64 protein-coding genes, 1 other RNA gene, 1 pseudogene and 2 other annotated features (1 of these 68 only partly in view) are annotated in these 57,671 nt (G+C 41.2%); of the genes and pseudogenes, 48 read left to right on the top strand and 18 right to left on the bottom strand.

Translation table 11 applies throughout. The features are described from left to right. Positions 1-58 precede the first annotated feature (58 nt). From ruvA to yajC, 6 genes are all read left to right on the top strand, one after another. Positions 59-658: a Holliday junction branch migration protein RuvA gene (gene ruvA, locus JOD17_RS14730; protein ID WP_204698663.1), complete on the top strand. Its 600-nt coding sequence runs from the start codon at positions 59-61 to the stop codon at positions 656-658. A gap of 14 nt (positions 659-672) precedes the next feature. Beyond that, positions 673-1,680 carry a Holliday junction branch migration DNA helicase RuvB gene (ruvB, locus tag JOD17_RS14725; RefSeq protein WP_204698661.1) on the top strand — a complete coding sequence of 336 codons (1,008 nt, stop codon included), beginning with the start codon at positions 673-675 and terminating at the stop codon, positions 1,678-1,680. 3 nt (positions 1,681-1,683) lie between these two features. Further along, complete coding sequence (locus tag JOD17_RS14720) at positions 1,684-1,902, top strand: DUF2905 domain-containing protein (RefSeq protein ID WP_042413361.1); 219 nt, start codon at positions 1,684-1,686, stop codon at positions 1,900-1,902. A 21-nt stretch (positions 1,903-1,923) separates the two neighbouring features. Then, complete coding sequence (gene queA, locus JOD17_RS14715; protein WP_204698659.1) at positions 1,924-2,964, top strand: tRNA preQ1(34) S-adenosylmethionine ribosyltransferase-isomerase QueA; 1,041 nt, start codon at positions 1,924-1,926, stop codon at positions 2,962-2,964. Next, positions 2,964-4,103, top strand: a complete 1,140-nt coding sequence (tgt, locus tag JOD17_RS14710) for a tRNA guanosine(34) transglycosylase Tgt (protein ID WP_204698657.1) — start codon at positions 2,964-2,966, stop codon at positions 4,101-4,103. Before queA ends, tgt begins: the two co-directional genes overlap by 1 nt. A gap of 79 nt (positions 4,104-4,182) precedes the next feature. After that, a complete protein-coding gene (gene yajC / locus JOD17_RS14705) occupies positions 4,183-4,443 on the top strand; it encodes a preprotein translocase subunit YajC (protein WP_042359433.1) in 261 nt (86 codons plus the stop codon). Between the two features lie 48 nt (positions 4,444-4,491). On the opposite strand, the gene JOD17_RS14700 is transcribed toward yajC, so the two are convergent. Further along, positions 4,492-4,869: a TIGR04086 family membrane protein gene (locus tag JOD17_RS14700; protein WP_204698655.1), complete on the bottom strand. Its 378-nt coding sequence runs from the start codon at positions 4,867-4,869 to the stop codon at positions 4,492-4,494. Between the two features lie 151 nt (positions 4,870-5,020). Between JOD17_RS14700 and JOD17_RS14695 the strand changes: the two genes are divergently transcribed. Beyond that, positions 5,021-5,662 carry a DUF421 domain-containing protein gene (locus JOD17_RS14695; protein ID WP_204698653.1) on the top strand — a complete coding sequence of 214 codons (642 nt, stop codon included), beginning with the start codon at positions 5,021-5,023 and terminating at the stop codon, positions 5,660-5,662. A 40-nt stretch (positions 5,663-5,702) separates the two neighbouring features. On the opposite strand, the gene spoVB is transcribed toward JOD17_RS14695, so the two are convergent. Beyond that, on the bottom strand, positions 5,703-7,256 hold the full coding sequence (gene spoVB, locus JOD17_RS14690; protein ID WP_204698651.1) for a stage V sporulation protein B: 1,554 nt from the start codon (positions 7,254-7,256) through the stop codon (positions 5,703-5,705). 112 nt (positions 7,257-7,368) lie between these two features. Here spoVB and JOD17_RS14685 point away from each other — a divergent pair, with 112 nt between their 5' ends. The 11 genes from JOD17_RS14685 to aspS all read left to right on the top strand — a co-directional run bounded on the left by JOD17_RS14685 (position 7,369) and on the right by aspS (position 20,386). Beyond that, the gene (locus JOD17_RS14685) at positions 7,369-7,677 is read left to right on the top strand and encodes a post-transcriptional regulator (RefSeq protein WP_042359436.1); all 309 of its coding nucleotides are present in this window, start codon (positions 7,369-7,371) and stop codon (positions 7,675-7,677) included. A gap of 104 nt (positions 7,678-7,781) precedes the next feature. Beyond that, complete coding sequence (gene secD / locus JOD17_RS14680; protein WP_204698649.1) at positions 7,782-9,074, top strand: protein translocase subunit SecD; 1,293 nt, start codon at positions 7,782-7,784, stop codon at positions 9,072-9,074. Continuing rightward, positions 9,064-9,993, top strand: a complete 930-nt coding sequence (gene secF / locus JOD17_RS14675) for a protein translocase subunit SecF (RefSeq protein ID WP_338028807.1) — start codon at positions 9,064-9,066, stop codon at positions 9,991-9,993. Before secD ends, secF begins: the two co-directional genes overlap by 11 nt. Positions 9,994-10,063: 70 nt before the next feature. Continuing rightward, on the top strand, positions 10,064-10,990 hold the full coding sequence (locus JOD17_RS14670; protein ID WP_204698647.1) for a cation diffusion facilitator family transporter: 927 nt from the start codon (positions 10,064-10,066) through the stop codon (positions 10,988-10,990). Further along, positions 10,987-11,298, top strand: a complete 312-nt coding sequence (locus JOD17_RS14665) for a LapA family protein (protein WP_204698645.1) — start codon at positions 10,987-10,989, stop codon at positions 11,296-11,298. Before JOD17_RS14670 ends, JOD17_RS14665 begins: the two co-directional genes overlap by 4 nt. Before the next feature lie 67 nt (positions 11,299-11,365). Further along, on the top strand, positions 11,366-13,720 hold the full coding sequence (gene recJ, locus JOD17_RS14660) for a single-stranded-DNA-specific exonuclease RecJ (protein ID WP_204698644.1): 2,355 nt from the start codon (positions 11,366-11,368) through the stop codon (positions 13,718-13,720). Beyond that, positions 13,698-14,213, top strand: a complete 516-nt coding sequence (locus JOD17_RS14655; RefSeq protein ID WP_042359438.1) for an adenine phosphoribosyltransferase — start codon at positions 13,698-13,700, stop codon at positions 14,211-14,213. The genes recJ and JOD17_RS14655 overlap by 23 nt, the downstream gene beginning before the upstream one ends. Before the next feature lie 122 nt (positions 14,214-14,335). Beyond that, positions 14,336-16,531 carry a RelA/SpoT family protein gene (locus tag JOD17_RS14650; RefSeq protein WP_238554230.1) on the top strand — a complete coding sequence of 732 codons (2,196 nt, stop codon included), beginning with the start codon at positions 14,336-14,338 and terminating at the stop codon, positions 16,529-16,531. Positions 16,532-16,542: 11 nt separating this feature from the next. Continuing rightward, a complete protein-coding gene (gene dtd, locus JOD17_RS14645; protein WP_204698643.1) occupies positions 16,543-16,986 on the top strand; it encodes a D-aminoacyl-tRNA deacylase in 444 nt (147 codons plus the stop codon). Between the two features lie 56 nt (positions 16,987-17,042). Continuing rightward, positions 17,043-17,269: a binding site (T-box leader), on the top strand. A gap of 54 nt (positions 17,270-17,323) precedes the next feature. Further along, a complete protein-coding gene (gene hisS / locus JOD17_RS14640) occupies positions 17,324-18,592 on the top strand; it encodes a histidine--tRNA ligase (protein WP_204698642.1) in 1,269 nt (422 codons plus the stop codon). A gap of 24 nt (positions 18,593-18,616) precedes the next feature. Continuing rightward, a complete protein-coding gene (aspS, locus tag JOD17_RS14635) occupies positions 18,617-20,386 on the top strand; it encodes an aspartate--tRNA ligase (RefSeq protein WP_204698641.1) in 1,770 nt (589 codons plus the stop codon). A gap of 5 nt (positions 20,387-20,391) precedes the next feature. Here the strand turns inward: aspS and JOD17_RS14630 are convergent, their stop codons facing one another. Then, positions 20,392-20,679: a hypothetical protein gene (locus JOD17_RS14630; protein ID WP_204698640.1), complete on the bottom strand. Its 288-nt coding sequence runs from the start codon at positions 20,677-20,679 to the stop codon at positions 20,392-20,394. Between the two features lie 119 nt (positions 20,680-20,798). On the opposite strand from JOD17_RS14630, the gene ssrS reads away from it, so the two are divergent. Then, a non-coding RNA gene (ssrS, locus tag JOD17_RS14625) (6S RNA) lies at positions 20,799-20,982 on the top strand. A 210-nt stretch (positions 20,983-21,192) separates the two neighbouring features. Here ssrS and JOD17_RS14620 read toward each other — a convergent pair. From JOD17_RS14620 to JOD17_RS14610, 3 genes are all read right to left on the bottom strand, one after another. Beyond that, positions 21,193-21,501 carry a MerR family transcriptional regulator gene (locus JOD17_RS14620; RefSeq protein ID WP_204698639.1) on the bottom strand — a complete coding sequence of 103 codons (309 nt, stop codon included), beginning with the start codon at positions 21,499-21,501 and terminating at the stop codon, positions 21,193-21,195. Between the two features lie 122 nt (positions 21,502-21,623). Beyond that, the gene (locus tag JOD17_RS14615; RefSeq protein WP_204698637.1) at positions 21,624-22,238 is read right to left on the bottom strand and encodes an RsfA family transcriptional regulator; all 615 of its coding nucleotides are present in this window, start codon (positions 22,236-22,238) and stop codon (positions 21,624-21,626) included. Positions 22,239-22,326: 88 nt separating this feature from the next. After that, complete coding sequence (locus tag JOD17_RS14610; protein ID WP_204698636.1) at positions 22,327-23,607, bottom strand: replication-associated recombination protein A; 1,281 nt, start codon at positions 23,605-23,607, stop codon at positions 22,327-22,329. Positions 23,608-23,808: 201 nt separating this feature from the next. Between JOD17_RS14610 and cymR the strand changes: the two genes are divergently transcribed. The 8 genes from cymR (at position 23,809) to JOD17_RS14570 (ending at position 31,161) form a co-directional block, all read left to right on the top strand. Then, positions 23,809-24,228, top strand: coding sequence for a cysteine metabolism transcriptional regulator CymR (gene cymR, locus JOD17_RS14605; RefSeq protein ID WP_042359442.1), 420 nt, complete (start codon positions 23,809-23,811; stop codon positions 24,226-24,228). A gap of 30 nt (positions 24,229-24,258) precedes the next feature. Then, entirely contained in the window at positions 24,259-25,422 is a 1,164-nt protein-coding gene (locus JOD17_RS14600) for a cysteine desulfurase family protein (protein ID WP_204698635.1), read from the top strand. A gap of 5 nt (positions 25,423-25,427) precedes the next feature. Beyond that, positions 25,428-26,540 carry a tRNA 2-thiouridine(34) synthase MnmA gene (gene mnmA, locus JOD17_RS14595; RefSeq protein ID WP_204698634.1) on the top strand — a complete coding sequence of 371 codons (1,113 nt, stop codon included), beginning with the start codon at positions 25,428-25,430 and terminating at the stop codon, positions 26,538-26,540. Beyond that, a complete protein-coding gene (locus JOD17_RS14590; protein ID WP_204698633.1) occupies positions 26,537-27,205 on the top strand; it encodes a tetratricopeptide repeat protein in 669 nt (222 codons plus the stop codon). Before mnmA ends, JOD17_RS14590 begins: the two co-directional genes overlap by 4 nt. A gap of 24 nt (positions 27,206-27,229) precedes the next feature. After that, the gene (gene recD2, locus JOD17_RS14585) at positions 27,230-29,503 is read left to right on the top strand and encodes an SF1B family DNA helicase RecD2 (RefSeq protein WP_204698632.1); all 2,274 of its coding nucleotides are present in this window, start codon (positions 27,230-27,232) and stop codon (positions 29,501-29,503) included. A gap of 84 nt (positions 29,504-29,587) precedes the next feature. Beyond that, complete coding sequence (locus tag JOD17_RS14580; protein WP_204698715.1) at positions 29,588-29,791, top strand: hypothetical protein; 204 nt, start codon at positions 29,588-29,590, stop codon at positions 29,789-29,791. A 53-nt stretch (positions 29,792-29,844) separates the two neighbouring features. After that, positions 29,845-30,009, top strand: a complete 165-nt coding sequence (locus tag JOD17_RS14575; RefSeq protein WP_152549813.1) for a DUF3918 family protein — start codon at positions 29,845-29,847, stop codon at positions 30,007-30,009. 81 nt (positions 30,010-30,090) lie between these two features. Beyond that, the gene (locus JOD17_RS14570) at positions 30,091-31,161 is read left to right on the top strand and encodes an AI-2E family transporter (protein WP_204698631.1); all 1,071 of its coding nucleotides are present in this window, start codon (positions 30,091-30,093) and stop codon (positions 31,159-31,161) included. A gap of 5 nt (positions 31,162-31,166) precedes the next feature. Here JOD17_RS14570 and JOD17_RS14565 read toward each other — a convergent pair whose 3' ends face one another. The 3 genes from JOD17_RS14565 to JOD17_RS14555 form a co-directional block, all read right to left on the bottom strand. Next, positions 31,167-32,078, bottom strand: coding sequence for a proline dehydrogenase family protein (locus JOD17_RS14565; RefSeq protein WP_204698630.1), 912 nt, complete (start codon positions 32,076-32,078; stop codon positions 31,167-31,169). Positions 32,079-32,139: 61 nt separating this feature from the next. Then, positions 32,140-33,687 carry an L-glutamate gamma-semialdehyde dehydrogenase gene (gene pruA, locus JOD17_RS14560; protein WP_204698628.1) on the bottom strand — a complete coding sequence of 516 codons (1,548 nt, stop codon included), beginning with the start codon at positions 33,685-33,687 and terminating at the stop codon, positions 32,140-32,142. A 151-nt stretch (positions 33,688-33,838) separates the two neighbouring features. Continuing rightward, positions 33,839-35,200 carry a sigma-54 interaction domain-containing protein gene (locus tag JOD17_RS14555; RefSeq protein WP_204698627.1) on the bottom strand — a complete coding sequence of 454 codons (1,362 nt, stop codon included), beginning with the start codon at positions 35,198-35,200 and terminating at the stop codon, positions 33,839-33,841. A gap of 197 nt (positions 35,201-35,397) precedes the next feature. Further along, positions 35,398-35,606: a binding site (T-box leader), on the top strand. A 47-nt stretch (positions 35,607-35,653) separates the two neighbouring features. Between JOD17_RS14555 and alaS the strand changes: the two genes are divergently transcribed. From alaS to JOD17_RS14505, 10 genes are all read left to right on the top strand, one after another. Continuing rightward, positions 35,654-38,293: an alanine--tRNA ligase gene (gene alaS / locus JOD17_RS14550; RefSeq protein ID WP_204698626.1), complete on the top strand. Its 2,640-nt coding sequence runs from the start codon at positions 35,654-35,656 to the stop codon at positions 38,291-38,293. A gap of 65 nt (positions 38,294-38,358) precedes the next feature. Then, complete coding sequence (locus JOD17_RS14545) at positions 38,359-38,619, top strand: IreB family regulatory phosphoprotein (RefSeq protein ID WP_042359446.1); 261 nt, start codon at positions 38,359-38,361, stop codon at positions 38,617-38,619. A gap of 5 nt (positions 38,620-38,624) precedes the next feature. Next, a complete protein-coding gene (gene ruvX, locus JOD17_RS14540) occupies positions 38,625-39,050 on the top strand; it encodes a Holliday junction resolvase RuvX (RefSeq protein WP_204698625.1) in 426 nt (141 codons plus the stop codon). A gap of 21 nt (positions 39,051-39,071) precedes the next feature. Next, entirely contained in the window at positions 39,072-39,398 is a 327-nt protein-coding gene (locus JOD17_RS14535; protein ID WP_239575558.1) for a DUF1292 domain-containing protein, read from the top strand. Between the two features lie 97 nt (positions 39,399-39,495). After that, positions 39,496-40,671 (top strand): endolytic transglycosylase MltG, encoded by a 1,176-nt coding sequence (gene mltG, locus JOD17_RS14530; protein WP_204698624.1) that lies wholly within the window; start codon positions 39,496-39,498, stop codon positions 40,669-40,671. After that, a complete protein-coding gene (locus JOD17_RS14525) occupies positions 40,668-41,306 on the top strand; it encodes an O-methyltransferase (protein ID WP_204698623.1) in 639 nt (212 codons plus the stop codon). The genes mltG and JOD17_RS14525 overlap by 4 nt, the downstream gene beginning before the upstream one ends. 136 nt (positions 41,307-41,442) lie before the next feature. Next, the gene (gene greA / locus JOD17_RS14520) at positions 41,443-41,916 is read left to right on the top strand and encodes a transcription elongation factor GreA (RefSeq protein ID WP_042359448.1); all 474 of its coding nucleotides are present in this window, start codon (positions 41,443-41,445) and stop codon (positions 41,914-41,916) included. Positions 41,917-42,028: 112 nt separating this feature from the next. Continuing rightward, positions 42,029-42,646, top strand: a complete 618-nt coding sequence (locus JOD17_RS14515) for a YrrS family protein (protein ID WP_204698622.1) — start codon at positions 42,029-42,031, stop codon at positions 42,644-42,646. Between the two features lie 73 nt (positions 42,647-42,719). Beyond that, positions 42,720-43,421 carry a 5'-methylthioadenosine/S-adenosylhomocysteine nucleosidase gene (mtnN, locus tag JOD17_RS14510; RefSeq protein ID WP_239575557.1) on the top strand — a complete coding sequence of 234 codons (702 nt, stop codon included), beginning with the start codon at positions 42,720-42,722 and terminating at the stop codon, positions 43,419-43,421. 64 nt (positions 43,422-43,485) lie between these two features. Beyond that, positions 43,486-43,719, top strand: a complete 234-nt coding sequence (locus JOD17_RS14505; protein ID WP_042413410.1) for a YrhC family protein — start codon at positions 43,486-43,488, stop codon at positions 43,717-43,719. A gap of 49 nt (positions 43,720-43,768) precedes the next feature. Here the strand turns inward: JOD17_RS14505 and JOD17_RS14500 are convergent, their stop codons facing one another. After that, positions 43,769-44,392 (bottom strand): NUDIX hydrolase, encoded by a 624-nt coding sequence (locus JOD17_RS14500; RefSeq protein WP_204698620.1) that lies wholly within the window; start codon positions 44,390-44,392, stop codon positions 43,769-43,771. Positions 44,393-44,468: 76 nt separating this feature from the next. Continuing rightward, on the bottom strand, positions 44,469-46,460 hold the full coding sequence (locus JOD17_RS14495) for a S9 family peptidase (RefSeq protein WP_204698618.1): 1,992 nt from the start codon (positions 46,458-46,460) through the stop codon (positions 44,469-44,471). 207 nt (positions 46,461-46,667) lie between these two features. Here JOD17_RS14495 and JOD17_RS14490 point away from each other — a divergent pair, with 207 nt between their 5' ends. From JOD17_RS14490 to JOD17_RS14475, 4 genes and pseudogenes are all read left to right on the top strand, one after another. Then, positions 46,668-47,264 (top strand): ParB/RepB/Spo0J family partition protein, encoded by a 597-nt coding sequence (locus tag JOD17_RS14490; RefSeq protein ID WP_204698616.1) that lies wholly within the window; start codon positions 46,668-46,670, stop codon positions 47,262-47,264. Between the two features lie 120 nt (positions 47,265-47,384). Continuing rightward, entirely contained in the window at positions 47,385-47,588 is a 204-nt protein-coding gene (locus JOD17_RS14485; RefSeq protein WP_204698614.1) for a hypothetical protein, read from the top strand. Positions 47,589-47,680: 92 nt separating this feature from the next. Further along, positions 47,681-48,685 carry a YncE family protein gene (locus JOD17_RS14480; protein ID WP_204698613.1) on the top strand — a complete coding sequence of 335 codons (1,005 nt, stop codon included), beginning with the start codon at positions 47,681-47,683 and terminating at the stop codon, positions 48,683-48,685. Positions 48,686-48,942: 257 nt separating this feature from the next. Beyond that, positions 48,943-49,320 (top strand): annotated as a pseudogene (locus tag JOD17_RS14475) (sigma-70 family RNA polymerase sigma factor); the annotation flags it as partial. A 36-nt stretch (positions 49,321-49,356) separates the two neighbouring features. On the opposite strand, the gene JOD17_RS14470 reads toward JOD17_RS14475, so the two are convergent. From JOD17_RS14470 to JOD17_RS14440, 7 genes are all read right to left on the bottom strand, one after another. After that, positions 49,357-49,875 (bottom strand): hypothetical protein, encoded by a 519-nt coding sequence (locus tag JOD17_RS14470; RefSeq protein WP_204698611.1) that lies wholly within the window; start codon positions 49,873-49,875, stop codon positions 49,357-49,359. Beyond that, on the bottom strand, positions 49,872-50,315 hold the full coding sequence (locus JOD17_RS14465) for a hypothetical protein (RefSeq protein ID WP_204698610.1): 444 nt from the start codon (positions 50,313-50,315) through the stop codon (positions 49,872-49,874). Before JOD17_RS14465 ends, JOD17_RS14470 begins: the two co-directional genes overlap by 4 nt. 38 nt (positions 50,316-50,353) lie before the next feature. Then, positions 50,354-50,920 carry an ImmA/IrrE family metallo-endopeptidase gene (locus JOD17_RS14460; RefSeq protein ID WP_204698609.1) on the bottom strand — a complete coding sequence of 189 codons (567 nt, stop codon included), beginning with the start codon at positions 50,918-50,920 and terminating at the stop codon, positions 50,354-50,356. 22 nt (positions 50,921-50,942) lie between these two features. Beyond that, complete coding sequence (locus JOD17_RS14455; protein ID WP_204698608.1) at positions 50,943-51,671, bottom strand: DUF5131 family protein; 729 nt, start codon at positions 51,669-51,671, stop codon at positions 50,943-50,945. Positions 51,672-51,725: 54 nt separating this feature from the next. Continuing rightward, complete coding sequence (gene tcmP, locus JOD17_RS14450) at positions 51,726-52,916, bottom strand: three-Cys-motif partner protein TcmP (RefSeq protein ID WP_204698606.1); 1,191 nt, start codon at positions 52,914-52,916, stop codon at positions 51,726-51,728. Positions 52,917-53,040: 124 nt separating this feature from the next. After that, positions 53,041-53,880 carry a hypothetical protein gene (locus JOD17_RS14445; protein ID WP_204698605.1) on the bottom strand — a complete coding sequence of 280 codons (840 nt, stop codon included), beginning with the start codon at positions 53,878-53,880 and terminating at the stop codon, positions 53,041-53,043. 172 nt (positions 53,881-54,052) lie between these two features. Beyond that, entirely contained in the window at positions 54,053-54,496 is a 444-nt protein-coding gene (locus tag JOD17_RS14440; protein WP_204698604.1) for a helix-turn-helix domain-containing protein, read from the bottom strand. 155 nt (positions 54,497-54,651) lie between these two features. On the opposite strand from JOD17_RS14440, the gene JOD17_RS14435 reads away from it, so the two are divergent. The 7 genes from JOD17_RS14435 to JOD17_RS14405 form a co-directional block, all read left to right on the top strand. Next, the gene (locus JOD17_RS14435) at positions 54,652-54,894 is read left to right on the top strand and encodes a helix-turn-helix transcriptional regulator (RefSeq protein WP_204698603.1); all 243 of its coding nucleotides are present in this window, start codon (positions 54,652-54,654) and stop codon (positions 54,892-54,894) included. A 34-nt stretch (positions 54,895-54,928) separates the two neighbouring features. Then, the gene (locus JOD17_RS14430) at positions 54,929-55,078 is read left to right on the top strand and encodes a hypothetical protein (RefSeq protein WP_204698602.1); all 150 of its coding nucleotides are present in this window, start codon (positions 54,929-54,931) and stop codon (positions 55,076-55,078) included. A 46-nt stretch (positions 55,079-55,124) separates the two neighbouring features. Continuing rightward, entirely contained in the window at positions 55,125-55,781 is a 657-nt protein-coding gene (locus tag JOD17_RS14425) for a helix-turn-helix transcriptional regulator (RefSeq protein ID WP_204698601.1), read from the top strand. Between the two features lie 91 nt (positions 55,782-55,872). Then, a complete protein-coding gene (locus JOD17_RS14420; protein ID WP_204698600.1) occupies positions 55,873-56,022 on the top strand; it encodes a hypothetical protein in 150 nt (49 codons plus the stop codon). 97 nt (positions 56,023-56,119) lie between these two features. Continuing rightward, positions 56,120-56,359, top strand: a complete 240-nt coding sequence (locus tag JOD17_RS14415; protein WP_204698598.1) for a hypothetical protein — start codon at positions 56,120-56,122, stop codon at positions 56,357-56,359. After that, entirely contained in the window at positions 56,352-56,654 is a 303-nt protein-coding gene (locus JOD17_RS14410; protein WP_204698596.1) for a hypothetical protein, read from the top strand. Before JOD17_RS14415 ends, JOD17_RS14410 begins: the two co-directional genes overlap by 8 nt. Further along, a protein-coding gene (locus JOD17_RS14405) for an AAA family ATPase (protein WP_204698594.1) crosses the window boundary here: on the top strand, positions 56,651-57,671 show its 5' portion. It continues 1,004 nt past the right edge of the window; only the first 1,021 of its 2,025 coding nucleotides appear in the window; the start codon lies at positions 56,651-56,653; its stop codon lies beyond the right edge, outside the window. Before JOD17_RS14410 ends, JOD17_RS14405 begins: the two co-directional genes overlap by 4 nt.

Genomic DNA, 57,671 nt, shown 5'->3' with positions numbered 1-57,671 from the left:
CCCATTGAAGTGAGCGTTATGCTACACTGAAGAGAAACGATGGAAAAGGGGACAATCCATGTATGAACGTTTAAGTGGGGCGATTGTTTATCGTGACCACGAGTCTGTCACTGTCGACATTCATGGTGTCGGTTATCACGTCTACTGTGCAAATCCATTTGCGTATGAAATTAACGAGAGTGCAACAGTAAACGTATTTATTTATACACATATCATTCAAGATGCGATTAAGCTGTTCGGCTTTAAGTCGAGAGAAGAGCGCGTGCTCTTTAGTCGATTGTTGCAAGTGTCAGGAATTGGTCCGAAAGGGGCTTTAGCGGTGCTTGCTGAGGGGAATTCCAAAGTCGTGATTCAAGCCATTGAAGAAGAGAATGAAACGATGTTGACGAAGTTCCCTGGAATTGGCAAGAAAACGGCGAGACAAATGATTCTTGATCTTAAAGGCAAGCTTGACTTCGTTATGGATGAAGAACAATTGATGGCTACTGGACCGTTGTTTGCTAAAGAAAGCGACGCCTTAGATGAAGCCATGGATGCTCTACGAGCGCTCGGTTACGGTGAGCGTGAGATTAAGAAAGCAGAGAAGGCATTACAAGGAAACGATTTGACTGCTGATGAATACGTAAGGCAAGCCCTTCGATTATTTGTTGAACGGTAAAGGGGGGGATTTAAGTGGACGACCGCGTCATTTCAAAAGAAGCGTTAACGAAGGAAGAAGAACAGTTAGACCAAGGGATTCGACCGCTTAGTTTTGCGGATTATATCGGGCAAGATCAAGTGAAAAAGAATTTACAAGTCTTTATTCAAGCTGCCAAACTTCGTGAAGAAAGCTTAGATCACGTGTTGTTGTATGGTCCTCCAGGTCTTGGAAAGACGACTCTTGCTACAATTATTGCACACGAGATGGGCGTTAATATTCGAACGACATCTGGACCAGCAATCGACCGACCCGGTGATTTGGCTGCGATTCTGACGACGCTCGAGCCAGGCGATGTTCTTTTTATCGATGAAATCCATCGGTTAAATCGTTCAGTTGAAGAAGTGTTATACCCTGCGATGGAAGACTTTTGTTTGGATATTGTGATTGGCAAAGGAACAGAGGCGAAGTCGATGCGATTGGACCTTCCTCCGTTTACACTCGTTGGAGCAACGACGAGGGCTGGCATGTTGAGCGCACCGTTACGCGATCGTTTTGGTGTGTTGAGTCGGCTTGAATATTATTCTCTTGAGGAACTAGCGTCGATTGTAATACGTAGTAGTAAGTTGCTTTCTTTAGAAATGAAAGAACAAGCAGCACTCGAAATTGCAAGACGTTCTCGTGCCACACCGCGAATTGCAAATCGACTGTTACGACGCGTTAGAGACTTCGCGCAAGTGTCAGACAGTGGAACGGCAGTCGGCTATGAAGCGACGGAAAAGGCGTTAGAGCAACTACAAGTCGATCCGCTAGGGCTTGATCCTAATGACGTGCGCTTACTTTCAATGATCGTTCAGAAGTTCAAAGGTGGTCCAGTTGGGCTCGAGACGATGGCAGCGATGGTTGGAGAGGAATCAGAAACAATTGAAGACGTTTATGAGCCTTATCTGTTACAGATCGGCTTTTTGCAACGTACACCGAGAGGAAGACTCGTGACGCCGCTAGCGTATGAACACTTTAATTTCGATAAGGGAGATGTCTAAACGTTGGCAGAGTTTCCAAAATGGCTCGTAATTATAGGTGTTACACTCATTGCGATCGGTTTGTTATGGCAAGTTGGCGGGAAGTTTTTGCCGTTAGGTAAACTGCCTGGTGATTTTATTTTTCGCGGCGAGAATACGACGGTGTATTTTCCGATTGTGACGTCGATTATCATTAGTGTTGTTTTATCATTGGTGCTATTTTTAATCGGGCGTTTTCGTTAATTAGATGCAGGAGTGACCACGATGAAAGTAAAAGACTTTGATTTTGATTTACCTGAGGAGTTGATTGCTCAAACTCCTTTAGAACAACGAGATACATCAAAATTATTAATGCTAGATGCTGATGACGGTAGTGTACGACATGAAACGTTCCAGCATATTGTATCTTTATTTGAGCCTGGAGATTGTCTCGTACTGAACGATACGAAAGTGATCCCGGCACGCGTTTTCGGTACGAAAGAACAAGGAGGCGCAAACATTGAGTGCTTGCTTTTGAAAGATGAAGGAAATGATACGTGGGAAGCACTCGTAAAGCCTGCCAAACGCGTTAAAGTTGGTACGACCATTTCATTTGGAGATGGCAGATTAAAAGCAACGTGTACGGAGATTCTTGCTCATGGAGGACGGAAGTTGTCGTTTTCTTACGAAGGCGTCTTTCTTGAAGTGCTTGAAAGCTTAGGAGAAATGCCACTACCTCCATATATTACGGAGCGCTTGGATGAACAAGATCGTTATCAGACGGTATTTGCTAAGCGTTCAGGTGCAGCAGCAGCACCAACTGCAGGTTTGCACTTTACCGAACAACTGCTGGGCGAGTTAAAAGACCGAGGTGTGAACATCTGTTATATTACGCTCCACGTTGGCCTTGGGACGTTTCGTCCGGTAAGTGTAGACATGATTGAAGAGCATGACATGCATGCGGAGTTTTACGAGATGAATGATGCAACAGCGACGGTTTTGAATGAAGCGAAATCAGCTGGACGTTCAATCGTTGCTTGTGGAACGACTTCAGCGAGAACTCTTGAGACGATCGTTAATGAACATGAAGTTTTTACAGCATGTTCTGGCTGGACAGATATTTTCATTTTTCCAGGTTACGAATGGAAAGCGATTGATGGATTGATTACGAATTTCCATTTGCCAAAATCAACATTAATGATGCTCGTTAGTGCCTTTTCTAGTCGAGAGCACATTATGAATGCGTATAAAGAAGCCATAGCAAAGCGCTACCGCTTCTTTAGTTTTGGCGATGCGATGGTTATGAAGAAAGGAATCAACAACTAATGACAGCCGTGTATTATGAACATATTAAGACATGCAAGCAGTCTGGGGCTAGGCTTGGAAAAGTGCATACGCCTCACGGAAGCTTTGATACGCCAATGTTTATGCCAGTCGGGACACTCGCAACCGTAAAAATGATGAGTCCTGACGAGCTAAAAGAGATGGATGCACAAATCATTCTTTCAAACACATACCATTTATGGTTACGTCCTGGAGAAGATTTGATTCGCGAAGCTGGCGGATTGCACTCATTTATGAATTGGGATCGTCCAATCTTAACCGATTCTGGTGGATTTCAAGTGTTTAGTTTGAGTAAACTCCGCGACATTGACGAAGAAGGTGTACGTTTTCGCAATCATATTAGCGGAGAGAAGCTTTTCCTATCACCTGAGAAAGCGATGCAAATTCAACATGCATTAGGGTCTGACATTATGATGGCATTTGATGAATGCCCTCCATATCCTGCTGAGTACAAGTATATGAAAGATAGCGTAGAACGTACGAGTCGTTGGGCAGAGCGTTGTCTCCGTGAACATGAAGGCAATACGACTCAAGGGTTGTTTGGTATTGTTCAAGGTGGGGAGTATAAAGACTTGAGACGTCAAAGCGCTGAGGATCTCGTATCAATGGATTTCCCAGGCTATGCGATCGGTGGTTTATCCGTAGGGGAGCCGAAACATGTCATGAACAAAGTGCTTGAAGAAACGATGCCGCATTTACCTGACAACAAGCCAAGGTACTTGATGGGAGTCGGTTCCGCGGACGCCCTTATTGACGGTGCGATTCGTGGTGTGGATATGTTTGATTGTGTATTGCCAACAAGAATTGGTCGTAACGGGACGTGTATGACTTCTGAAGGTCGTAAAGTCATTCGTAATGCTGAATTTGCTCGCGATTTCCGTCCAATTGATGAGAAATGTGATTGCTATGCGTGTAAAAATTATTCAAGAGCATACATTCGTCATTTAGTTAAGAGCAAAGAAGCGTTCGGTTTTCGTTTAACCTCTTACCATAACTTGTATTTCCTGCTAAACTTAATGGTGAACGTTCGTGAGGCGATTAAAGAGGACCGTCTTCTTGATTTCAAAGAAGAGTTTTTTGAGCAATATGGTTTTAATCGTCCAGATGCAAAGAACTTCTAAATGAGGGTTTGCAGTTTAAAATATTGTACATGAAAAGCAAAAAGTGGTACATGTACAATAAGGAAAGGAGTGAACATAGATGGCATTAGAACCTATTATTATGCTCGTTCTGATGTTTGCAATCGTCTATTTCCTGCTCATTCGTCCGCAGCAAAAGCGTCAGAAGCAGGTACGTGAGATGCATTCGAACTTGCAAAAAGGCGATGACATCATCACAATCGGCGGATTGCATGGAACAATTGATGCAATTGATGAAGAGAAAATTGTTTTGCTAGTTAACGATAATCGTAAGCTAACATATGATCGTTCAGCAGTACGTGAAGTAGTTAACCAAAACTAATTAAAAACCCGAAGCAGTTACTCACTGCTTCGGGTTTTTGCGTCTCTTTTAACGTATTGAAGAACGAATACCAACACCAATCATGCCTCCAACCATCGCAGTGACAAGACATAATGAAAACAATAAAAGTTGAGAAAGCATAATCGCATTGCCATATCCAAGGTATTGAATTGTAATCGCTAAGATGACAAACATCGCACCAGCTAGTAAGCCGAATAACCACCCTTTAGCCCCTGCTTTCATTGCAGCGACCATGCCACCAATAAACGTGATGATCAGCGTAATTGCCATCGTAACCCCGCCGATCGAGTGCTCAGATATTGAACTTAACCGTAAAATTGTTGCTAAGATTAAACTGCTAGCTAATACGAGACAGAGCATCGTTAGCAATGAACCACCAATTGCTCTCGTAAAAGTGTGATCCATACTGTTCCTCCTCTAAATTGAAGTTGTCAACGCTTGACCGTGTTCGTCTACTTAAACATATGCAGAAGTTGCTTTGATAGAAGAAAAAGTTACATGAGCTTACAACAGTTGAGGAATACTACTCGTTAATGAGTTACGAGGAGCGAATACATTGGAAGAGTTGTTCTCAATTTTTTGGCGTGTGCTTTTTTATTATTTCTTTTTGTTAATAGCGATTCGTGTGATGGGAAAGCGCGAAGTCGGTGAGCTAACACTTCTTGATTTTATTGTTTCCATTATGATTGCAGAATTTGCAGTTAAAGGAATTGAAGAGCGCAATATTATAATTGGTACGTTTCCGATCGTTGTGTTAGCATGTACACAAATTATATTAGCGTACGTATCGTTGAAAAGTAATCGGATGAGGGATCTATTAGACGGGGTACCTTCATTAATTATTGAAAACGGCAAAGTGAATGAAACGGAAATGCGTAAACAGCGGTACAACTTTGATGACTTGTTGCTACAGTTAAGGCAACACGATATTACGGACTTTTCTAGAGTGGCATATGCGGTACTTGAGCCTTCCGGTGATTTGTCGGTGATTGAAATTGAAACGACTGCAGGAGATGTCGTGTTTCCCTTTCCTTTCATTATTGATGGTGAAGTTCAAAAGAAACATTTAAACCATATCGGGAAAAGTCGGGATTGGTTAGTGAAAGAGCTTATGAAGCGAGGGTATACCGATCTCAAAAAAATTGCTGTTTGTTCAGGAAGTCGAAATGGTCACTTGATTATCGATGAGAAGCACTGAGTCATAGAAAAGCCTCCAGGTTAAATGGAGGCCTTTTATCCTAACGAAACAGTGATTGAAGTATCGGCAAACGACTGATATTCTTGAAATGAAGCAATCGAAAGATAAATAGTCCGATCATGTAGACAAAAAGTGAAATGACAATGCTTAAAAGTGTACCTGAAAGCATATGGTCTGCTGTAACAAACGTTTTAAAGCTCATCGTGGCAGCGCCAACGGTGAGGAGGGTGACGATGGCGGTATTCACCCAATCTTTAATGCGAATCGTAAATCCGACAGCTCGTGAGACACTTATGAAATGAAGCAAAGTTACGAGCACCATACTACAACAGATGGCAAGGGCAACGCCCATCATTCCAAGCTCAGGACGAGAAGCTAGAAAAGCAATCGCTGTAATTTTTACGACAGCGCCAATCAAACTGTTGTACATCGCGGATTTGGCAAGGTTGAGTGCTTGCAAAATTGCTTGCAACGGCCCTTGAAAGTATAAAAATATACAAAATGGAGCCATTAGTTTTAAATAGATTGCAGCTTGGGGTGCATGATACATGAGCGTTAAAATCGGGACTGCAAATACATACAGCACAACGATTGAGATCCCACCGGACAATAAAGCCACTTTTGTTGTCTGTTGAAGTCGCCTCTGTATGAGGGTGTGGTCATTTTTGCTGTGTGCTTCACTAATGGCAGGTACGAGTGAGACTGATAAGCCATATGTGATAAATGAAGGTAAGAATAGGAGCGGTACGACAAAGCCACTCAATTCACCGTATTGGCTCGTAGCAAGCACCGTCGCAACGCCTGCAACAGCTAAGCTTTGTGCGACAACGATTGGCTCAAGGAATAGGGAGACACTTCCTACGAGTCGACTGCCAGTCGTTGGCAAGGCAATCTCCATTAAGTCTTTAAATGTTTGTTTCCCGCCTTCGAGGGCGCTCATAAAGTTTTTGCGAACTTTTAACGTTTTTTTCCGTTTAAATACGTAAATGATGTAAAGTAAAGAGGCGAGTTCCCCGAGTACAGCAGAAATCATTGCACCTGCGGCCGCAAATTCAACGCCGTATGGCAGTAAAGCACTCGTACAAATGGCTACAAATGCGATACGTACAACTTGTTCAATCACTTGTGCGATTGCAATCGGACGCATGTTTTGCATGCCTTGGAAATAGCCACGAACAACGGCAGATAATGCCACGATTGGTACAATTGGAATGATGGCAAGGAGCGGGTATAGTGCTCTTGCGTCGGTTAACATCCATTCAGCGAGAAATGGTGCAATCACGATAATGAGTAGGGTGAAGATTACACTTAGTATACCGGTTACTGTGAGTGACACGACGAGAATGCGTTTTTTTCGCATTCGATCGCCATTCGCGTCGGCTTCAGCAATTAATTTTGAGATTGCTACGGGTAAACCGAGTTGTGTTAAGGTGATGACGAGTAAAAATGTCGGAATCGCCATCATATACAAACCCATTCCTTCAGAGCCCATGATTCTAGCAACAACAATCTTATTTACGAAACCGAGTATTCGTGTTACCAACCCGGCGATAATTAAGATTAACGCGCCTGCAAAAAACGATTGCTTGGACATAGCCGCCCTCCTCGATGTTAGACATTTAAGGGTTGTCCGTTTTACATATGTATGCCGAAGTTGTCCAAGCATGACTAGTTGATGAACCTGATCACAAAAGAGGTGAAGTGAAGTGAATCCGCAACAGTTTGACGTGTGGAAAGATGATTTAGAGCCTGTTTTAATTTTGAAAGTAGATGAATTTCAATTACTAGGTTACGAAGAAGCGACAAAAGAACTCGTTTGGCAAGCAGGAATCCAGAAACTTCGAAAACAACCGGAGTTCGTTCCGTTTTATCAATTTGTTAATTCGTTTATGCGGTTGTCAGTGACAGATTATATGAATCATGTTACGATTTCAGCTTATCGAGGCGAGATGGACGGGATGGATTCGGGTCGTAATGATTTAGAAAGTTTACTCGATGATGTACTACGTCATTGACACTCAATTTTCTACGTCCGTATAATAGAGATATTGTGCCAAATCAACTGTATATGTTTTACATATCAGAACGTGATTGTTTTGTTCACTAAGGAGGACCTCTTATGGGTAAAAAAGGGCTGAGAATTGGTGCGTTTTTCGCCATTGTCATTGCTCTTGGCGTACTCATCGCACAAACAGCGACTGATGTAGCGAGAGATACAAATTTAGGATTAGATTTACAAGGCGGTTTTGAAGTGTTGTACGAGCTTCAGCCTGATGATGGAGAGTTGACACAAGAAGACATCCAATCAACCGCAACCGCTTTGAATCAACGTGTTAACGTACTGGGTGTATCTGAACCTGCGATATCTGTTGAGGGAGAAGACAGAATACGTGTTCAACTCCCAGGCGTTGAAGATCAACAAACAGCTCGAGAAACACTTGGTACTGAAGCTGAATTATCATTCCGTGATATTGATGACAACTTATTAATGACAGGGGAGTCGCTTCAACAAGGGGGATCACAAGCAACATTTAATGAGAACAATGAGCCGATTGTCTCATTAACAATTAGTGATGGAGAATTGTTCGGAGAGATTACAACGGAACTTGCTCAAAAATCATATCCAGAAAACTTACTCGTTATTTGGCTTGATTATGAAGAAGGCATGAGCTTTGAAGAGGAAGCGCAAAAAGAAGATCCGGCATTTATGTCAGCAGCGACGGTACAACAAACGTTAACGACAGATGCAAGTATTACGGGAAACTTTACACTTGAAGAAACAGAATTTCTAGCAGATATTTTGAATGCAGGCTCATTGCCGGTTTCTCTTGAAGAAGTGTACTCGAATGCAGTTGGGGCATCACTTGGTGAGCAAGCATTACAACAAACATTGTTTGCCGGTATGATAGGTGTGGCCTTGATCTTTCTTTATATGATCGGTTACTACCGATTTATGGGTATCATTGCGGCGATTACGCTTTCCGTTTATATTTACCTCGTTATGATTTTCTTTAATGCGATCCAAGGTGTACTTACGTTACCTGGTATTGCTGCACTCATACTTGGTGTCGGTATGGCAGTCGATGCAAACATATTAACGTATGAGCGGATTAAGGAAGAATTGAAAGACGGGAAATCAGTGAAATCTGCATACATTGCAGGAAGTCGTAGAGCTTTAGGAACGATTATTGACGCCAACATTACGACAATCATTGCCGCAGCAGTGATGTTCTATTTCGGAACAAGCGCAGTACAGGGATTTGCGGTCATGTTAATTGTTAGTATTCTAACAAGCTTTATTACAGCGGTCTGGGGTGCGAGACTCTTACTTGGATTATGGGTCAATAGTCGTGCGTTAAATCGTAAGTATTGGCTATTCGGTGTGAAGGGACGTGATGTTCGTGGACTTTAATATGGCGAATAAGAACATTGACCTTATTAAACATCGAAAGAAGTATTTTGGTCTTTCCATTATCATTGTATTAATCGGAGCTATTTTACTTTCAACGGTAGGTCTTAACTTAGGGATTGACTTTGAAAGTGGTACTCGTGTAGATGTTGCTTCAAGTGAGACGTTAACAGAAGAAGAAGTTGCAGATCACTTTATACAGGCCGGGGGCTATGAGCCTGATGATATTACACTTGCCGGTGATAATAATGAACAAGCATCCGCACGGTTTATTGGTGCGATGCCTCAAGAAGATGTAACGGCCATTCAAAGCTACTTTATTGATGAATTTGGTGAAGAACCAAGTGTAAGTACGGTTTCACCACAAATCGGTCGAGAACTTGCACAAAATGCGATCATCGCAACGCTTATAGCGGCGTTTGGAATCGTCATTTATGTTGCATTTCGATTTGAATTTTTATATGGTGTTGCAGCCGTGGTTGCGCTTTTATATGATGCGTTTTTCGTCTTGACGATGTTTAGCATCTTTCAACTAGAAGTAAACATTCCATTTATTGCAGCCATATTAACCGTTGTTGGTTATTCGATCAATGATACGATCGTAACATTTGACCGAATAAGAGAGAATATGAAGAAACAAGATGAAATCAAAGGGTTTGATCATCTTGCAAAAGTAGTAAACGATAGTTTACTTCAAACGTTAACGCGCTCGATTAATACGGTATTAACCGTTTTGTTCGCAGCGGTTGCGATTTGGTTACTCGGTAGTTCAGCGATTATGTCGTTTGCTTTTGCGATCGTTATTGGTCTGATTGCCGGAACGTATTCTTCATTGTTCCTTGCAGCTCAACTTTGGCTCGTTATGAAACATCGTTCTCTTGAAAGACAAAAGAATAAACCTGTAGAGGCCGAAGAATACTAAGTCAGATACCCCTTCAAGATGAAGGGGTATCTTTACCGTCCATATCTATGAGAAGGGAGTGGGGGAAGACGTGGATACAGCCACAAAGGAGCGCTACAAAAAAATAAATTTTGCTGCTTGGTTAGGGATTGTTATTAATATCGTCTTAGCACTCGTCAAAGGCATTGTTGGGGTTTTTGCAAACAGTCGAGCATTGATTGCTGATGCTGTCCATTCAGCAGCCGATGTGGTGACGTCCTTTGCCGTTTTAATTGGTGTGCGAGCAGCAGAGTTACCTCCAGATAAAGATCATCCATATGGACACGGCAAAGCCGAATCGATTACAGCCATCATCGTGAGTGTGTTACTATTTATGGTCGGTTTAGAAATTGCGATGAGTACGTTCGGGGACATCGGTTCAGAAAACCCAGTTCCACAAATGATCGCGCTATATGTGATCATCATTTCCATCATCATTAAGGAGCTTTTGTTTCGTTATAAGCTTCATTTGGGGAGAAAGTACAATAGCGAAGCGATCATTACGGATGCATGGCATCACCGCTCAGATGCCTATTCTTCAATCGCAGCAATGGCCGGGATTATTGCTTCGTTACTCGGTGCCCACTTTGGCATTGCGTGGTTGATGTACGGTGACATGTTTGCAGGAATTCTCGTTGCTGTACTCGTTATGGTGATGGCATTTAAACTCGGAAAAGATGCTGTTCACAATGCGCTTGATCACGTTTTGCATGATGAGGATACGGTAGAGATGAAGCAAAATGTACGAAAAGTAGTAGGTGTGTATCATATTGATGAGTTTCATGCAAGAGAGCATGGACATTACGTAATTGTAGATATTAAAATAGGAGTAGATCCGACAATTTCTGTACGTGAAGGTCATGACATTGCTAAGAATGTCAAGGCAGTGCTTATGGAAGAAGAACGTGTGCGCAACGTACTCGTTCATGTAAATCCATTAGATGAAGTGGAAGATGAGACTGGAGTGAACGAACAATGAGAGGGCAATGGACATTAATCTTAGGGTTAGTTGCGGCATTAATCATTTCAATCTTTGCAGTGATCAATGTAGATTCTGTAACGGTAGACTTTATGTTTACAACAGCTCAAGTGCCACTGATCTTAATTATTCTAGGCTCGGTATTAATGGGCGGTGTTATTGTTGGGGCGGTTGGACTACTTAAGGTGTACAAACTCCAACAAGAAATAAAACGTCTAAAGAAAAATCAACAAGAAGGCCGACAAGTAAGCGATCATCCAGATCCCGTTGATAATAACGACGAAAATCAAGAAAACGAAACGACATGAAAAGTTCATTGTCGTTCCGCTGTCTCTTCTGTATAATAGTTACGGTCAGGTGAGGAGGTCGCTACCGATGTTACAACCAACAACAAAGTGGGAACTGAAAACTGAATCGGAATCTGCCCAAGTGTTAGCTACACAACTAGAGGTATCGCGCTTAACCGCCCACCTCCTGATCAATCGTGGATGTGATACAAAAGAAAAAGCGGAAGCTTTTTTACATATGAATGAGGATCGTATGCACGATCCTTTTCTTATGAAAGGGATGAAAGAAGCCGTTGATCGTATTCATCAAGCGATTATTGATCAAGAAAAAATTGTCGTTTTTGGCGATTATGATGTTGACGGTGTTTCAAGCACAGCGCTAATGCTTGAGACCCTTTCTAAGCTAGGTGCGAAATATGATTGGTACATTCCGAATCGGTTTACTGAAGGTTACGGTCCGAACCGGAATGCCTTTAATAAATTGTACGATGAAGGTGCAACACTACTCATTACTGTAGATACGGGAATTGCTGCGGTTGATACAGTCGCATATGCGAACGAATTAGGATTAGATGTAATCATTACTGATCATCACGAGGTAGGTCCAGAACTACCTAATGCATTTGCGGTCATTAATCCAAAGCAAAAAGATTGTGTATACCCGTTTAGTGACCTTGCGGGTGTTGGTGTTGTGATGAAAGTGGCTCATGCACTTTTAGGTGAAGTTCCTAAAGACGGTCTTGATCTCGTATCATTAGGTACGATTAGTGACTTAGTTCCACTCATCGATGAAAACCGTTATTTTGCCAAACGAGGACTAAGGGTATTATCAAGACTTGATCGCCCAGGCTTGCAGGCACTTTGTGAGTTGAGTGGACTTAGCGATCCACCATTTACAGCAGAGAATGTTGGTTTCGGCTTTGGTCCGCGTTTAAATGCTGCCGGACGAATGAGTAGTGCAGATCCTGCTTGCCAGATCTTGCTTACGACGGATCAAGAAGAAGCCTATCATCTCGCAGAACGTATTGAACAATTAAACGTCGAACGACAACGTACCGTTGAAGAGATCACGACAGAAGCGGTTGCGATGTCTGAGAAGTTGACCGAGCAAGATGCCATTGTCGTCGCAAACGAGAATTGGAATTCTGGGGTAACCGGAATTGTTGCTTCGCGATTGGTCGAGAAGTACCAACGACCGAGCATCGTGATTGCACTTGATTCAGAAGGTGTTGGCAAAGGGTCTGCTAGAAGTATTGAAGGCTTTGATCTGTATGAGTCATTGTCAACGGTCAGAGAGTTGTTCACCCATTTTGGTGGGCATCCGATGGCAGCGGGTTTAACGATTGATCATACGAACATTGATTTGTTACGAGCGCATTTAAACGAAGCTGTAAAACAAACGATGACAGATGAAGATTTCATAAAAACATCTCCTGTAGAATTAGAATTAAAGATGAGTGACGTGACGACGAGCTTAATTAAAGAAATTGAGCAACTTGCTCCATTCGGTGTGAAAAATCCAAAGCCGAGTGTTCTTATTAGAAACGCAGCGATCGCGCAAAAGAAAGCGATAGGCAGCGATCAAACTCACGTAAAGATGCTTCTTGAAAGTGATGGTGTAACGCTTGATTGTATCGGCTTTCGAAAAAGTTACATGAATGATGCTGTTAGCGATGATAGCCTCATCTCAGTCATTGGTGAGCTAGAGAATAATGAGTGGCGAGGAAACGTAAAACCCCAACTGATTATTCGTGATGCTGAGGTTCGTGAAACACAAGTGTTTGATATGAGAGGGAAACCGATTCAAACGATTGAGCGTTTTGATCATGAGACGAGCTACATCGTATTCCAAGATGCAATGAAACAAACACTTACTAATTTAGGGATTGCAGAACATCAAATCATCGATGGTGAGAGTGAAAGGGTTTCTAAATCGGTGACAACTTTTGTGCTCATTGATTTACCAAAGGACCTAGCTTCGCTCGAGAACGTCTTCCGTCATTTTGGAAAGCAGATGGATACGCTATACGTGTTGTTGCAAGACGAAACGAAAGCTTACTTTACATCGCTTCCGACGCGTGAACAATTTAAGTGGTTGTTTGCGTATATTAAACAAGAAGGTACACTTGATATTCATCGCACGATCGAACAAATTGTTCGTCATAAAGGATGGTCTGTCGATACGGTCCGCTTTATGCTTGTCGTTTTTGAAGAGTTGCAGTTTATTACGAAGCGTGGAGGACGCGTCGAGCTCAATGACACACCTTCTAAAAAAGCCTTAACCGACGCTCCAATATACGAGCGTCATCGTAAAAAAGTTGAAGTTGAAACAACGTTGTTAATGTCAACAACTGAGCAACTAAAAACATTTTTTCATCCTTTTTTAGTTGAGCAGCCAATTGAAAGCGAGGAAATACGCAGTGGATTACAAAGCACACATTAAAATTATTGATAATTACCCGAAAGAAGGCATTCAGTTTAAGGATATTACGCCACTTTTGCAAAATGGTCCTGCCTACAAAAAGGCAATTGATGAGATGACAGAATACGTAAAGTCCAAAGACGTTGATATCGTAGTTGGTCCTGAAGCACGTGGTTTTGTTGTCGGATGTCCAATTGCGTACTCTTTAGAGAAGAGTTTCGTGCCTGTTCGTAAAACAGGTAAGCTTCCACGTGAAGTCGTGACAGAAGATTATGGTCTTGAATATGGTAAGGACACACTTGCGATTCACGCTGACAGCATCAAAGAAGGCGATCGTGTGATTATTACTGACGATTTACTTGCAACAGGTGGTACGATTGAAGCGACGATCAAGCTCGTTGAGAAGCTTGGCGGCGTTGTTGTTGGATGTGCGTTTTTAATCGAGCTTCAGTATATTGATAGCCGAGCTAAGATTAAAGATTACGACGTCTTTTCGTTAATTCGTTACTCATAAACGTGTAGGGTGCCTAATTACAGGCACTCTTTTTCTGTAAGGAACTAAAAGAGCAAGCCGAAGGACTTTACAGGCAATCATTTTTTATTGATAATAGATTAAATAGAGATGTAGAGAGATTGATGAAAGGTGATTCCATGACGATCGAGCAGTTATTAGAGCGGGCAGCAGAATACATGTCACAAGAGCACGTAGATTTTATTCATCGTGCTTATTTATACGCAGAGAAAGAACACGAAGGTCAGTATCGGAAGTCCGGCGAACCGTACATTCATCACCCTGTACAAGTAGCTGGAATTTTAATTGAATTGAAGCTAGAGCCTGCAACAATTGCTGGTGCTTTTTTACATGATGTTGTTGAAGATACGGAGACGAGTCTAGAGCAGCTAGAAGAGCATTTCGGTGAAGAAGTGAAAATGCTCGTTGACGGTGTAACAAAGTTAAAGAAGATTAAGTACAAATCCAAAGCTGAGCAACAAGCAGAGAACCACCGTAAGATGGTTGTGGCGATGGCAAGAGACATTCGTGTTATTCTCATTAAATTGGCAGATCGTCTGCACAACATGCGAACGCTTAAGCATCTACCTGCAGAGAAGCAGCGCAGAATCTCTAACGAGACGCTTGAGATTTTTGCACCGCTTGCACATCGACTTGGAATTTCCACGATTAAATGGGAGTTAGAAGATATAGCACTTCGCTATTTAGATCCCCAACAATATTACCGCATCGTTAATTTAATGAAGCAAAAGCGTGCACAACGAGAACAATATATTGATGAAGTCATGACAGACATTCGTTCTAATGTGAAAGAGTTAAATGTGGAAGCAGACATATCAGGTCGTCCGAAGCATATTTATAGCATTTACCGAAAAATGACGATTCAGAAAAAACAATTCAACGAGATTTACGATTTGTTAGCGGTTCGAATTATCGTTAAGAATATTAAAGATTGCTATGCAGTGCTCGGAATTATTCATACACAATGGAAGCCAATGCCTGGTCGTTTTAAAGACTACATTGCAATGCCAAAAGCGAACATGTATCAATCACTCCATACGACAGTGATAGGTCCAAAAGGCGAGCCACTTGAAGTGCAAATTCGCTCTGAAGACATGCACAAGATTGCAGAGTACGGGGTAGCGGCACATTGGGCGTATAAAGAAGGTACACCGACCGGTGTGCAATCATTGGACAAGCTCGGTTGGTTTAGAGAAATTCTCGAATGGCAAAACGATACAACAGATGCAGAAGAGTTTATGGAATCACTTAAGATCGACCTCTTCTCAGATATGGTGTTCGTATTCACACCAAAAGGGGATGTCATTGAATTACCTCGAGGTTCAGTGCCGATTGATTTTGCTTATCGCATTCACACCGAAATCGGAAACCGAACGATCGGTGCAAAAGTGAACAGCAAGATGGTTCCGCTTGATCATCAACTAAAAACAGGCGATATTGTTGATATTTTGACATCAAAGCATTCATATGGACCTTCCCAAGATTGGCAGAAGATCACCCAAAGTTCCCATGCCAAAAACAAAATTAAGCAGTTCTTTAAGAAAGAACGCCGAGATGAGAACGTTCAAAAAGGCCGTGAGGCAATTGAGCGTGAGTTGAAATCACAAGAGTTCAACCCGAAAGAAATTCTCATTGATGAGAACATCAAATCCACAGCAGATAAATTTAGTTTTTCTGGCGAAGAAGATATGTTTGCGGCCGTTGGATACAATGGCATCAGCGCAAAACAAGTCGTGACACGTCTCACTGACAAAAAACGTCAAGAAAATGAGCAACAAGAGAAGAAAACAGTGTCCGATGCTGTAAAAGAAATATCACCACAGACGCCAACAAGAACGAGACGCTCAGGTACAGGTGTAAAAGTAAGAGGCGTTGATAATTTGCTCATTCGTTTATCTCGATGTTGTAACCCTGTACCAGGGGATGACATTATCGGGTTTATTACGAAAGGACGAGGTGTGTCGATTCATCGTACAGATTGTCCGAATATCACAGGTTTAGGTGATGATCGCAGTCGTGTTGTTTCTGTTGAATGGGATGAAGACGACCAGAAAGTAAAGAATTACAACGTTGACATCGAAGTAACAGGGTATGACCGTCGTGGTTTGTTGAATGAAGTGTTAAATGTCGTTGCAGAGTCTAGAACGAACATTCATGCTGTTAATGGACGCTCAGACAAAAACAAAATGGCGACCATTGATATGACGATTGCAATTAACAACATTGATCATTTATATAAAGTCGTAGATAAGATTAAAAAATTGCCAGATGTATACTCTGTTCGAAGAGTCATGCAATAAAGGAGTCGACCATGAGAGTATTACTACAACGTAGCAAAAAGGCTCAAGTCGTCGTTGCTGAAGAAACGGTAGGGCAAATCGATTATGGATACGTATTACTCGTTGGCGTTACACACGAAGATACGGCGAAAGATATCGAATGGTTAGCCGAGAAGATCGTTCACTTACGTTTGTTTGAAGATGATGAAGGGAAGATGAACCATTCCTTACTTGATGTAGGTGGAAGTGTTTTATCTGTCTCCCAGTTCACGTTGTATGGCGATGCGAAAAAAGGCAGAAGGCCAAGTTTTATAAATGCTGCAAAGCCTGATTTTGCAAATGATCTTTACGAGCAATTTAACGAAGCGATTAGAAGCCGAGGCGTTAACGTTGAAACGGGTGTGTTCGGTGCGATGATGGACGTCTCGTTAACGAACGATGGTCCAGTGACGCTAATGCTTGAGTCTCCGCAATAAAGTTTGTGAAGATAGTTGACAATGTGGAGATAGATATTTATGATAGAAAACATACATGCAGACCGTTGATGAAGAAAAGTACTAGATGATTCATGAACACAGAGAAGAAGTGGCCATGGCTGGAAGCCCTTCTGTTCATCCATTTAGGAAAGACACTTCGTAGGGGCTCGTTCGAACGAATGGTTTAGTAGAGCGAGACGTAACACAGGCGTTAACTGTGCTAAGTGGATGTCTTTAATTAGACTTCAAGTTGGGTGGCACCGCGGGTATACTCGTCCCTCTGAATTGTTTTTCAGAGGGGCTTTTTTATGCATTAATTTAGAAGGAGTGACGTTTCATGGCATTTAATATTCCTCGTGGCACGCAAGACTTGTTGCCAGGCGTATCAGAGCAGTGGCAATGGGTGGAGTCTGTTGCAAGAGAAGTGAGCCGGAAATACAATTACCAAGAAATACGTACACCAATTTTTGAGACAACGGAAATTTTCCAACGTAGTGTTGGAGATAGCACAGATATCGTTCAAAAAGAAATGTACACGTTCCAAGATCGTGGTGGGAGACACTTATCGTTACGCCCTGAAGGAACAGCATCCGTTGCTCGTTCATTCGTAGAAAATAAGATGCACGGCAATGTGACGCAGCCGGTAAAGATGTACTACATTGGACCGATGTTTCGTTATGAACGACCAGAATCAGGACGTATGCGTCAGTTCCACCAGTTCGGTGTTGAAGCAATTGGAAGTGACGATCCTGCGATCGATGTAGAAACGATTGCACTTGCGATGGATTTTTACAAAGCGTGTGGCTTAGACAACTTAAAACTTGTACTCAATAGTTTAGGTGACAAAGAAGTACGTAAAAATCACCGCAAAGCGTTAGTTGCGCATTTCTCTGATCGTATTGATGAATTTTGTAGCGACTGCCAAGGGCGACTTGAGACGAACCCACTTCGGATTCTAGATTGTAAAGTTGATCGCAACCACGAACTCGTACAATCTGCACCTTCCATTCAAGAGTATTTGAATGAAACTTCGGTTCAATATTTCGACAAAGTGAAGCAATTGCTTGAAGACATCGGAATTTCGTATGTTGTTGATCCGAATCTAGTGCGCGGTCTTGACTATTATACGAATACAGCATTTGAGATTATGCTTGATGAGCCGGAGTTTGGTGCAATTACGACACTGACTGGTGGCGGACGTTATGAAGGACTTATTGAAGAGTTTGGCGGTCCAAAAACGTCAGGAATAGGCTTTGGGTTAAGCATTGAACGCGTGTTAATGGCGCTTGAAGCGAGAAACAAACTTCCTGAAGTTGGCTCGAGTTTAGACGTGTTTGTTGTAGCTGTTGGAGAGAAAGAGAATGACAAAGCGACAACATTGCTACATGATTTACGTCAAGCGGGCATTAGTTGCGATAAAGATTATGCAGGCAAGAAAATGAAAGCCCAATTTAAAAGCGCAGACCGAGTGAACGCAAGCCGTGTGATCGTCATTGGTGAGCAAGAACTCGAAAGTGGCATCGTCAATGTGAAGAACATGGAATCAGGAGAACAAGAGCAAGTTTCTTTTGAGCACCTTGTTGCTCACTTAACGTCCTTAATATAGAGATCAGATGAGGAGTGTGTTGAAGTGGTAGGAGTAGGAAGAACGCATTACAGCGAAGAAATTACTGAAGCAATTGTTGGCGAACACGTACAGTTAAAAGGGTGGGCACGTACACGTCGTGACCTCGGACAAGTCATTTTTATTGATTTACGCGACCGCAGTGGTGTCGTACAAGTCGTATTTAGCCCAGAAATTAACGAATCGGCGTTGGCTATTGCAGATTCAATACGTAACGAATACGTACTTGATGTAAAAGGGAAAGTCGTTTTACGAGATGAAGAAACGATCAACGACAAAATTCCAACTGGAAGAGTCGAAGTACACGTTGATGAAGTAAAGATCTTAAACGTATCAAAACCACTACCGTTTACGATCGATGAAGACGTACAAATATCTGAAGACATTCGTTTAAAGAAACGCTACCTTGATCTTCGTCGCCCGAACATGCAACGGGTGTTCCGTTTACGCCATCAAGTGACAAAAGAAATTCGTAACTTCTTAGATCATCAAGACTTTATGGAAGCTGAAACACCGATGCTTACAAAGAGCACGCCAGAAGGAGCAAGAGATTACCTCGTTCCAAGTCGTGTCCATGAACATGAATTTTACGCATTGCCACAATCGCCACAGTTGTTTAAACAACTACTGATGGTTGCTGGTTTTGAGCGTTATTATCAGATCGTTCGTTGCTTCCGTGATGAAGATTTACGAGCGGATCGTCAACCAGAATTTACACAAGTCGATATTGAGGCATCGTTTATGGATAGCGAAGACTTGTTTAAAATGTCAGAAGCAATGATGGCGCGCATTATGAAGGCTGTACACAATAAAGACATTGTGACACCGTTCCCGCGTATGACTTACGATGAGGCGATGAACCGTTTCGGATCTGACAAGCCAGATACACGCTTTGCAATGGAGCTCGTAGAGCTTTCAGACATTGTGAAAGACAGTGGTTTCAAAGTATTTACGGGTGCTCTTGAAAAAGGTGGCAAAGTAAAAGGACTAAATGCAAAAGGTCAGGGCGACGCAATGAGTCGTAAAGAAATTGATGACTTAGCAGACTTTGCTGCAATTTACGGTGCTAAAGGCTTAGCGTGGTTAAAGGTAGACGAATCATTGGCGCTTAAAGGACCAATCGCTAAGTTCCTATCGGAAGAGATTCAAGAAGAGATGAAACGTGCGATGAATGCTGAAAGTGGAGACTTACTCATGTTCGCAGCTGATGAATCAAAAGTCGTGTACGACGTTCTCGGTGCGCTTCGTATGAAGTTCGGGAAAGAGCTCGGCTTAATTGATACAGATGCGTACAACTTCTTGTGGGTGACAGACTTCCCGCTCGTTGAATACGACAAAGATGAAGATCGTCATGTCGCTTTACACCATCCGTTCACTCGTCCAGTTGCAGAAGATGTTGAAAAGCTTGCAACAGAGCCAGAAAACGTCATCGCTCATGCGTATGACCTCGTATTAAATGGCTACGAGCTTGGCGGAGGTTCACAGCGTATTCACGAACCGGAATTGCAAATGCAAATGTTTAAAACGCTTGGTTTTACGGAAAAAGAAGCGACAGATCAATTCGGTTTCTTAATTGACGCGCTTAGCCACGGGGCGCCTCCACACGGTGGTATTGCACTAGGACTTGACCGTCTCGTCATGCTACTTGCAGGCGTTGATAACTTACGTGAAGTGATCGCATTCCCGAAAACAGCGAGTGCAAGTTGCTTACTCACTGAAGCACCAAGTCAGGTTAGTCCTAGTCAATGGAAAGAGTTGCATTTACGCCCGCGTTAAATAAACTATTTACGTTCGACGGTGCGAAAGCTTGCAATAAAGTCGGATGGATCGGTTTTTATGTAAAACGTTCGTACACCTTGTGACGTATGTAAATAAAAAAAGCCGATCTCGCCTTCTTGATAGCGATAAGAAACGTCAAAAACCTTCTCAATAACAAAGGATTCATGATCAATGGTAATGCAATCATCATAAAGCACCATATCTGTATCGTAATGCTCGGTGTGCTTTTCAATTGCCCCGATCTTTTGAACGATATGGGTAATGGGTAGTCTGTTAATTGGTTCACTCATAATTTTCCCTCCTCGTTACAGTATACCCAGTGAGAAGAAAGAGTGAAACCTTTAGGCCACTATATTCTTTACTCTTTTGTTGCAGAAGAAACACGTTCGTGCTATACTTTTTACAAGTTAAAGTCCTGTAGTGTTCGTAGCGCACTATACGTTTTGAGCCAACATTTTTTACTAGGGAGCTTGACGTTTCAATAGGAAGTAAATGCCTCGGTAGCTGGGGACTTACGGAGTATTGAACAAGGCACCCACCTGCGATTGCAGGCTTCAAAACTTGGTGATTTTATACGGCACAACGGGACTACATAGTCGAACAAGTTAACGAATGATCAAGGACCCCAATACGTGGGTCCTTTTTACGTTGTTTAGAGTAATACTATACTCCTGAAATGTCTAACCGAAATGATTAAGTCGATTGTTCATGGCAGTAGAGAACCCTCGACTTCTTTATGAATAGAAGTGCGAGGGTTCTTATGAATTGAAAGTAATGTGAAGGTCGTCTGTATTGCCAATCAATTACGGACGTTTTGTTGCTCTCTGTCCGAATTGTGCGTTAATTTGACCTTTCAACATTTTCTCACGAAGCGTCGCGTTTCGTTGCTTGTCCATACGCTTAATTTCAAATGTTTGCATACCGTCTGCCATTTTCTCCGCAATTTCCATGAGTCGTTCAATGTCTAAGAACGAGTATTTTCTTGTGCCGCCTTTGCTACGCTCTGGAAAAACGAGTTGTCGTTCTTCGTAGTAGCGAACTTGTCGTTCGCTAAGGCCTGTTAATTCACAAACGACACCGATGGTGATGACTTTCTTCTTCTTATAGTTCATGACATCCCCGTCCCTTGATGTTATGTATGTTTCCCTAATGATAGCAAAATTCACATACTTCAAGGGGGTCATTGTTAGATTTTCTGTCGAAAAATCTAAAAAAGCGACTATAGGAATAGTCGCTAATCGGCTTTTGAAACTTGTTGTAAATTCCCATTCTCATCCATGCGAAAACTTGAACTCATAAATGAATCAGTTAATGTAGATTCATCCAAAAACATCATATTTCGTGCACGATTAATGACTTGCATTAATGAATCGTGGTCTTGTTCAATCTTTTGTAAACGTTCCCGTAAGTGTTGGTTCTCTTCTGTTAGTGCTTTGTTTTGCTCGAGTACGTTAGAATCATCATGCGATTGATGTTTGTATTGCTGTAAAAACGAAATCACATCGTCAATACTCATCGATTCGCTTTGCTCTTTGGCCGCGTCTGTCTGAGCGGTCGCTCTCGCTTCTCTATGATTATGATTACCAAATGTATGAGCGACTGCATTGGCCGCGTCTTTTCTTTGGTGGTTTTTGCGTTCGCGTTTTGCATCTGCAATTTTGTTATCGTATTGATCACGAACGACCGCATTCCAACGGAATCCACAAGCTGCAGCTGTTCGGTTCAGTTGATCACCAACTTCTTCAAATGCTTTAAGTTGTGTGCTTCCTCGTTTAATGTGATTGAGGACGGTATCTGCAAGCAAAACATCATCTTCGTGTGACCACGCATCTTGTCGAACTTTTGTCATGAAACGTCCCTTCTTCCACTTAAAGATTCTAGTTTTACTATGGACAAACTTCGGAATCTCTATACTTCCATTCATAGAAAGAGGGCGTTTATTTTTGCTTTGTGCGAGATTTGATGTTTTGTTGTGCATCGTGAAAGGCTTGTTCGTACTTGCTTTTCCCGGATAATTTCAAGTAGCGGTGATCTTTAATTGAATCTGGTAAATATTGTTGGGTGACCATGGCATGTTCATAGTCATGGGGATACAAGTAGCCGACGCCTCGGTTCATGGCTTGTGCGCCACTATAATGAGCATCGCGCAAATGATCAGGAATCTTTGGTGAGCCGTACTGACGAATGTCTGCAAACGCTTTGTCTACTGCTTTATATGCTGAATTGGATTTCGGTGATAAGCAAAGTTCAATGACGGCATTGGCAAGCGGGATTCGTGCTTCTGGAAAACCGAGCCGTTCTGACGCTTCAATAGCAGATAACGTCCTTGCGCCAGCTTGTGGGTTTGCAAGTCCAATATCTTCATATGCGATAACGAGTAAGCGGCGATTGATGCTAACGAGATCGCCTGCTTCAATTAAACGAGCTAAATAATGAAGCGCTGCATCTGCATCACTTCCGCGAATCGATTTCTGAAAAGCAGAAAGCACGTCATAATGACCATCACCGTCTTTATCATGGTTAAAGTTCTTTTTTTGTGTACATACTTCGGCAATACGAACGTCAATCTTCACAATGCCGTTGTCATCTTTAGGTGTTGACAATACGGCGAGCTCTAATGCATTTAAAGAAGCCCGTAAGTCTCCATTACAAGAAGTAGCGATATGTTCTAAGGCATCTGGGTCTACTTCTGTGTGCACATCACCTAAACCTCGTTCGTGGTCCGTCAATGCGAGCTTTAACATTGATGTGATGTCTTCAACTTCAAGAGAATGCAATTCGAAGATGTGACAACGACTACGAATCGCTGGATTAACAGAGTGATAGGGATTCGCGGTTGTGGCTCCGATGACAATTAATGTTCCGCTTTCCAAATGGGGCAGTAAAAAGTCTTGTTTCGCCTTATCCAAACGATGGAACTCATCAAGTATTAAGACGAGTTGCCCGTACAACTTCGCTTCTTCAGCGGCAATTTGCAAATCCTTTTTCGTATGCTCTACCGCGTTTAGTAACTTATACTTGAGGTTCATCGTCCCAGCGATGGCGATGGCAGTTGACGTCTTCCCCGTACCAGGTGGACCGTGGAAAATCATCGGGTGTAACACGCCAGCAGTTACCATTCGCGTTATGAGTCCGCCTTCTTCTAATAAATGCTTCTGGCCGACAACTTCATTAATTGTCCTTGGTCGCATGTTGTATGCAAGTGGGGCATGGTTCAATTGAATCACTCCATCTACTAGCGAATACACGTTCTAGTTGTTCAAAGCTTAGCACAAACATCCAAAAACAGACAAGAAGTACAGCCTTGTGTTCAATGAGTAGCGAACATGCTATAATGGCACGTAAAGCACAATGATGAACGAGCGCGTAACTACTATAGATATAAACGTTTGGTTTCTAACGTTAGAGAGGTGTCCATTATGAAGATTTCAACTAAAGGGCGTTACGGATTAACAATTATGATTGCATTAGCGAAAAGACATGGTGAAGGTCCGATTTCATTAAAGTCAATCGCAAAAGATAATAACTTATCAGAGCATTATTTGGAGCAATTAATCGCTCCACTAAGAAATGCCATTTTTGTAAAAAGCGTACGAGGCGCTTATGGTGGTTATATGCTGGCAAAAGAACCGGGTGATATTACCGCAGGTGACATTATCCGAGTTCTAGAAGGTCCAATTACTCCAGTAGAAGTGATGGAAGATGAAGAACCGGCAAAACGAGATTTATGGATTAAAATTCGTGATGCGATTAAAGAAGTGCTTGATTCAACAACGCTTTTAGATCTTGCGAATTATGAAGAGGCAGATACGCAAGAAGATTATATGTTCTACATTTAAGTTAACGATAGAAAGTTGAAGGTGACAAACATGCATGACATTTACCTCGATCATGCGGCAACAACACCCGTTCGTGAAGAAGTTTTTGAAGCGATGAAACCGTACTTTGACGGCACAAAGATTGGAAATGCATCAAGCATTCATCGTTATGGACGTAAAGTACGTGTTGAAATTGACAAAGCAAGAAGAACGGTTGCGAAAAGCATTGGAGCAAGACATGATGAAATTATTTTTACGAGCGGCGGCACTGAGGCAGACAATTTAGCAATTCGAGGAACCGCGGTTGCTAATCGTGCGAACGGTCGCCATATTATTTCTACGAATGCTGAACACCATGCCGTTCTTCACGTTTTGGAGCAATTAGAACGGGAAGGATTTGAAGTGACGTATTTGCCTGTCGGTGTTGACGGTGCCGTTACAACTAAAGAAGTAGAAACGGCACTTCGAGACGACACGATTCTCGTAACGATTATGCACGGCAATAATGAGACGGGCATAGTGAACCCGATTGCTGAGATTGGTGAAATGTTACTAACTCATCAAGCTGTATTTCATACTGATGCCGTTCAATCGTACGCAGTACTTGGGCTTAATGTCGAGCAATTACGGATTAATTTATTATCAGCTTCAGCTCACAAACTTAACGGCCCAAAAGGGGCGGGATTTTTGTATGTCAAAAATCTGACGAACGTATCGCCCCTCTCGTATGGCGGTGAGCAAGAGAAAAAGCTTCGACCAGGGACTGAAAATGCTGCAGCTATTATTGGACTAGAGTCAGCCGTTTTACTAAGAGAAGCAGAAAGAACAGAGCGCTACGAACGTTATTTAACGCTTAAGAAGATGCTTTTAGAGCGGCTTGATGCAAACGGCGTGAATTATGAAAGAAATGACTTTGCAGCTGACGTTACGCTTCCTCATATCGTTAATATTAGTTTCCAAGGTGTCCCAACCGAGCCTTTGCTCGCGCAATTAGATTTGGCGGGCGTGGCAGTAAGTAGTGGTTCAGCATGTACGGCGGGGAGTTTTCAACCGTCACATGTTTTACAAGCGATGTTTGGGGACGATGATGAACGTATAAAAACATCCATTCGATTTAGTATCGGATCAACCAATACAGAACAACAAGTCATAGATACAGCGGATACGCTTGCTAAGGTAACAGCGTTAATCCGTTCAAGATTGCAAACGAGGTGAATACGATGACCAAAGAAAAACACAATACTCGCGTCGTCGTCGGAATGAGTGGTGGAGTAGACTCTTCACTTACAGCAGCACTTCTAAAAGAAGAAGGGTACGACGTCGTCGGTGTATTTATGAAAAACTGGGACGATGAAGATGAAATGGGTGTCTGTACGGCAACAGTTGATTATGAAGACGTTGCAAGAGTTGCCGATCAACTCGACATCCCTTATTACAGTGTGAACTTTGAAAAAGAGTATTGGGACCGTGTCTTTGAATACTTTTTAGAAGAACACCGTAAAGGGCGTACGCCAAACCCAGATGTTATGTGTAACAAAGAAATTAAATTTAAAGCGTTCCTTGATCATGCCATGCTTTTAGGAGCAGATTATGTAGCGACGGGTCACTATGCTCAAATTGAGCGATTAGAAGACGGTACGGTACAAATGCTAAGAGGAAACGACGATAATAAAGACCAAACGTATTTTTTGAGTCAATTAAGCCAAGATCAGTTAACACATGTGCTATTCCCACTCGGGAAGTATGAGAAAAAAGACGTTCGCCAAATGGCACTTGACCGCGAACTTGCAACAGCGACGAAAAAAGATAGTACGGGTATATGCTTCATTGGAGAACGAGATTTCAAATCGTTTTTACAAACGTATTTGCCTGCACAACCCGGTGAAATGCGAACGCCTGAAGGAGAAGTAAAAGGCAAGCATGAAGGGTTAATGTACTATACGCTCGGTCAACGTCAAGGGCTTGGAATTGGTGGAGCGGGAGATCCTTGGTTCGTTGTGGACAAAGATCTTGAGAACAACGTGCTGGTCGTTGGACAAGGGTCTAATCACGAGCGTTTACTCAGTTACGGTTTATACGGGAGTGGTTTGAATTGGATTAGTGGTGATCTTCCAAGTGATCCAGTTCGATTAACAGCCAAGTTCCGCTATCGTCAAAAAGATCAAGAAGTGTTGTTGCACGTGAAAAGTGCAGACGCTTTCTATGTGGAGTTTATTGAAGAGCAACGTGCCATTACACCAGGACAGGCTGTCGTTTTTTATGATGGCGATGTGTGCCTTGGTGGGGGAACGATTGAGTCAGCCATTCGCGAAAAGAAAGATGGGATTGCATGAGTAAAAGTGCGTTCCAAAAAGCGACAGACTATATGAGCCAAGGTGAAGATGAATTAGCACTCGAACAATTTCATCTTGCACTAGAAAATGAAGAAGGCGATCGTGCTGCGATTTATACAAATCTCGGCACGCTTCTTCTTGCTGCCAATGAATATGAAGATGCTTTAAAATGTTATCAACGTGCGATCCAATTGGATGAAAAGCACGCTTCAGCGTATTACGGTGCGGGGAACGTTTGTTATCACGTTGATAAGTTTCAAGAAGCGATTGCGTTTTACAAACAAGCGATTACTTCAGGACTTAATGACGACCAAAGTGTTCATTTTATGATTGGGCTAAGCTACTATCAAGAAGACCAACATGCGTTTGCACTTGCAAGCATGATGCGTGCGGTTGAGTTAAATCGTGAAGATGCTGAAGCGCATTTTTATTGTGGACTCACTTACGCAAAGTTAGACATGATTGCTGATGCGATTCAGCATTTTGAACGAGCGGTTTCGCTAAACTCCGAACATGCAGATGCCTTTTATAACTTAGGTGTTGCGCAAATGTACTTGGAACAACATGATCAAGCGAAAGAAAGTTTTCAATCTGCACTACGAATCCAAAAAGATCATATGCTTGCGTCACACGGGTTGAAGCAAGTAATGGGATCGTCAGAGTAGTATGGAGAGAGGGGAGATGACGGGATGACTGTAGAGGAGATGCCGTATATTACTGGGACGGTAAGTCAACTCATCTTTCGTAACGATGAAAACGGATATACAGTAATGATTGTTGATGTCGAACAGTCAGAACCGAAAGCAGAAACGCACGCAATTACCGTCCTCGGTCATTTCCCGTCTTCACCAGAAGGTGAATTGCTGACGTTTCGGGGCCAGTATACAGAACATCCGAAATACGGACAGCAGTTTAAAAGTGAAACGTATGAAAAGCACATTCCAAGAGAAGGACAGGCGCTCATTCAATACTTATCAAGTGAACGTTTCCCAAAAGTAGGACGCAAGACTGCAGCGATGATTGTTGCCCATTTAGGTGATGCAGCACTCGATCAAATGTTAAATGACCCGACGTGTTTGCAATCGGTGCCGAGCATAAAAGCAGAGCAACGGAAAGTAATTATAGAAACGCTTCAACAAGAACAAGAATCTGCACAATTTATGAATAAGCTTATGAACTATGGATTTGGGATGGAGTTATCGACAAAAATCATTAGCCATTATGGCAATGATACGTTGCGTATTGTGGAGACTGATCCATATCGACTCGTTCAAGATATTGATGGGATTGGTTTTTTTAAAGCAGATGAATTAGGTACACAGCTTGGCATCGAGCCACTTGATCAGAAACGCCTAAAGGCGGGACTCATGCATTCTATCGTGGCAACGAGTATGAGCTCAGGACATGTCTACTTACCTGAATCAGAATGGGTTGAAGAAGCGAAACAAATATTAAATCATCGTTCACCATTTGCAGAAGAAGAGCAATTACTCCAAGCAATTGTGGACCTCGCTGAAGATGGAAAAGTCGCCGTTGATGATGATCGCGGTTACGTTCCGTCTCTTTACTTTGCAGAAAAGGGATTATCGACAAACTTAGAGCGATTGACGGTTGATCGTGAAATTGAAAGCTTTTCTGAAGATCTTTTTTTACAAGAGCTTGGCAAAATGGAAGAACGTTACAATATCTCGTATGCCGAGCAACAAAAAGAAGCAGTTCGTTTAGCATTATCCTCACCGATGATGATTTTAACTGGGGGACCTGGAACGGGTAAAACGACAGTCATACGGGCGATCGTGGAAATGTTCCAGCGTATTCATGGCTGGTCAGAAGATGATTCGAAGAAGTCACCTATTTTACTTGCAGCTCCTACCGGTCGCGCAGCGAAGCGAATGAGTGAAACGACAGGGAGAAACGCCGTAACGATTCACAGGTTAATCGGTTGGCGTGGCGATGACTCAGAGTTTACCGAGCGGGATGAAGATTCTCCGTTAAAAGGAGAGCTGCTCATTATCGACGAAGCATCGATGATTGACATTTGGTTAGCCAATCAATTGTTTAAAGCGATCCCTGCAAAGATGCAAGTCATCATCGTAGGCGATGAGGATCAACTTCCTTCTGTAGGACCAGGTCAAGTGCTCAGTGATTTACTTTCTTCTGGTAAGATCCCTGCTGTTAGACTGTCGCTCGTCTATCGACAAGCAGAAGGTTCTTCAATTACAGACCTTGCACATAGCATTAAAGAAGGGCAGTTGCCGGATGATTTTAAACAACCACTTCATGACCGTGCATTCTTTCCAGGGAGCTCTGCGAACATCGTGCCACTTATTGAGAAAGTTTGCCAAAAAGCAGTTGACCGCGGATATGCCCCTCGTGATGTACAAGTTCTCGTTCCGATGTACCGTGGAGAAGCAGGAATCACTGCGCTCAATGAAAAGCTGCAAGACCTATTTAATCCGAAGAAACCAGGGCAGTCCTCAATTACGTATGGCGATTTAACGCTACGTCAAGGTGATATGGTGTTGCAACTCGTCAACAATCCTGAAGAAAATGTCTACAACGGTGACCGTGGTGAAATTGTTGCGATCCGGCGTGCAAAAGACACTGATGATAAAAAAGAAAAAGTAATTATACGTTTTGATCAACTTGAAGTTGAGTATGAACGTCAAGATTTAAAACAAGTAATGCTTGCGTATTGCTCATCCATTCATAAAGCACAAGGCAGTGAGTTCCCGATTGTGATCGTACCTCTTGTGATGAATTATCGTCGGATGTTAAAGCGGAATTTGTTGTATACTGCGATTACACGTGCTCGTGATTACTTAATTATGGTCGGTGAAGAGCGCGCTTATTCCTTTGCGATTGATCATAATGATCATCATTCCCGTTATTCTTACTTAACCGAAAGAATTGCGCATCTTAAGGAACCGATTACCAATCATAAAACCGATTCTAATCGTTAAAACTACACTCAGTGACAGTCGCCACGTATAGCATCGGCTTTCTTTGACCATTCTTGTGATTAAGAAGATTCACAAGGAGGTTACATCATGCATTGTCCAAATTGCATGTGGAAAGATATCGGAAAGATCGGTGCAAATCAATACTATTGCTGGAAATGTTGCATTGAGCTCGTCGTGAAAGGTTCAACATTGTCCGTATATCAAGTTGAAGAAGACGGTTCACTCGTATCATTAGACGATGTGTTCTCAGAAGCTGAGCGCTGTATTGAACACGAGCAAAGTATGTAATAGACGTTTGGTGACTGTCCAATTGTAAATCATAGGATGGAGCTGGATGGTTCATGAACAAAACATCGTCTTCCCTGCTCGTAGCAGGAATCGGTACAGTAGGAGCGGCCATTTATATGATGAACACGCACGATCGTTCTCATAAACGTTGGATGAACAAGATGAAAAAGAACAAGCACGTAAAAATGTTGAAAAAGGCTTACAAGAATGCCTTTTAAACATTTGCCAAACCGAAGCGGTTTGGCTTTTTTTCGTTTTGGATAAGGATTCGTTAGTTGCCCATCCTAATGAAGAGGGGGGTGATTAAGACGGAACGAAAATGGATGTACCGAGTCGCACTCGTGCTAACCGTATTAGTAAGTTTGTACGTTTTGTATTTACTTACACCTGTGTGGAAACCCGTGCTCGTTAGTCTGTTTAAAATACTTATTCCTTTTATGATCGCTGGATTGTTTGCGTATTTATTGCATCCAGTCATTGATTATTTGGAACGACAAGGTTCTCCACGCTTTTTGTCAGTGTTTATTATTTATACAATCTTTTTCGGGGGCGGTGCTTGGCTTATTGTCGAAACGGCACCGAAAATACTTGAAGAGACAAAAGAGTTGTTGCAAACGCTACCTACTTGGGTTCGTAGTTTTAATGATCAACTGCTCACAATTCATCGTCAAATAGATACATTACCACCGAGTATTCATGATCAAATTGAAAATGGCGTCGTGCGTTTAGAAAATGAAGGCAGTGAAATGATGAATGGTGTGGTCGATCGATTGCCACTCATTTTGGAAGGAATCGCGTTTATATTTTTATTGCCATTCGTCACGTTTTATTTTCTAAAAGACTTGCGGGCATTAGAGAAAGCAGTTGTATTTATAACTCCGAAAAGGTTTCGAGAAACGGGCGAGAAAGTGGCAAAAGCGGCAGATCATGCATTTGGAAGTTATATTCGTGGGCAATTGCTCGTTTCGATTTGTGTGGGGGTTCTTTCTGTTATCGGACTTTGGATTGCAGGTGTCCCTTATCCGATAGTACTTGGGATTTTATTAGGGGTAATGGATTTAATCCCTTATTTTGGTCCGATTCTCGGTGCAATTCCAGTACTCATCATTGCACTTACCGTATCATGGCAAACGGCACTGTTTGCGTTAGTCGCAATCTTAATCATCCAACAGATTGAAGGGAATGTCTTGTCACCAATGATTGTTGGCAAGAGTGCACACTTACATCCACTCATTATTCTGTTTGCTTTGTTATTAGGCTATGAATTTGCCGGGGTGATCGGATTGCTTGTTGCTGTACCGTTATTTGTAATCGCATCAGAAATTATTAAAGTGTTTAGACATACAAAAGGATCAGAACAAAGGGTCTGATCCTTTTATTTTGAGAGCATACCTCGAAAAGCGAAAGCTACATTTTGTGGACGTTCTGCTAACCGGCGCATAAAGTAGCCGTACCAATCTTTACCGTAGGGCACATATGTCCGGAAGCGGTAGCCGTCTTTAACGAGTTGAAGTTGCACATCATTGCGAAAACCGTATAACATTTGGAATTCAAACATTTCCCGGGGAATACCATTTTCTAATGCAAATGTTTTAACTTTTTCAATTAGTTCATGATCGTGTGTGGCAATCGCTGTATAACTCTCATTAAGCATGTGGGTTTTAATCATTTCTAACATATGCTCATCGATTTTTTTCTTATCTTGAATGGCAACACTTGCGTCTTCTTTGTAAGCCCCTTTGACGAAGCGAATTTTCATTCCTTTAAGGCGGTTTGTGTCTTCCACACCAGAGTGAATGTAGGCTTGTAAAACGATACCGATGTTGTCATAGTCTTTACGCAATTCATCAAGTAAATCAAGGGTTTGATCGTAATGAGCGTAATCTTCCATATCAATATTGATCATCGTGTCGTATTGTTTGGCACGTTCAAGCAAGGCACGAATGTGTTTCATACATAAACCTTCGTCTACGTCTAAACCGAGTTTTGTTAACTTTACAGAAAGATAGCAATCAATGTCGTTTTCTTTGATAAAATCTAACGCTTCCATACTTGATTGGAAGGCTTCGATTGCTTCCTCTTCTTCATAAACAAACTCACCTAAATGATCAAGTGTGATCATTCGCCCACTTTCGTTTAATTCCTGCAATGGTTGTAATGAATCTTCAATGGTTAAACCAGCGACAACTTTTGAAGCACCTAATTTAAGGCCCCATCGCTTCGCGTTTTTGTTTAAGAGTTTATTTTTCGACAAATATAAAAAGAAATCTCGGTTTAATTTATGCATTGCCATACCCCTTTTGAAAAGGAAGTTGACCCTTCATTTAAGAGGGGTCAACAGATCCTAATTAGAATTGATCACAAACCGTTTTTGGCTCCATGAAATGTAGGATGTAGCCAGGTCCACCAGCTTTCGTGTCTGTTCCTGACATTTTAAATCCACCAAACGGTTGATATCCGACGATCGCAGCTGTACACCCACGATTGAAGTAGAGGTTACCAACGTGGAATTCATGGCGAGCTTTCTCTAAATGATCACGGTTGTCAGAGATAATGGCTCCTGTTAAGCCGTAATCAGTGTTGTTCGCAATGTCGATGAGCTCATCGATGTCGTTTGCTTTCGAGAAAGCAACGACTGGTCCGAAGATTTCCTCTTGCATGATGCGGGCATTCGGGTCAGCATCTTTGAAGATCGTCGGTTTTACGAAGTAACCTTCTGATTTGTCGCCTGTACCACCTGTTACGAGTGTCGCTTCTGATTTACCGATTTCGATGTACTCAAGAATTTTATCAAATGCAGACTCCTCGCATACGGGTCCCATGTACGTGCTCGCGTGTTGTGGTGCATCAATCGTTAATTCTTCTGTTTTCGCTTTCACACGCTCAATGAGTTCTTCGTACACATCAGCGTGAGCAACGACGCGTGAACACGCAGAACATTTTTGACCGCTAAAACCGAAAGCAGATTGCACGATTGCGTCTGTTGCAATGTCGAGGTTCCCTTCGCGATCGACGATGATCGTGTCTTTTCCACCCATTTCAATGGCTGTTTTCTTTAAGAAGTTCTGCCCAGGTTGAATCTTCGCAGCTTTCTCGTAAATGCTCGTACCGACTTCTTTTGAACCAGTGAAGTTAATAAAGCGTGTTTTTGGATGCTCAACGAGGTAATCACCAATGTCACTGCCGCTTCCTGGGATAAAGTTGACGACGCCTTTAGGCATGCCCGCTTCTTCAAGTACTTCCATAAATTTATACGTAATAACCGGTGTTAAGCTTGCAGGCTTTAGAAGGATCGTGTTTCCTGCAACCATCGGACCAACTGTAGTACCCGCCATAATGGCAAATGGTAAGTTCCAAGGAGATACAGTTACACCAACACCAAGTGGTAAATAAGTGAATGCATTGTGCTCGATTGGACGGCTGTTAATTTCCGCTCCGTCTTTGTATTCGAGCATTTGGCGTGCGTAAAATTCTAAGAAATCAATCGCTTCAGCAGAATCTGCATCTGCTTCTTTCCAAGGCTTCCCAATTTCATACACCATCCAAGCAGAAAACTCATGCTTACGACGGCGAGAGATTGCAGCAGCACGGAAGAGAACGTTTGCGCGTGCTTCAGGTGTCCAGCGGCTCCATGTTTTGAACGCTTCTTGCGCTTTTTCCATTGCTTGTTCTGCTAGGTCTTGATTCGCTTTTGAAACGGTACCAATGATTTCTGAATGGTTTGCTGGGTTGTACGATGTAATTTTGTCTTCGGTTGCAATACGTTCGCCACCGATGATGAGAGGGTAATCTTTGCCGAGTTGTCCTTTCACATACTGAATTGCTTCTTCAATAGCTTGTTTGTTTTCTTTAACTGTAAAATCTGTAAATGGTTCGTGTGTGTATGGGACGACCATGAGATCACTCCTTAAAGTTTATAGACTCACTGCTAGTTAATTGCAAAAACGATGCCAATTTTAAATTCGCGAAAAATAAGGCTTTTACGAATGTGAAGAACTCAAAAAAGCAAAAATATTTGCGTTGAACTGCAAATATTTTTGCTTTTACCTAACGTACTTGGAATTTTGAGAGTTTATACTGCAAATTTTGGCGGCTTAAGCCTAGTCGTTTCGCTGCACGTGATATGTTGTGTTGTTCTATGTCCATGGCTTCGGCAATTAGTTGTTGTTCAACTTTCAGTAAACGTTCGGGTAACGTCTCCGTTTCTTGTAATGGTGAGTGATGCAACGCATTAACAGGTTGAGTATGATGTGACAAATGGTGAGGCAAGTGATGGAGGGTCATCGTTTCTTCGCCATTGACGACATTCAGTGCCCCTTCAATGATGTGTTCTAACTCACGGACATTCCCTGGCCAATGATAGTCACGTAACGATTCCATAACTTCGCGTGAGAGTGTGTGCATGGAAACATTGAATCGTTCACGGTATTTCTTTAGAAAGAAAGTAGATAAAGGAATAATGTCATCCTTACGTTCTTTCAGGGATGGGATAAACAAGCTAACGACGCTTAGGCGGTAAAATAAATCTTTGCGTAACCGACCGTCGGATACCGCATCAATGGGATCTTCGTTCATCGTAGCGAGCAGTCTCACATCGATGGTACGTTCTTTGCTTTCGCCAATGCGTGTAACTTTCTGTTCTTGAATTACACGGAGCAATTTCGGTTGCAAATGAACGGGTAATGAATTAATTTCATCGAGTAACAATGTTCCTCCATCTGCTTGTTCAAAAAGTCCTGGACGGTCAAGAGCCCCAGTAAATGCACCTTTTGATGTGCCAAATAGAATCCCTTCAATAAGGCTTTCAGGGAGGGCAGCGCAGTTTTGTGTGACAAACGGTTCGTGACTGCGACGACTTGCACTATGAATGCTTTGTGCGAACAGTTCTTTACCTGTGCCTGTTTCACCGATCAGCAATACAGTTGAAGACGTACGTGATGCCCGTTTTGCTTGTTCAATTACTGCTTGAAACGATTGAGAAGAGCCAATCATATCGGCAAATTGATAGTGAGAGGCATGTTCATTCGTCCGTTTATCACGAAGCATTTTTTCCATTCTCGTAATGTCATTAGCAAGTTCAACTGCACCGATAATGTGCTCATTATGATAGATTGGATACACGTGGTTCATCGTTGTAATTTCAAGACCTCGTGAATTGAAATACGTCTGTTTTTGGTTTTTTGTCGATTCACCATGATGTAAGGCACGTAGTAATCGGCTTTCTTGTTCGGATTTAAATTGAAACACATCAAGCAACGAACGACCAGCAAAGTCAGCAGTCGTCATTTCTTCAATGTTTCTCATTTTACGGTTATAAATGACCGGTTCTTCGTCGCGGTTAATGATACGAACGCCGATGTCGATCTTTTCAAAAACTTGTTCATACAGTGTGTGTAGTTGCTCATCCATCGTTGTCACCTGCACTTCGTCTAGTGTAAACGTAGTGTAGCAAAAAATTTTGCATTAAAGAAGTGTGAAGTAAAAAATTTGGCAATCTTTTATCGTTTCATTCCGTGAAGAGAGGACGGACTGAAGAATAGAAGTCAAGCGATCGGCAAAACTTGACATGAACCCTATTAGTCGTTGTATTATAAGAAAAGATATGAAAGAACACGATGAAGGAACGAGTAAATGATGTGGCATTGAACGATAGAGACATTCTCCTTAGGCTGAAAGAGAGTGCATGCCCCTCATTGAAGGCTACTCCTGAGTGCAAGTAAACCTTGCCGTTTGCAGCGTTAATGCAGCAGAGTGAGGCACACGATCCGGTGTGCTTAACAAGGGTGGTACCGCGAATAAATGCTTCGTCCCTTTTTGGGACGGGGCTTTTCTGTGTTTACAAAACGATTGGAGGTCATATCAATGAAATCTTTAACATCTGCTGAAGTACGCCAAATGTTTATTGACTTTTTTAAGGAAAAAGGACACGACGTTGAACCGAGTGCATCACTCGTTCCTCACGAAGATCCATCGCTTTTATGGATAAATAGTGGTGTAGCAACACTTAAGAAATATTTCGATGGACGTGTGGTCCCTGAGAACCCTCGGATTGTAAATGCACAAAAATCAATTCGTACGAATGACATTGAAAATGTCGGAAAGACGGCAAGACATCACACGTTTTTTGAAATGCTCGGGAATTTTTCAATTGGAGAGTACTTTAAGGAAGAAGCGATTGAGTGGGCTTGGGAATTTCTAACGAGTGAGAAGTGGATTGGTTTTGATCCTGAAAAGCTTAGTGTTACGGTCCATCCTGAGGACATGGAAGCTTATGATTATTGGAAAATAAATATTAAACTCCCTGAAGAGAGAATCATTCGCTTAGAAGAGAACTTCTGGGACATTGGTGAAGGACCAAGTGGTCCGAACTCTGAAATTTTTTATGATCGTGGACCTGCTTATGGAGATGACGAAAGTGACCCAGAGCTTTATCCGGGTGGGGAAAATGAACGTTACCTAGAAATTTGGAACCTCGTATTTTCTCAGTTTAATCACAACCCTGATGACACGTACACACCACTTCCGAACCAGAATATTGATACGGGAATGGGTCTAGAGCGAATGGTTTCGGTTATTCAAGATACGAAAACAAACTTTGAAACCGATTTGTTTATGCCAATTATTAAAGAAACTGAGAAAATATCTGGGAAGAATTATGGGAATGATGAGTTGGACGACACAGCATTTAAAGTGATCGCTGACCATGCCCGTACGGTTTCGTTTGCCATTGGCGATCGAGCACTTCCTTCAAATGAAGGAAGAGGCTATGTTCTTCGTAGGCTATTACGCCGCGCTGTTCGTTATGCTCAAGCGATAGGTATCGATGAGCCATTCATGTACCGTCTAGTCCCAATCATCGGTGACATTATGAAGTCTTACTATCCTGATGTGAAAGAAAATGAAGCTTTCATTCAAAAAGTCATTAAGAATGAAGAAGAGCGTTTTCATGAAACGTTAGCAGAAGGTCTTGCGCTTTTAAACGATGTTATTGAAACGGCGAAGGCTAAAGGTGCTAACCAAATCGATGGACGAGATGTATTTAAACTTTATGATACGTACGGTTTCCCGGTCGATTTAACCGAAGAGTACGTTGAAGAAGCAGGCTTTTTAATTGACATGGATGGGTTTAATGAAGAAATGAAAGCCCAGCGTGCGCGTGCACGTGCTGCTCGTAAAGAAGACGGTTCAATGCAAAGTCAAAATGAAACGCTACGAACGCTTACAAAAACGAGTACGTTTGTCGGTTATGACAAAACAAAAGTTGCAACCAATGTCATTGCGATTGTCCAAGGGGAAGAATCAAAAGAAGTCATTGAGACTGGAGAAAGTGCAATCGTCTTATTCGACCAAACACCGTTTTATGCTGAGAGTGGTGGACAAGTTGCTGATACTGGGATTATTTCTGGTGACAACTTTGAAGCGACTGTCGAAAATGTATTGCGTGCTCCAAATGGACAACCGATGCACGAGGTGACGGTAACGAGCGGAACGTTGCAACTTGATCAAACAGTCACGGCATCGATTAACGATAAGGCACGTGCAAAAACAGAGAAAAACCACAGTGCGACACACTTGTTGCATCAGGCGTTAAAGGACGTACTAGGCGAACATGTCAACCAAGCAGGATCTTACGTTGGTCCTGACCGTTTGCGATTTGACTTCTCACACTTCGGGTCTGTTACAGCTGAGGAGTTATCAGAGATTGAGCAAATTGTTAACAACAAGATTGCGGACAATATCGCTGTTGTAACTGAGCAAACGAGCATCGAAGACGCAAAAGAAAAAGGTGCAATGGCTCTGTTTGGTGAGAAATATGGTAGTGTCGTTCGTGTTGTTCACATTGGCGATTATAGTATTGAGCTTTGTGGAGGTTGCCACGTTCAAAACTCTTCAGAAATTGGATTGTTAAAGATCGTTACTGAAACGGGAATCGGTGCTGGTGTTCGAAGAATAGAAGCGGTAACAGGTACGGGCGCTTACGTCTATATGAACGAGCAACTTTCGTTGTTAGACGAAGCAAAAGAAGCATTAAAAGTAAAAACAACAAAAGATGTGCCAAGAAGAATCGTTCAATTAAACGATGAGTTAAAAGCGAAAGATCGTGAGATCGAATCGTTAACCGATAAACTTGGCAACATGGATGCATTAAAGATTCTAGATGACAAGCAAGATGTAGACGGTGTTCCAGTCGTGGCTGCAATTGTTGAAGATCGTGATATGGATGCGCTTCGTTCAATTGCAGATGAATTGAAACAAAAACTAGATTCTGGAATTGTCGTTTTAGGTACGAGCAAAAATGGGAAAGTTAACTTAGTCACAACCGTAAGTAAAGACCTTATTCAAGCAGGTTACAAAGCTGGGGAGATCGTTAAAGAGACAGCGAAACTTTGTGGCGGTGGTGGCGGTGGCCGACCAGATATGGCACAAGCAGGTGGAAAAAACCCTGAAAAACTACAATCAGCGATTGAAGCTGTACCTAGTATCGTGCGTTCCATTTCATAAATCTTGTAAATCATGTACAATAGGGTCAAGTTATGTTGGAAAATCGAGAAACGAGGTGGCCTTCTATGAGCTCGAAGGATAATACAGTCAAGTTTAATGTCCAAGATGAACAGGCGGAAGTAAACGTACAAGAAATATTATTTAACGTTTATAATGCGTTGGAAGAAAAAGGATACAACCCAATCAACCAAATTGTCGGATATTTACTATCGGGTGATCCAGCGTATATTCCTAGGCATAATGATGCCCGCTCATTAATTCGTCGCCTCGAACGAGATGAGCTTATTGAGGAGCTTGTGAGACATTATTTGAAAGGTACCGATTAATACGAATGAGAACAATGGCTTTTGATATTGGAGATAAACGAATTGGTGTTGCCGTTAGTGATTTACTCGGACTAACGGCACAAGGACTCGACACGATTCAAGTTCGGTCCATAAACTCTTCATTAGATGAGATGGAGCAACTCATTCATGATAACGAAGTGACAACGGTTGTGGTCGGTTATCCGAAGAACATGGATGGTACGATTGGTCCTCGTGCCGAAAAATCAATAAGGTACAAAGAAGCTCTAGAAGAGCGACTCGATGTTACAGTGAAGTTATGGGACGAACGTTTGACAACGATGTCTGCACAACGTACTCTCTTAGAAGCAGATGTTAGTCGTTCTAAACGGAAAAAAGTCGTAGATAAAATAGCGGCTGTCCTTATACTTCAAGGATTTTTAGACAATACTGCACACAAAACAAGCCTTTAAAGGATAAAAGGAGTAATTATTATGTTAGAAGAAAATGAGCGTATCGTATTACCAGACCCGGATGGCGAAGGGGAGCATGTATTTGAAGTTATGTTCACGTTTGAAGTCGATGATAGCGAAAAGCAATACGTTGTCGTAACGCCTGTCGTTGAAGACGATCAGGAAGAAGATGAAGAAGTTGAGATTTTCGCATTTGAATACGAAGAAAGTGCTGAGGATCCGGAAGGATATACGTTGCACCAAATCGAGTCTGATGAAGAGTGGGAAATGGTCGAAGAAATGATCAACACACTTCTAGAAGACGATGAAACGTTGCTTGTTGATGGTGAAGCCGAAGACAAGGAATAATGAACGGATCGTCCCGGCCCAGGAATTTTTCTGGGACCGGGATTTCTGTTCGTATTGCAGTAGAACTATAGAAGCTTAGGTGGGGGAGGGGACCCTCTTGACAGAAGAATCGAAGGAACCAGTAGATGCGGTGTCAAGGCAGGTGGAGACTGCGCGTAAAGTACGTAAAATCGTAGTTATTGCATTAATTTCTATTGTTTTACTCGTAGCAGTCGTAATTTTATCGGGATATGTTTATTTGCAATCAGCCGTCTCAGCGATGGATGAAGAGGACGAGTCGACGGTAGAAGTTGAGATTCCGATCGGATCATCAACAATGGGGATTGGCCAGATTCTTGAAGAAGAAGGCTTAATTACGAACGCAACTTTTTTTAGATATTACGCTCGCTACCAGAACTATTCTGGATTTCAAGCAGGGAATTATGAGTTAAACCGTGCCATGGATCTTGAAGAGATTATGACGTCACTTCAAGACGGGGTATATATGGAAGAGTACGCGTTTACGTTTGTAATTCCAGAAGGTCTGCAATTAGAGCAGATCGGTGAACGCATTGCTGCCGAAACGGATTACGATGAAGAAGAAGTTTTAGACGTATTAATGGATGAAGACTTTAGCGAACAGTTACTGGAAGAATATCCGTTATTAACTGAAGAAGTGCAAGACGATGATGTGCGTTATGCGTTGGAAGGCTATTTGTTTCCTGCATCGTATGACTTTCTAAGTGAAGATACACCGGTCGAAGAGTTCATTGAAGCGATGGTCGCTCGGATGGCTCAAATTTATGAAACAATTGTACAAGACTATAGCGAGGAAGAAGGAATTGAAGGTCCAGCTGCTGAATTAAGTGTTCATGAAGTTTTGACACTGGCTTCAATTATTGAAAGAGAAGCGGCAACTGCTGAAGACCGGAGGTTGATTTCAGGAGTTCTTCATAATCGCTTAGAAGAGGGTATGCGTCTAGAAGTCGACCCAACCGTTGCTTATGCGATTGGGGAACATCGTTACATGACGAGTTACGACGATCTAGAGACAGACAATCCTTACAATACGTATCGTTTTAGTGGTTTGCCTCCAGGACCGATTGCCAGTCCTGGTGAGGACTCAATTCGAGCGGTATTTGAGCCTACTGACAGTGAGTATTTGTTCTTCTATGCACGTTTTGGTGGAGAAGTAATTTACTCAGAAACGTATGAAGAGCATAATGAAGTACACCAACAATACCGTGATGAATGGATTGAAGGTCAAGCTGATGATGAGGAAGACGACGAATGACGATGGATCGGTTACAATCGTATTTACACGAAGTTCATCCCCGTTTAAACGAGGATGAACTTCTACAAGAAATGGAACATCATGCTTTTGAACACCATGTTCCCATTATTGATTTAGAAAGTGCTCGTTTTTTACAACAGCTTATCGCATTACAGGGTGTTACACGGATTCTAGAATTAGGATCTGCAATTGGTTATTCAGCAATTACGATGGCACATGCGGCTGCTAACGGTACAGTAACGACGTTTGAGCGAGATGAAACCCGCATACAAGATGCACGTACATTTCTTCAAAAAAGCGTTACAAAAGATCAGATTCAACTTATTGAAGGAGATGCCTTTGAGCGGATTGAAGAATTACAAGGCTCCTATGATTTTTTGTTTGTGGATGCATCAAAAGGTCATAACATACGCTTTGTAGAAACGTTCTCACCGTATTTAAAACGAGGTGGTCTGATGGTTGTCGACAACGTCTTGTTTAAAGGGTGGACGTATGAACCGTCAGAGGCTCCGAAACGACTACAACCACTCGCCAAAAAAATGGCGTCGTTTAACGAATGGTTACTCAAGCACCCACAGTTTATGACGACCATTCACCCGATCGGTGATGGGATGGCAGTCGCAATTAAACAGTAAGTATGTATTTTTATTGCTGATTAATGGTAAATTATTGCAAAGCAATTGTATTTTCGTAATAGAATGCGTATGATGAAATTCATATAAAATAAGAGAAGAGTCACGTTCTTCTTAAAGATTTAGAGGAGTGAAAGGCATGGCAGAGGATAAGAAGTATTATATGACAGAAGAAGGTTTACAAAAGTTAGAAGAAGAACTTGAGCACCTTAAGACGACGAGACGCCAAGAAGTTGTCGAACGTATTAAATTGGCTCGTGATTTTGGCGATTTATCGGAGAACTCCGAGTATGATACAGCCAAAGAAGACCAAGCCTTTATCGAAGGTAGAATTAACCAAATTGAGAACATGATTCGCAACTCTGTCATCATTGAAGATGATGGCAACAACGATGAGGTAAGTCTAGGAAAGTCTGTAACGTTTAAAGAACTTCCTGATGGTGATGAAGAAGTGTATACGATTGTAGGGAGCGCAGAATCAGATCCTTTAGAAGGAAAGATTTCGAACGATTCACCGATGGCACAAAGCCTTCTCGGTAAGCGTGTTGGAGATGTAGCGAACGTATCGACGCCTGGTGGCGACATGGAAGTTGAGATTATTAACATCCAATAGTTCAAATTCCGACAAATGGCTCTATCATCTGATTGACAAATCCTTTATAGTAGAAGAGAACATGAATTGCTTTTCTTAATCAACGAAACATTGTAATGAAGGTGATTGCTCAATGGATGAACAAAACGAGTACCGTAGTAGTCGAAACGATTTAAGAAAGAAACGTACGATGAACCGGATTATGAACGTATCGATCGGTGTAGTTGTTGTCCTTATTGGCTTTTTCATGTATCATTTGCTCTTTTCTAGTAGCGACGAAGTCGCAGACGAAGAAGAACCAGCACCTGAACAGATTGAAACCGACGATGAGGTTGATGAGAACGACGATGCAATAGAAGAGAGTGACTCTGAAGAGGAACTTTCTGAAGAAGAGTTAACAGAGCCGATCGAAGAAGATGAGGTTAGTGAAGACGGTGAAGGCAATGATGGTGACAACGATGCACCGCTTGGACCTCCTGAAGACGGCAACTTTGAGCCAGTAGGCACAGAACAAGAATCGCTTGATTTTACGTTTACTGAGGGTACACAAAACCGTTATGAAATGATGCGTGCCATTGAGTATGCTACAGGAATTCCTGAATCAGATTGGGATTACCTCGATCGAATTGAGAATAATGGTGGCGTTGGTCAAGCTCTCGGTCGTATTTTCTATGAAGGGGTTCAATATGAGATTGAAATGGAATGGGTTGAAGGTGAAGGTTGGATGCCATTGAACGTTTCAATCGGATAATAGAGATGCCTGGAATTGCTCATACAATTCCAGGCAATTTTAAGGTATACATACATGTTCTTACTAAGAGAGGATGGAAAGTGTGAAAATCGGTATTATTGGAGCTATGGAAGAAGAAGTTCGTACAATCGCCGCGAATTTAGAGAATCGTAAGGAACAAGAAATTGCTGGTTGTTATTTTTATGAGGGTAATTTATACGGCAAAGAAGTTATTCTTATGCAATCAGGAATCGGAAAGGTAAACGCTGCCATCGGTACGACACTGATGATTGAGTTGTATAAGCCTGATGTTGTCGTGAACAGTGGGGTTGCTGGTGGTTTGGATCGCACGATGAGTGTTGGTGATTTAGTGATTTCGACAGAAGTTCGTTACAATGACGTTGATGCAACTGTCTTTGGTTACGAGTTCGGCCAAGTGCCAGCCATGCCAGCTGCTTATAAGGCAGATGAGAAGACGCACGAAGCGGTTCTTGCTGCTGCAAAGAAAAACCGAATTGACGTGAAATCCGGCCTCGTCTTATCTGGAGATTCGTTTATGAATGATGAAGAGCGAATTGCGATGATCAAAGAAGCGTTTCCTGATGCATTATGTACGGAGATGGAAGCAGGGGCGATTGCACAAGTGGCGCATCGTTTCGGGTGTCCGTTCCTCATTATCCGCGCTTTAAGTGACATCGCAGGGGACGAGGCAATTCACTCGTATGAATCGTTCTTAGATACGACTGCCAAAATTTCTGCAGACCTTGTACAAACGATCATTCAAGATTTGCAATAATTACCTGCTAAAACGCGACTCTTTGCATGCTAGAATGATAGTGACATGCAAGGAGGGCTAACCGATGAAACAGACAGATCGTAAAACAGTTCGAATTAAAGACTATCAACGCTTTGCGATGATTTTTCTGATGCTTGCATTGTTTTTATCGGTTGGGTTTTTGTTGCCTGAACCGTCAGAGCAAATGCGAACGTTGCCAGGTATAACCTTATGGATGACTGCACTCATAGGAGCAATACTTTGTATGGTCGTGAGTCATCGTTTTCAAAGCCAATTAGATAAAGAAAATCAGCAATAAAGATAGATTCTCATACATTAAGACCTAATCCATTTACGTGGGTTAGGTCTTACGTTATTTTCAAGAAGTGTTGAAGAATTCGAGCGGTTAATCCCCAAATATGTCGACCTTCATATTCATAAAAAAGTTCCGGGATAGATGATTTACGAAATTGATAGTCTCGTCCACCGGCGATTTTTTCGTAAGGGAAGTCGTCCGGTGGATCTGGTGTAATTGGAATGATGATTTGATCTGGATGTTGATTTCGAAGGCTTGCAATTGGAACGGTGAACAATTCTGCCACCTCTTCGTTAGGGGCTAATGTGACATCATCAATCATAAAGACGTGGGGATAGACGACAATTCCGTATGCGGTTAACCATCGGTCTAATTCGCCGATATGTGCGGCTTTCGCTCTTGGGATACCTGTTTCTTCACTTAGCTCACGCACGGCCGCTTCACGTGACGTTAAATCTGACAGCTCCATCTTTCCTCCAGGAAAACAGATGTCTCCAGGTTGTTGGCGCATTTTTTGGCTACGAACTTGGAAGAGAAGATTAGGCTCACCATTCACGTGCATAATCGGCAAGGCAACCGCAAACTTACGTGCGGTGTCTTCTCCAATAACACCGGGTAGGCGCTTTCGAAGTGCATTGTAATTGATCAATTCGTCCACTAATGTCAGCCCTTTCATCGGAATAGTTCTGCAAGAAAGTCGTGCAAATAAAGACGGTGCGTCATGCAACATGCATGCGCACCGTACTTCTATGTTATGCGTTTTTTACGTATTTTTCAAACCACATGATGATTTCTTCAAGTCTTTTTTTACGTAACGTAGGAGGACCACTACGACTTAATTCGTGATTGGCGTTAGGGAAGCGAACAAATTCCGTTTCCTTGCCGAGATGTTTAAGGGTAATAAACCATTGCTCGGCTTGTTCAATAGGACAGCGGTAATCAAGTTCTCCGTGTAAGATCAGAAGCGGTGTTTCCACGTCTTTAGCATACTTTAACGGTGAATGATTCCACAGTTTTTCTGGATCTTCATGTAAGTGAGCACCAATTTCCCACTCTGTAAAGTAAAATCCGATATCACTCACACCGTAGAAGCTAAGCCAGTTAGAGATTGAGCGCTGAGTAACAGCTGCTTTAAAGCGGTTCGTCTTCGTGACAATCCAGTTCGTCATAAAGCCACCATAGCTTCCTCCTGTAACGCCGAGGCGGTCGACATCAATCCACTCAACGGATTCAATCGTTTGATCGACAGCAGACATAATGTCTCGGTAGTCATCGCCACCGTAATCTCCTCGTACAAGATCAACAAAGGTTTGACCATAGCCATAACTTCCTCGAGGGTTCGTATACAATACACCGTATCCTTTTCCTGCAAGCGCTTGTAACTCATGAAAAAAGGCATATCCGTACATCGCATGCGGGCCACCGTGGATTTCTGTAATGAGTGGGTATTTTTCACCTTCTTTGAAATCGTATGGCTTTAAAAGCCAGCCTTCAATGGTTGTTCCATCATGGGCAGTAAAGGAGAGTGTCGTTGGTTCTATAAGCTGTACATCTTCTAGTAATGACTGATTAATCCCAGTTAATCGCTGCGGTGTTTCTTCACTGAGAAGGTAATAATCACCTGGTTCTGTTGGGAAACTAATACCTGCAATGACTTCGTCTTGTACGTGATTGTAATGAAAATCAAAGACGTGTGCATCTTCTAAAAATATGGGTTGCAATGATTGATTTAAGTCGATCGTATAGAGCCCAGTTCGACCGTTGCTACTCGCTGTAATGTACAGTGTGTCGTTTGTTTTCCATAGAAAGCCTGGACTACTGCTGCCGCTATTAAAATCAGAAATCATACTATCTGGAAACTGCATGTCATAGTCTTTTGTCAGATTTACGGTATTGCCGTCTTTAACGACATATAATTCGTTTTGAGTCGCACCTGCATGCGTTTTTGTATTGCCAACGTAAGCAAACGATTGCCCGTCTTGTGACCAAGCAGGGAGGCCGTATGTCCCTTTTCCATCTGTCACTTGTTCGCTCTTATGGGTTTCTAAATCAAGCTGATAGACGTCACTGACGAGCTCATGATCGCTATAACGATTGGCTGTGTAGCTAATGACGTTGCCGTTTGGGTGCCAGCTACTTGCATTGCGATCGAAATCCTCTTTCGTTAGTTGCGTAGTTTCTCTCGTATCAACGGTGTATAAAAACAATTGCAGAACCGTATCATCATGAAATCCTTTTGCATCGGATTTGTATTTTAGTCTTGTTACGCGAAGAGGTTCTTTCGCCTTCTTTTCCTGTGCTTCTTTTTTCTCTTCTCGTGTGCGTTCGCCTTCGTTATAGACAATTGTGCCTGCAGCGACAGGTGCACTAAATAAAAGCTGTTGACCGTCTGGAGACCAAATTGGTGCACCAGCACCGTGACGTAAAAAGGTTAATTGTTGAGGCTCTCCACCTGTTGTCGGCATCATCCATAGCTGGGACGTACCACTACGGTTTGATAGGAAGACGACAGATTTTCCATCTGGTGAATAGCGGGGGCTATGATCTTTTACATCACCAAATGTCCACGCATGGCTAATCGTTTGTTCTTGCAATTGTCCAACGTATAAATGACTATTGTAAGACTCTTGTTCGTTAACAGAGGTTTGTACATATATGTATTGATTGCCATCTGGATGAATTTGAACGTCAGAAATACGTTTTAATTCTGACAAATCATGAATCGTAAGTGCTCGCTTTTCCATTTATCATGTCCCCTTCAAAAATAAAGTCAATTCACACTAGTTCTCATTTTAAAAGAAGAGATGCCTCATGACAACGGTTATTTAGAAAGTCGAAATAAAATTTTCGTTCAATTATACGAAAAACTCTTCACATCGATTTGTTCGTGCTCGAATATCCTCCAGTCGTGATTGCATAAGTTTATACACGGTAGGTCGAGGAGGCAGAGGATGAATTCATATTGTAATGAAGTTTTATTACACGATATTTCATTAGAACATCAGATGCGTTCACAGGTGGATATAGAGACGCTAGTTGAAAGCATTCAGCTAACAGGGATTGTAACACCATTAATCGTTGAAAAAGCAGGTGAACATGATTATATCCTCGTAGATGGTCATCGCCGTTACGAAGCATTGCAGCTGCTCGGAATAACGAGCGTCCAATGCTTAATCTATCCAATTACAAGTGCAGGAAATCGATTGTTACGTCAGTTATTGCTTGGTCTTAACTCTAAGTCGTTAACGAAGAACACGATGATTCAGCTGATTGTTAGTTGGTTAGATGCGGCTCAAGAAGAGAAGGATGCCCAGTTAAAGACGTTGTATTTAACGAACAAAGTAAAAGGTAAACCGTCCGATCAATGGATCCGCAAGTTGAACGTACATCAAGATTTGAAGAATTTCCTGATCCATAATTACCGAGAAAACAAAATTGAAGTTGAAACATTGCAAGTCGTTGCGACGGTGAGTGCGTTACCGGGATTCCGTGAACTCGATGATCGCGTGAAATTGAAAGTCGTCGAAATTCTTGTGAATGAATTCTAACGCATACAACTTCGTAAGGACTTAATGATATTGTAAAGAGGATATGTAAATAAATGACAGAATACCCATTAAAAGAGATGGTGCAAGTTGGAGGGGCGGTCTATTTTAGGAGTGATCGCAATGTTTACCACCGTTCAATTTTGGGTCGTGATATGGATCGGCTTGGATCTAAAATTTAGAAAGCTAAACATCGTGACAGAATCAACGGACGTTAAGGACGTGGAGACGCTATTTTATCAGAAATTAGAGCAAGAAATGTACAGAGAAATCATGGAGATTGTTGAAGTAACGAGACGTAAGGAAATTCAAATTGAAGAAGAATAAGTAAAATGGTGACATGTCGTAAGGAAACTGACCACCTCTAGGAAGAAAACGTGCATACGCTAAGAAGAACGCATGTACCAGGAGGTGAAAACATGTCCTATAACCATTGCAAAAGAATTGAAATTAATAATAACTTAATCAACGGTCCGGGGTTAACGCCACAACCGTGGCCAACACCAACACCAGAACCGCCTGTACCGTCTATTTGTGGGAAGGTGTATGTGGCGAATCAGTTAGGTAACTCAGTCAGTGTTATGGATACAGTTACGGGTCAAGTGATTACTACAATCGACTTGAATGGGAGTCCTCTATATATTAGTTATGATTCCAATACAAACCGAATTTTCGTCTCTTTAGTATATATCAATGAACTCGTCATTATTGATCCTGACACAGATACAATTACGGATCAAATTCAGGTCAATGTAACAACACTTAGTGAGGTGCTATTTAATTCGAGTTTAAATCTTTATTATGTTGTGTCTCAAGGAAGTAATGAAATTGTCATTTATGATGGAACGACGTTTGAGGAAGTTGGGCGAGTTAATGTACCAGTTCCTGTCTATTTAGCGATTGATAACAACACGGGTCTAATTTATGCGCCAGCTACTCGTTCGAACTATGTGTCTGTGATAAATGGAAGTACAGAAATTGCTCAAATCATTGTCGGGGCAGCTGGGATTAACCCAGTAGAAATTGCTTTAAATTCAACGACGAGACGCGCCTATGTATCGTTACGAGGAAATAACAGTGTTGCCGTCATAGACACAGTTACGAATACACTTATTACAACGATCACCGTACAAGGAAGCCCGTTTGGAATTGATATTAATCCGGTTACGAATAAAGTGTATGTGACTTTAACGAATGGTGAGTTTGTCGAAATTGATGGGCTTACAAACACGGTCACGAATCGAATTCAAGTGAGTAATTATTCTAGAGCGGTCGTTGTGGATGACGAACGAAACATTGCCTATGTTGCCAACTCCAATGAAAACACTGTTTCCACAATTGATCTAACAACATTTTCCGTTATTCAAACGACCGAAGTGGGCAGTTCACCTAGGAGACTAGCGCTTTATCATTACGAATGCTAGTAAAAACAGAGAGAAACAGAGAGGCCCCGATCAATCAGGTGAACGGGGCTTTTTGAGAAGAAGAGCTTTTATGTGTGCGTGTAATGCAATCGCTTGGCTGAATATCATATACATCTCTGTACATGAGTGTTTAAGTTCACACAATTTTACGTTTATCGAGGTATTTATGAAGTCGTAAAAACATCTTCCCCAAATGTGTCACCACCCAAGCTGTGTGTCGCATAGGATGAGTTGAGGTGACTTGGGGAGGGATTACTATGTCTGGAATTCTTGCAGGCGCTGCATTGCTTATTAAGCAATTGATGATGTTCGTATCGTACGTGAAAAATCACGCGTTCCCGCAGCCGCTTTCTAAAGAAGAAGAGAAAGAATGTCTTGAGAAGATGAAAGAAGGGGATGAAGAAGCCCGTAACAAGTTAATTGAACATAATTTACGACTCGTAGCGCACATTGTTAAGAAATTCGAAAGCACAAAAGAAGACACAGAAGACTTAATCTCCATTGGAACGATCGGACTGATAAAAGGAATTGAAAGCTATTCCCCGAACAAAGGGACGAAGCTTGCGACATACGCAGCACGTTGTATTGAGAATGAGATCCCTATAACAGTAGTGATGCGTAATAAATTGACAAAAGGACAAGCCTATAAGCTATGTCCTTTTGTTTTCTAATTATTGGGTTAAGATCGCTACTATAACTGTAGCACATGTAGCCAGCGCTAATGCTCCAATTGTTATAGTAGTAGCCCAGTTATGTCGATTGCTACTTTTCGTTAAGTCACTTATTTCCTGTTGAGAAGCTTTAATATCAGTTTTTATTTCATCTAAAGCAGACATAAAACGTTCTTCACGGTCGGCTGCTTCCTTTTTATAGGAATCTATATCTCTGATAAGTCGTTCTTCTAATTTATTTTCTCTGCGTTCGCTTCTTTGTTCACTCTCACTTATGGTGGTCTTAATATCTTGCATAAACAGATCATATTTATTGTTGTCTGACATGGTAGCTGCCACCTCGCTTTCAGAGTTTGGTGCATTATAATGTCTAGAAGATCTAAATGTAGAACTTTTTAATATTTTATCAATATCTTCTAGTGCCTCTTCTGTTGTTAGAGTTGGTGTAACTTCTATTGTACCACTTGGAACTACTTCAAGATGCCTTCTTTCAACTCTTCCGTTCGGCTTTGACTTCATGGACGCTTACTCCGATCAAAAACTGGAACAACAATAGATATTTCATCATATTCTTCATTGTGATCTTTGTCTTTGGGAGATGAAGCAATTTTAATAGATATAGTATAGTTCCCTTCAATAGAAAACTTATGATTATTAACATCTAGAGTTACCATTGTAGCAAAGACATCTAATTTTTCGTTTGTATCTGCTCCAATTTTCATGTCATCCATGTGCGATGTCATTACTTGGACATTCTTTGGATCTTTCATTATTACAGAAACATTATATAGTAATTCTGAAGTTAAGTTTGTTAAGGAGAAATTAATTTTGAAAGAAAAGTTATTTGGTAATATATCTAGGTCAATAACACTTATTGGATTAGTAATTATAAAATCTCTACCCGAATCAAAAGTGTTCATTGAAAGTACAATTGCATTAATACTTGGTTTAGTAATCATTTTAACACACCTTTATATGTATAGTGAGAAAAGCGTACTTATTCCTCAAACATCTGGATTGTTGCCAACGATCCATCGGGCAATTTGCTGATGCCATGTACGGGATGACCAAAGGCAAGTTCTAATCGATACATGGCAAATTCCTCGGTTACTAAAAAGTGATCTGCAATTTCTGTAACTAAAACAGCATCGGTTAATTGACAAGCCGTAACATAAACCTCACCTAAAAGCTTGGATGGCATAAGTAGGTAAGCAGCCATCTTTTTAGCTTGGAATTCAATTTTATTAATATCGATTTCAGGTACTTCTAGTTGATGTTGAGTATGAGAGTATATATGGGCAAACTCTTCAGCCAAAACAATCTTTTTTTCTATAGGATCCATACCACTCTTTATATAGATGATCCCACGTCTTCCCCTTGTAATTTGCGAGTAGGATAGAGAAGGATCACCAAATGGCATTGGTTTAATCTTAATACCGAATTTATAGCATATGGCTCCCATGTCAATTTCATCAGGAAAAGTGTATTTAAAAAGTTTTAGCACTTGATTTGCTCGATCTTCCCAATTATCTATAGTCTTTGATATTTTCTGTCTAAGTAGCAATTAATCACCCCATGAAAAGGAGTTACTTTGAAATTACAGATATTTTTTTGGGAAACTCATCGTATAATTGATCGTCTAGAGTTCTACCGTACCTATGTTTTTGTACGCCTCCCCATTGCTTAAAAAAGAAAGCAACATTGTGGTTAATGCATTGGTCCCTAATGTCCAATGCCCAGGATTTTTTCATAGGTCTTGCACCTGGACCAGATTCCCCTCCAACGATTACCCAATGTATTTCAGTTAAATTTAAATTATTTAACGGTCCAATTAATGGTTCGCACGATAAAAATCTTATGTTTGCAGGAACGTGACTTAAATCATCTATTCTATGCGTGACTTGTTCATCTTCAACACTAACACCCATCCATACATTTTCTGGCCACGGTAAATAAGGAGCAAGTTCTTTTAACCTTTTAGATCTCTTAGTAAGAATTTGAAAAGTGTGTTGATTTGCTTCAACCATTGTATTAAAACATTTTTCAATAAATTCAAATGGAATAGATTCATGGAAAAGATCAGACATAGAATTCACAAATATTCTTCGTGGTTTTTTCCATTTAAGTGGTTTGTCTATTAGGTCATAATGCAAAGTGACATTAAATCCATTTAAGTAACGTTTATTACCCATTGCATGTAAACGTTTTGCCATGGTAGCTGCATAACAATGTTTACAACCTTGAGAAACTTTATTACATCCTGTGACAGGATTCCAAGTTGCTTCAGTCCATTCAATATTTGAGTTGCTGGACATTTTAATCACCTCTGATGCAACTATAACATAAGAGTATAAATGCGAACATATATTCTAATAAAAGTGTATCAAAACTTTACTAAACCCTCTAGTCCTTTTAGTTCCATCTATTTTCTTGACTTCTCTTATCATTCCCTTTTCTTCCATGTCCTTCAAAGTCTTTTTTAAAAAAGCAGCTGGATATGATGTTTCTTCTACAATATAGTGTTCAACCATATCTTCAGTAATATTTGATCTGAATCTAAAGTTTTCAAAAATTAGTCTTCCGAGTTTTTCACGATGTTCTTTAAGGTCAATTTCTTCAATAAATTCAAAGTGCATTTGCTCAGTTGAATGTGCTGGTTTAAATAAGTATTGACCAGTATTATCTAACTTCCACATTTGATCTTTCATAAGTTTTAGTCCTTGATAATGGCTTGAAGCAAAGAACAAAAACATTTTTGTTATGTTTCTTTCTTTTTTGAATTCGAAGTTAAGAATAAAATCAGCATATTGATTTAGTTGTCTAGAGTAAAAATCAATAATTACTGACTTCCGAAGGTCACTTTTTTTATCAGTAATCATATCGTGTAATTCAGTCATATTCTCTACTCCAAAATGTTTGTGCAAATGATTTTGTATTTTTAAATTTTCAACAGTTAGAAATCGATTAATTTCTTCGTACATAAAGTTTACTAATACTTCTGACCTGTGATCTTTCAATAATCGGCCAATTGTGTCAATAGGTGTTTGGCTGAAACCAAAAGGGTCAATGAAACAAAAAGTGGGTATCAATTGTTGATCGTCTATATTATCCAAAATGTCAGTGAGGAAGTTGTCAAATGTATTGTTGCTTAAACAAACTTTTACACTTTCGTAGTTTGGTACACTGAAAAACTCTTTTTCATTAGTTATATTCAAGGCGTAATATTTGTTCAATGAATCATTCAAAGAATTTTTAACTTCTAACTCATATTCATTTAAGTAAATTAATATTCCAGGGTCTTCCCAGCCTTTAGATCTCGCCTGATCGCAAAATCCAATAGCTTTGTCAATAATTCTTAAAGGGGAACCCTTGACTTCTAAACCTTCTTCCTTATAAACACCTGCTCCAGCAAATCCATCTATAAGAAGACAGCGATCATCTCTCCCATTTTTCTTAGCACCTAATACTATCTTCCTCATCCAAGGGTCGATATATTTTTCTAGGATTACTAATTTAGCTTCACTGTGGCTTTTTAAACTTCGGAAAAAATCTGTTGACATTTAGCTCACCTCATTAAAATAAATTATTAATTTTTTCTTCAGTACCTTCCTTATTAAATATTAGATATAAAAACTTCCCATGCTATAAAAATTACTAGTAATAAGCGTTTGGTTTAAAGCTTAATTATTCAATTTCCACCTCATAATGTTCAGCATGAGTAGCAGCAAAAAAGATTGCATTGGTGTGCCCGCCCGATACATTTTCGAAACTGTATGCACCTAGTGGTGTGCCAGTTAAAGTAATATCATCATTCTCAAACACACCTTCAGCTTCTTTATACAAGATTGCAGTTATACTATTGAAATTCTCATCAAGGATATGAATATAAGTTAATATTGCACTCGGCATTTCCTCTTCTTCAATTTCAATCACAGTACCGTTTATTTGATAGTGATTTCCATAATGATTGGATAAACTCTTAGTTAGCTCTCTGGTATCAACTTCATCAGCATCAGAGAAAATCTCTTCTGCACTAGCATCTTCACTAAACAAAACTTCATTTTCATTAATAAAATCTATTGATTTATCGTGCATCTCAATTTGATTGTCAGAAGCGTAGGAGGCATGATCTTCAAACATAATAGCGTAAGGAAGCGAATCATTTTCTTCCTCAATTTCGGCTTTAGACGAGGTGTCTTCAGATTCAATAACATTCTCAGTAGATAAATCATCATTAGAAAGTTCTTCAACTGCAGTAACATCTTCAGATGAATTTTCGACCTCAGTCTCGGCGGCATCTAAACCTTCTTCGAAAGATCCAGCTAACTCAGATGAATCAGTAAATGCTACTAGACCAATTAGTCCAACAAAAAACATTAAGAATCCACCAGCAAAAAAGTATCTTCCCCTAAATACATTTGATAATCGATCTGCTTTTTTGGATTTTCTAACAATAAATAAGATAATGCCTGTTAAACCTACAAGTGGTGCTAATAATAAAAGTAAACCCGATAATACTGCCATTGTACCCCTCCAAAATAGATATGTTTATGTCAAAGGATCTAGGAAATAGCACCCTACTTTACCTTGTACAGCATAAAATTGAGAAAATTAACCATCCAAAGGTAAAAAAAATAATAGGAATAAATGTTCGGAATATCTGTTCGGTTTAAGTTTAAAAAGAAAAGCCTTTCGGCTAATCTCTTTCCGGTAGAGGGTCCATACCATCATCGTCTGGATCTAACTCAGCTTCATAATCCTCGCGAACTTTCTTTGTATACTCCCACATTCTAATAAGTTCTTTAACTTTTTTCTCTGTGTTCGTTTGTAGGTCGTTAAACATGATGGGGTGCTTCTTAATTTCTTCAAATACTAGGTATTCTTCTGAACTTAAATTTACTTCTTTCCCAGCCACTGTTACTTCATAAGTATCATCCATATCTTCATAACCGAGAAGATAGTCGGTTGATACATTATAGAACGTTGCCAATTTTTTTATTGTAGGTATATCCGGCTCTACACGATCATTCTCATAGTGAGCATATCGACCACGAGATAAGCCAAGTTTTATTGATACTTCATTTTGTGTTCTTTTACCACGTAATTTCTTTAATCTTTGACCTATGGTTGTGTTAGTCATATAGATCAGCACCTCTATTCACCTCCAATTATAAACAACGAGCGATAAAATTTGTATCTTTGATAAAATTTTTATCAAAAAAGTGTTGACGATAAATTTTGTATCGTTTATATTTAACTTAAGATAAATTTTGTATCAAGAATTGAGGTGTGAAAATGGAAAGAACTCAATTAATTAAACTTAGATTAGAACTTGGAAAAACTCAAAAGGAATTAGCTGACAATCTTGGCATTTCTGCTGTTTACGTTAGGAAGATCGAGAAAGGTGATGTAGATCCAGGTAGAAATACCATTTTGAAATATGTTCATTTCTTTGCAAAAGACATGACTAACTTATTCCCTGATCTTTTTTTTAACATCGATGATAAAAAATGTATCAAAAAGACCGACTCAGCTTAAATGAGAGATTAGTTAGTGAAAGGTGGTGAAGTCCTTGAAAGTAAAACTCATCGAAGGTGAACAACTCAAAAACGGAACGTTGATGCCTCGAGTGTACAGCACTACTAAGAAAATCTTACGTAAAAAAATTGAGTCCGGTGAGTATCAAAGTGAACGAGAAGCGAGTTCTAAAGAATCAATCTAAGTAAAGTTTACCAACCAAAATTGAATAAACGGAGGCGAACGTATTAATGAAAAATGCGAACAATCACTCATTATATAGAGCTTCACGGATAAAAGACATCCTGCGGATTGCACGAGAAAGAGCAAGTCAACCCGAACGCCGTACCAAACAATGGCTTTCACGAGAACTTGGCTTATCCTATAGAGCGTTAACAGCGATTGAAAACGGTGATACTCCACCGAGCTTAGAAACAGCGATTGCATGGTGCGATGCCGTAAACGATTCTTTAGCAAAACAGAAGATCTTATACATTCATGGACTTACACCGTTACCACCTACGGATCCACGCTTACTTGCTGATATGTCTACACAACTTATCAATTTCGTGAATGAAATCAAGGAAGCGGAAGAAGCTGCACGGCAACTACAAATGATTTCAGTAGCGAAGCGTCCAGGCAAGGAATTTAGTCAACTTGAATTAGAAGAAGTCGAAAGCCTACTAAAGCAGATATTGGATGTTAGACAGGCGAGTTATTGTATCGCTGATGTCGCGGAGAATGTTTGGGGTGTAGCAAAAGAGCATGTGCGTAATCGTTGGATTGCTCAATCAATTGCATCAGGAGTTGTCGTAAAGTCCATCGAGCAATACGAGGCTTACAAGTCAGAAAAAGTCTACACAGAACATGTAGAAAAGCTTGTTGCTACAAACGGGTCGCTCTCATGAAAAAGCTTGAAAGTGGAGTGCTAGTCACTTTAGCAATCATCGCATACCTTTCGGCAATGGGAGTTTTCAATCTAATTTGGAGGTGAGTAAGTTGGTTACGAATGACGAATTAAAGTTTTACATCGTACATCACATCAATGTTCTAGGTGTAAAGCGCGGAGTGCCGCAAGTAGCATCAAAGCTAGCATTCGATGAATCTTTCATTCGTAGAGTTTATGCCAAACAAAAAAGAGCCGTTTGAGCGGGCACTCAAATCGACTCAGGGGTTAACCAAAACAATTATAGCTCCATTGTAGCCTAACCCCAGCATTCATGCAATGGGAGCATTGGAGGAACGTATGAAAGTAAAAGAATTGATTGAAGAGCTATCGGAATGTGACTTGGGAGCATCGGTGCGAATCAGAGTGCTTGGTATTAACGAAGATGAATCTACAGAGGTCGTCGCAATAGAGGATATGTTTTCTTACGACAACGTGGAAGACCTTGTTTATATCGTTACTAAAACTGAAGACAATGTACTTGTTGATGCTAAGGAATACGACAAACTCTTGCAGAATAAGGGTGATGCAAATGAATAAGTTGAAACGTTTGGAGCAATTAGGAAATGATCTTGAGAAGTCACACAAGGAGCTAAAAGAACTAGGTCGTTTTTCAGCTCACTATAATACATGGTCAAAGCAACTAGAAATTATAACTGAGCCAGAAACGTTTTTCGCACTATTTGATTCATATGAAATTGAGCATTTGAACGTTTTAGGAACAGACCTCAAGTACAGATTTAATGTTTGCCATAACGGAATGTATTTTTACACGGTGATTAGCGAAGCTGAGTATCTTCAATACGTTAAGAAAGGTGATGTTGTTGGATTATGAAAAAGATCCAGATTGTTAAACTGTCACTTAAAAACTTTAAAGGCATCAAGTCGTTTGTATTACAAGCAGAAGGTGCGGACCTTATGGTGTTTGGAGACAATGCGACTGGTAAGACAACGATCTATGATGCGTTCTTATGGCTCTTGTTCGGCAAAGACTCTACGAATAGCAGCAAGTTTGCGATTAAGACACTGGATCATAAAGGTGAGGTCTTACACGGTCTCGAGCATGAGGTGGAAGTTGTACTGCTAATTGACGGGGTAGTAAAGACACTCAAAAAGGTGTACAGCGAAGAGTGGACGAAAAAGCGTGGCAGAGCAGACAAAGAATTTACAGGACACACGGTTGACCATTATGTAGACACCGTTCCGGCTAAGAAGAAAGAGTTCGATGCTGAGATTGGCAACATTATTTCAGAGGATGTTTTCAAGTTATTAACTTCTCCTTCGTATTTTAATGAGGAATTGAAATGGAAAGACCGTCGAGAAACGTTGTTGACGCTCGCCGGTGCAGATATTGAAGATCAAGAAGTCATTGCTGCGGATAAGAGTCTTGAGAAATTATCCTCTATTCTCAGTGAGCGACCGGTGGACAAGCACCGAGAAATCGTTAAGAAGAAGCAAAAAGACATTAACGAAGAGCTACAAAAGATACCAGTGCGTATTAGTGAGGTGTCCCGCGGTTTGCCTGATTTGAACGGATTGGATCAAGAAGAACTTCACGCTGAATCGCAAGCACTCGAAGCGGATATTGGCGCTAAACAGGATGAAGTAACTCGCTTAAACTCTGGTACGGAAGTGACTGAGCAGAAGCGTTTGCTTAGCGAAATTGAAACCGAAATTAATGAAATCAAAGCAGAGTATCAAGCACACAATCAAAAGCTTGTTTCGGATTTGTCTGAACGAATCCACAGCAAGAAGCTCGAAGCAAATAACATCCAATCAACAATTCGCTCACATCAGCAAGAAATCACTAGTGCAGAACAAAGTATTGCTCGTTATACAGAACAAGCGAACG

It is taken from the genome of Geomicrobium sediminis (assembly GCF_016908595.1).
GTDB classification, from domain to species: domain Bacteria; phylum Bacillota; class Bacilli; order Bacillales; family Marinococcaceae; genus Geomicrobium_A; species Geomicrobium_A sediminis.
Note: the sequence above shows the minus strand (reverse complement) of the source record. Positions and strands in the feature narration are given on the sequence as shown.

Coding starts and splice junctions, on each gene's coding strand:
- ruvA (WP_204698663.1), top strand. CDS start 59: ATGTATGAACGTTTAAGTGGGGCGATTGTTTATCGTGACCACGAGTCT.
- queA (WP_204698659.1), top strand. CDS start 1,924: ATGAAAGTAAAAGACTTTGATTTTGATTTACCTGAGGAGTTGATTGCT.
- tgt (WP_204698657.1), top strand. CDS start 2,964: ATGACAGCCGTGTATTATGAACATATTAAGACATGCAAGCAGTCTGGG.
- yajC (WP_042359433.1), top strand. CDS start 4,183: ATGGCATTAGAACCTATTATTATGCTCGTTCTGATGTTTGCAATCGTC.
- JOD17_RS14700 (WP_204698655.1), bottom strand. CDS start 4,869: ATGGATCACACTTTTACGAGAGCAATTGGTGGTTCATTGCTAACGATG.
- spoVB (WP_204698651.1), bottom strand. CDS start 7,256: ATGTCCAAGCAATCGTTTTTTGCAGGCGCGTTAATCTTAATTATCGCC.
- secD (WP_204698649.1), top strand. CDS start 7,782: ATGGGTAAAAAAGGGCTGAGAATTGGTGCGTTTTTCGCCATTGTCATT.
- JOD17_RS14665 (WP_204698645.1), top strand. CDS start 10,987: ATGAGAGGGCAATGGACATTAATCTTAGGGTTAGTTGCGGCATTAATC.
- recJ (WP_204698644.1), top strand. CDS start 11,366: ATGTTACAACCAACAACAAAGTGGGAACTGAAAACTGAATCGGAATCT.
- JOD17_RS14650 (WP_238554230.1), top strand. CDS start 14,336: ATGAAAGGTGATTCCATGACGATCGAGCAGTTATTAGAGCGGGCAGCA.
- dtd (WP_204698643.1), top strand. CDS start 16,543: ATGAGAGTATTACTACAACGTAGCAAAAAGGCTCAAGTCGTCGTTGCT.
- hisS (WP_204698642.1), top strand. CDS start 17,324: ATGGCATTTAATATTCCTCGTGGCACGCAAGACTTGTTGCCAGGCGTA.
- JOD17_RS14630 (WP_204698640.1), bottom strand. CDS start 20,679: ATGAGTGAACCAATTAACAGACTACCCATTACCCATATCGTTCAAAAG.
- JOD17_RS14620 (WP_204698639.1), bottom strand. CDS start 21,501: ATGAACTATAAGAAGAAGAAAGTCATCACCATCGGTGTCGTTTGTGAA.
- JOD17_RS14615 (WP_204698637.1), bottom strand. CDS start 22,238: ATGACAAAAGTTCGACAAGATGCGTGGTCACACGAAGATGATGTTTTG.
- cymR (WP_042359442.1), top strand. CDS start 23,809: ATGAAGATTTCAACTAAAGGGCGTTACGGATTAACAATTATGATTGCA.
- JOD17_RS14600 (WP_204698635.1), top strand. CDS start 24,259: ATGCATGACATTTACCTCGATCATGCGGCAACAACACCCGTTCGTGAA.
- mnmA (WP_204698634.1), top strand. CDS start 25,428: ATGACCAAAGAAAAACACAATACTCGCGTCGTCGTCGGAATGAGTGGT.
- JOD17_RS14590 (WP_204698633.1), top strand. CDS start 26,537: ATGAGTAAAAGTGCGTTCCAAAAAGCGACAGACTATATGAGCCAAGGT.
- recD2 (WP_204698632.1), top strand. CDS start 27,230: ATGACTGTAGAGGAGATGCCGTATATTACTGGGACGGTAAGTCAACTC.
- JOD17_RS14575 (WP_152549813.1), top strand. CDS start 29,845: ATGAACAAAACATCGTCTTCCCTGCTCGTAGCAGGAATCGGTACAGTA.
- JOD17_RS14565 (WP_204698630.1), bottom strand. CDS start 32,078: ATGCATAAATTAAACCGAGATTTCTTTTTATATTTGTCGAAAAATAAA.
- pruA (WP_204698628.1), bottom strand. CDS start 33,687: ATGGTCGTCCCATACACACACGAACCATTTACAGATTTTACAGTTAAA.
- JOD17_RS14555 (WP_204698627.1), bottom strand. CDS start 35,200: ATGGATGAGCAACTACACACACTGTATGAACAAGTTTTTGAAAAGATC.
- alaS (WP_204698626.1), top strand. CDS start 35,654: ATGAAATCTTTAACATCTGCTGAAGTACGCCAAATGTTTATTGACTTT.
- JOD17_RS14545 (WP_042359446.1), top strand. CDS start 38,359: ATGAGCTCGAAGGATAATACAGTCAAGTTTAATGTCCAAGATGAACAG.
- ruvX (WP_204698625.1), top strand. CDS start 38,625: ATGAGAACAATGGCTTTTGATATTGGAGATAAACGAATTGGTGTTGCC.
- JOD17_RS14535 (WP_239575558.1), top strand. CDS start 39,072: ATGTTAGAAGAAAATGAGCGTATCGTATTACCAGACCCGGATGGCGAA.
- JOD17_RS14525 (WP_204698623.1), top strand. CDS start 40,668: ATGACGATGGATCGGTTACAATCGTATTTACACGAAGTTCATCCCCGT.
- greA (WP_042359448.1), top strand. CDS start 41,443: ATGGCAGAGGATAAGAAGTATTATATGACAGAAGAAGGTTTACAAAAG.
- JOD17_RS14515 (WP_204698622.1), top strand. CDS start 42,029: ATGGATGAACAAAACGAGTACCGTAGTAGTCGAAACGATTTAAGAAAG.
- mtnN (WP_239575557.1), top strand. CDS start 42,720: ATGGAAAGTGTGAAAATCGGTATTATTGGAGCTATGGAAGAAGAAGTT.
- JOD17_RS14505 (WP_042413410.1), top strand. CDS start 43,486: ATGAAACAGACAGATCGTAAAACAGTTCGAATTAAAGACTATCAACGC.
- JOD17_RS14500 (WP_204698620.1), bottom strand. CDS start 44,392: ATGAAAGGGCTGACATTAGTGGACGAATTGATCAATTACAATGCACTT.
- JOD17_RS14495 (WP_204698618.1), bottom strand. CDS start 46,460: ATGGAAAAGCGAGCACTTACGATTCATGATTTGTCAGAATTAAAACGT.
- JOD17_RS14490 (WP_204698616.1), top strand. CDS start 46,668: ATGAATTCATATTGTAATGAAGTTTTATTACACGATATTTCATTAGAA.
- JOD17_RS14485 (WP_204698614.1), top strand. CDS start 47,385: ATGTTTACCACCGTTCAATTTTGGGTCGTGATATGGATCGGCTTGGAT.
- JOD17_RS14480 (WP_204698613.1), top strand. CDS start 47,681: ATGTCCTATAACCATTGCAAAAGAATTGAAATTAATAATAACTTAATC.
- JOD17_RS14470 (WP_204698611.1), bottom strand. CDS start 49,875: ATGAAGTCAAAGCCGAACGGAAGAGTTGAAAGAAGGCATCTTGAAGTA.
- JOD17_RS14465 (WP_204698610.1), bottom strand. CDS start 50,315: ATGATTACTAAACCAAGTATTAATGCAATTGTACTTTCAATGAACACT.
- JOD17_RS14455 (WP_204698608.1), bottom strand. CDS start 51,671: ATGTCCAGCAACTCAAATATTGAATGGACTGAAGCAACTTGGAATCCT.
- tcmP (WP_204698606.1), bottom strand. CDS start 52,916: ATGTCAACAGATTTTTTCCGAAGTTTAAAAAGCCACAGTGAAGCTAAA.
- JOD17_RS14445 (WP_204698605.1), bottom strand. CDS start 53,880: ATGGCAGTATTATCGGGTTTACTTTTATTATTAGCACCACTTGTAGGT.
- JOD17_RS14440 (WP_204698604.1), bottom strand. CDS start 54,496: ATGACTAACACAACCATAGGTCAAAGATTAAAGAAATTACGTGGTAAA.
- JOD17_RS14435 (WP_204698603.1), top strand. CDS start 54,652: ATGGAAAGAACTCAATTAATTAAACTTAGATTAGAACTTGGAAAAACT.
- JOD17_RS14425 (WP_204698601.1), top strand. CDS start 55,125: ATGAAAAATGCGAACAATCACTCATTATATAGAGCTTCACGGATAAAA.
- JOD17_RS14415 (WP_204698598.1), top strand. CDS start 56,120: ATGAAAGTAAAAGAATTGATTGAAGAGCTATCGGAATGTGACTTGGGA.
- JOD17_RS14410 (WP_204698596.1), top strand. CDS start 56,352: ATGAATAAGTTGAAACGTTTGGAGCAATTAGGAAATGATCTTGAGAAG.